This is a genomic window from Streptomyces sp. NPDC055239 (genome assembly GCF_053606205.1).
Genome location: NZ_JBSGRD010000014.1, coordinates 1 through 57,671, shown reverse-complemented (window position 1 = coordinate 57,671; position 57,671 = coordinate 1). Strand labels below are relative to the sequence as shown.

At 69.5% G+C, this 57,671-nt stretch carries 38 protein-coding genes and 2 tRNA genes (1 of these 40 running past the window's edge); 22 read left to right on the top strand and 18 right to left on the bottom strand.

Annotated elements, in window-relative coordinates:
- The 3 genes from ACWFRJ_RS35045 to ACWFRJ_RS35035 all read left to right on the top strand — a co-directional run.
- Positions 1 to 399, top strand: the end of a protein-coding gene (locus tag ACWFRJ_RS35045; RefSeq protein WP_453540356.1) for an inositol-3-phosphate synthase. Its footprint begins 684 nt before the window's first position; only the last 399 of its 1,083 coding nucleotides appear in the window; its start codon lies beyond the left edge, outside the window; the stop codon is at positions 397 to 399.
- A 77-nt stretch (positions 400 to 476) separates the two neighbouring features.
- On the top strand, positions 477 to 1,733 hold the full coding sequence (locus ACWFRJ_RS35040) for an MFS transporter (RefSeq protein ID WP_453540354.1): 1,257 nt from the start codon (positions 477 to 479) through the stop codon (positions 1,731 to 1,733).
- Positions 1,734 to 1,845: 112 nt separating this feature from the next.
- Positions 1,846 to 2,322 carry an LppU/SCO3897 family protein gene (locus tag ACWFRJ_RS35035; protein WP_453540351.1) on the top strand — a complete coding sequence of 159 codons (477 nt, stop codon included), beginning with the start codon at positions 1,846 to 1,848 and terminating at the stop codon, positions 2,320 to 2,322.
- Between the two features lie 101 nt (positions 2,323 to 2,423).
- On the opposite strand, the gene ACWFRJ_RS35030 is transcribed toward ACWFRJ_RS35035, so the two are convergent.
- Positions 2,424 to 3,890 (bottom strand): CCA tRNA nucleotidyltransferase, encoded by a 1,467-nt coding sequence (locus ACWFRJ_RS35030; RefSeq protein ID WP_453540348.1) that lies wholly within the window; start codon positions 3,888 to 3,890, stop codon positions 2,424 to 2,426.
- A gap of 192 nt (positions 3,891 to 4,082) precedes the next feature.
- Between ACWFRJ_RS35030 and ACWFRJ_RS35025 the strand changes: the two genes are divergently transcribed.
- From ACWFRJ_RS35025 to trxA, 7 genes are all read left to right on the top strand, one after another.
- Positions 4,083 to 6,464, top strand: coding sequence for a DUF6049 family protein (locus tag ACWFRJ_RS35025; RefSeq protein WP_453540890.1), 2,382 nt, complete (start codon positions 4,083 to 4,085; stop codon positions 6,462 to 6,464).
- A gap of 47 nt (positions 6,465 to 6,511) precedes the next feature.
- On the top strand, positions 6,512 to 8,833 hold the full coding sequence (gene murJ / locus ACWFRJ_RS35020; RefSeq protein ID WP_453540345.1) for a murein biosynthesis integral membrane protein MurJ: 2,322 nt from the start codon (positions 6,512 to 6,514) through the stop codon (positions 8,831 to 8,833).
- Positions 8,834 to 8,951: 118 nt separating this feature from the next.
- Complete coding sequence (locus tag ACWFRJ_RS35015) at positions 8,952 to 10,661, top strand: protein kinase family protein (RefSeq protein WP_453540342.1); 1,710 nt, start codon at positions 8,952 to 8,954, stop codon at positions 10,659 to 10,661.
- A 33-nt stretch (positions 10,662 to 10,694) separates the two neighbouring features.
- On the top strand, positions 10,695 to 11,429 hold the full coding sequence (gene sigM, locus ACWFRJ_RS35010) for an RNA polymerase sigma factor SigM (RefSeq protein ID WP_453540339.1): 735 nt from the start codon (positions 10,695 to 10,697) through the stop codon (positions 11,427 to 11,429).
- A complete protein-coding gene (locus tag ACWFRJ_RS35005; protein ID WP_453540336.1) occupies positions 11,426 to 12,421 on the top strand; it encodes a hypothetical protein in 996 nt (331 codons plus the stop codon). The genes sigM and ACWFRJ_RS35005 overlap by 4 nt, the downstream gene beginning before the upstream one ends.
- Before the next feature lie 179 nt (positions 12,422 to 12,600).
- Positions 12,601 to 13,560 carry a thioredoxin-disulfide reductase gene (gene trxB, locus ACWFRJ_RS35000; RefSeq protein ID WP_453540333.1) on the top strand — a complete coding sequence of 320 codons (960 nt, stop codon included), beginning with the start codon at positions 12,601 to 12,603 and terminating at the stop codon, positions 13,558 to 13,560.
- A gap of 43 nt (positions 13,561 to 13,603) precedes the next feature.
- On the top strand, positions 13,604 to 13,936 hold the full coding sequence (trxA, locus tag ACWFRJ_RS34995) for a thioredoxin (protein WP_135332065.1): 333 nt from the start codon (positions 13,604 to 13,606) through the stop codon (positions 13,934 to 13,936).
- A 110-nt stretch (positions 13,937 to 14,046) separates the two neighbouring features.
- Here trxA and ACWFRJ_RS34990 read toward each other — a convergent pair whose 3' ends face one another.
- From ACWFRJ_RS34990 to rpmH, 9 genes are all read right to left on the bottom strand, one after another.
- Positions 14,047 to 14,664: a GNAT family N-acetyltransferase gene (locus ACWFRJ_RS34990; RefSeq protein ID WP_453540330.1), complete on the bottom strand. Its 618-nt coding sequence runs from the start codon at positions 14,662 to 14,664 to the stop codon at positions 14,047 to 14,049.
- 307 nt (positions 14,665 to 14,971) lie between these two features.
- A complete protein-coding gene (locus tag ACWFRJ_RS34985; protein WP_453540327.1) occupies positions 14,972 to 16,108 on the bottom strand; it encodes a ParB/RepB/Spo0J family partition protein in 1,137 nt (378 codons plus the stop codon).
- A complete protein-coding gene (locus tag ACWFRJ_RS34980; protein WP_453540324.1) occupies positions 16,105 to 17,181 on the bottom strand; it encodes a ParA family protein in 1,077 nt (358 codons plus the stop codon). The genes ACWFRJ_RS34985 and ACWFRJ_RS34980 overlap by 4 nt, the downstream gene beginning before the upstream one ends.
- Positions 17,182 to 17,520: 339 nt before the next feature.
- Positions 17,521 to 18,237, bottom strand: a complete 717-nt coding sequence (gene rsmG, locus ACWFRJ_RS34975) for a 16S rRNA (guanine(527)-N(7))-methyltransferase RsmG (RefSeq protein ID WP_453540321.1) — start codon at positions 18,235 to 18,237, stop codon at positions 17,521 to 17,523.
- 99 nt (positions 18,238 to 18,336) lie between these two features.
- Positions 18,337 to 18,858: a Jag family protein gene (locus ACWFRJ_RS34970; RefSeq protein ID WP_383272414.1), complete on the bottom strand. Its 522-nt coding sequence runs from the start codon at positions 18,856 to 18,858 to the stop codon at positions 18,337 to 18,339.
- Between the two features lie 14 nt (positions 18,859 to 18,872).
- Positions 18,873 to 20,168: a membrane protein insertase YidC gene (gene yidC, locus ACWFRJ_RS34965; protein ID WP_453540318.1), complete on the bottom strand. Its 1,296-nt coding sequence runs from the start codon at positions 20,166 to 20,168 to the stop codon at positions 18,873 to 18,875.
- A 3-nt stretch (positions 20,169 to 20,171) separates the two neighbouring features.
- Positions 20,172 to 20,531, bottom strand: a complete 360-nt coding sequence (yidD, locus tag ACWFRJ_RS34960) for a membrane protein insertion efficiency factor YidD (RefSeq protein WP_453540315.1) — start codon at positions 20,529 to 20,531, stop codon at positions 20,172 to 20,174.
- Positions 20,528 to 20,899 (bottom strand): ribonuclease P protein component, encoded by a 372-nt coding sequence (gene rnpA, locus ACWFRJ_RS34955; RefSeq protein ID WP_453540312.1) that lies wholly within the window; start codon positions 20,897 to 20,899, stop codon positions 20,528 to 20,530. The genes yidD and rnpA overlap by 4 nt, the downstream gene beginning before the upstream one ends.
- Before the next feature lie 20 nt (positions 20,900 to 20,919).
- Positions 20,920 to 21,057, bottom strand: coding sequence for a 50S ribosomal protein L34 (gene rpmH / locus ACWFRJ_RS34950; RefSeq protein WP_100597229.1), 138 nt, complete (start codon positions 21,055 to 21,057; stop codon positions 20,920 to 20,922).
- Between the two features lie 367 nt (positions 21,058 to 21,424).
- Between rpmH and dnaA the strand changes: the two genes are divergently transcribed.
- The 9 genes from dnaA (at position 21,425) to ACWFRJ_RS34905 (ending at position 34,229) form a co-directional block, all read left to right on the top strand.
- Positions 21,425 to 23,347 carry a chromosomal replication initiator protein DnaA gene (gene dnaA, locus ACWFRJ_RS34945; protein ID WP_453540309.1) on the top strand — a complete coding sequence of 641 codons (1,923 nt, stop codon included), beginning with the start codon at positions 21,425 to 21,427 and terminating at the stop codon, positions 23,345 to 23,347.
- A gap of 906 nt (positions 23,348 to 24,253) precedes the next feature.
- On the top strand, positions 24,254 to 25,384 hold the full coding sequence (dnaN, locus tag ACWFRJ_RS34940; protein WP_383283081.1) for a DNA polymerase III subunit beta: 1,131 nt from the start codon (positions 24,254 to 24,256) through the stop codon (positions 25,382 to 25,384).
- Between the two features lie 89 nt (positions 25,385 to 25,473).
- On the top strand, positions 25,474 to 26,358 hold the full coding sequence (gnd, locus tag ACWFRJ_RS34935) for a phosphogluconate dehydrogenase (NAD(+)-dependent, decarboxylating) (RefSeq protein WP_453540306.1): 885 nt from the start codon (positions 25,474 to 25,476) through the stop codon (positions 26,356 to 26,358).
- A 71-nt stretch (positions 26,359 to 26,429) separates the two neighbouring features.
- Positions 26,430 to 27,551, top strand: coding sequence for a DNA replication/repair protein RecF (gene recF / locus ACWFRJ_RS34930; RefSeq protein ID WP_453540303.1), 1,122 nt, complete (start codon positions 26,430 to 26,432; stop codon positions 27,549 to 27,551).
- A 49-nt stretch (positions 27,552 to 27,600) separates the two neighbouring features.
- The gene (locus ACWFRJ_RS34925) at positions 27,601 to 28,164 is read left to right on the top strand and encodes a DUF721 domain-containing protein (RefSeq protein ID WP_453540300.1); all 564 of its coding nucleotides are present in this window, start codon (positions 27,601 to 27,603) and stop codon (positions 28,162 to 28,164) included.
- 265 nt (positions 28,165 to 28,429) lie between these two features.
- Positions 28,430 to 30,499 carry a DNA topoisomerase (ATP-hydrolyzing) subunit B gene (gyrB, locus tag ACWFRJ_RS34920; RefSeq protein ID WP_453540297.1) on the top strand — a complete coding sequence of 690 codons (2,070 nt, stop codon included), beginning with the start codon at positions 28,430 to 28,432 and terminating at the stop codon, positions 30,497 to 30,499.
- A gap of 42 nt (positions 30,500 to 30,541) precedes the next feature.
- Entirely contained in the window at positions 30,542 to 33,145 is a 2,604-nt protein-coding gene (gene gyrA, locus ACWFRJ_RS34915; RefSeq protein ID WP_383283066.1) for a DNA gyrase subunit A, read from the top strand.
- Positions 33,146 to 33,163: 18 nt separating this feature from the next.
- The gene (locus ACWFRJ_RS34910) at positions 33,164 to 33,886 is read left to right on the top strand and encodes a DUF3566 domain-containing protein (RefSeq protein ID WP_453540293.1); all 723 of its coding nucleotides are present in this window, start codon (positions 33,164 to 33,166) and stop codon (positions 33,884 to 33,886) included.
- Positions 33,887 to 34,155: 269 nt separating this feature from the next.
- Positions 34,156 to 34,229 (top strand) — tRNA-Ile (locus ACWFRJ_RS34905).
- Positions 34,230 to 34,326: 97 nt separating this feature from the next.
- Here ACWFRJ_RS34905 and ACWFRJ_RS34900 read toward each other — a convergent pair.
- Positions 34,327 to 34,656, bottom strand: a complete 330-nt coding sequence (locus ACWFRJ_RS34900) for a DUF6344 domain-containing protein (protein WP_389902720.1) — start codon at positions 34,654 to 34,656, stop codon at positions 34,327 to 34,329.
- Between the two features lie 338 nt (positions 34,657 to 34,994).
- Between ACWFRJ_RS34900 and ACWFRJ_RS34895 the strand changes: the two genes are divergently transcribed.
- Together ACWFRJ_RS34895 and ACWFRJ_RS34890 are read left to right on the top strand one after the other, a co-directional pair.
- Positions 34,995 to 35,123, top strand: coding sequence for a DLW-39 family protein (locus tag ACWFRJ_RS34895; RefSeq protein WP_003999697.1), 129 nt, complete (start codon positions 34,995 to 34,997; stop codon positions 35,121 to 35,123).
- Between the two features lie 186 nt (positions 35,124 to 35,309).
- Positions 35,310 to 36,632: a hypothetical protein gene (locus ACWFRJ_RS34890; RefSeq protein ID WP_453540887.1), complete on the top strand. Its 1,323-nt coding sequence runs from the start codon at positions 35,310 to 35,312 to the stop codon at positions 36,630 to 36,632.
- Between the two features lie 32 nt (positions 36,633 to 36,664).
- Here ACWFRJ_RS34890 and ACWFRJ_RS34885 read toward each other — a convergent pair whose 3' ends face one another.
- Both ACWFRJ_RS34885 and ACWFRJ_RS34880 read right to left on the bottom strand, forming a co-directional pair.
- Positions 36,665 to 38,098, bottom strand: coding sequence for a serine/threonine-protein kinase (locus ACWFRJ_RS34885; RefSeq protein ID WP_453540289.1), 1,434 nt, complete (start codon positions 38,096 to 38,098; stop codon positions 36,665 to 36,667).
- A gap of 49 nt (positions 38,099 to 38,147) precedes the next feature.
- The gene (locus ACWFRJ_RS34880) at positions 38,148 to 38,696 is read right to left on the bottom strand and encodes a helix-turn-helix domain-containing protein (protein ID WP_160506124.1); all 549 of its coding nucleotides are present in this window, start codon (positions 38,694 to 38,696) and stop codon (positions 38,148 to 38,150) included.
- Between the two features lie 182 nt (positions 38,697 to 38,878).
- On the opposite strand from ACWFRJ_RS34880, the gene ACWFRJ_RS34875 reads away from it, so the two are divergent.
- A tRNA-Ala gene (locus ACWFRJ_RS34875) sits at positions 38,879 to 38,951 on the top strand.
- Positions 38,952 to 39,008: 57 nt separating this feature from the next.
- Here ACWFRJ_RS34875 and ACWFRJ_RS34870 read toward each other — a convergent pair.
- From ACWFRJ_RS34870 to ACWFRJ_RS34850, 5 genes are all read right to left on the bottom strand, one after another.
- On the bottom strand, positions 39,009 to 40,442 hold the full coding sequence (locus tag ACWFRJ_RS34870; RefSeq protein ID WP_453540286.1) for an MFS transporter: 1,434 nt from the start codon (positions 40,440 to 40,442) through the stop codon (positions 39,009 to 39,011).
- On the bottom strand, positions 40,439 to 41,566 hold the full coding sequence (locus tag ACWFRJ_RS34865; protein WP_453540283.1) for an alpha/beta fold hydrolase: 1,128 nt from the start codon (positions 41,564 to 41,566) through the stop codon (positions 40,439 to 40,441). The genes ACWFRJ_RS34870 and ACWFRJ_RS34865 overlap by 4 nt, the downstream gene beginning before the upstream one ends.
- On the bottom strand, positions 41,563 to 44,055 hold the full coding sequence (locus ACWFRJ_RS34860; protein WP_453540280.1) for a thioester reductase domain-containing protein: 2,493 nt from the start codon (positions 44,053 to 44,055) through the stop codon (positions 41,563 to 41,565). Before ACWFRJ_RS34860 ends, ACWFRJ_RS34865 begins: the two co-directional genes overlap by 4 nt.
- Positions 44,048 to 52,375 carry an HAD-IIIC family phosphatase gene (locus ACWFRJ_RS34855; protein ID WP_453540277.1) on the bottom strand — a complete coding sequence of 2,776 codons (8,328 nt, stop codon included), beginning with the start codon at positions 52,373 to 52,375 and terminating at the stop codon, positions 44,048 to 44,050. Before ACWFRJ_RS34855 ends, ACWFRJ_RS34860 begins: the two co-directional genes overlap by 8 nt.
- A gap of 10 nt (positions 52,376 to 52,385) precedes the next feature.
- Positions 52,386 to 57,671: SDR family NAD(P)-dependent oxidoreductase (locus ACWFRJ_RS34850; RefSeq protein WP_453540274.1), on the bottom strand; the 5,286-nt coding region annotated here is incomplete at its 5' end.

Sequence of the window (57,671 nt, the reverse complement as noted above, 5' to 3'; positions counted from 1 at the left end):
GAGCGCGACCGCCTCGAGTCCAAGAAGATCTCGAAGACGCAGGCCGTCACCTCGCAGATCCGCGACCGCGAGCTGGGCGAGGACAACGTCCACATCGGCCCGTCCGACTATGTCGCGTGGCTCGACGACCGCAAGTGGGCGTACGTCCGCCTCGAGGGCCGCGCCTTCGGCGACGTCCCGCTGAACCTCGAGTACAAGCTCGAGGTCTGGGACTCCCCGAACTCGGCCGGTGTCATCATCGACGCCCTGCGCGCCGCGAAGATCGCCAAGGACCGCGGCATCGGCGGCCCGATCCTCTCCGCGTCCTCGTACTTCATGAAGTCCCCGCCGGTGCAGTACTTCGACGACGAGGCCTACGCCAACGTCGAGAAGTTCATCAAGGGCGAGGTCGAGCGCTAAAGCTCGCCGCGCGAACTGTTGTTGAGGGTCCCCGGGCGATCGCCCGGGGACCCTCCTCGTATGTGAGGCTGTGCCTTATGGCTGTCGTCGGTGACCTGCGCGTACTGCTGCGCCTGGGGGACTTCCGGCGACTGCTCGCCGTGCGGCTGATCTCCCAGGGCGCGGACGGCGTCTATCAGGTGGCCCTCGCCACGTACGTCGTCTTCTCCCCGGAGAAGCAGACCTCGCCGGCCGCGATCGCGTCCGCGATGGCGGTGCTGCTCCTGCCGTACTCGCTGATCGGCCCCTTCGCCGGCGTACTCCTCGACCGCTGGCCACGCCGTCAGGTTTTTCTGTACGGCAATCTGCTGCGGGCCGCTCTTGCCTCGGTGACCGCGGTGCTGATGCTGAGCGGCGTGCCCGACTGGCTCTTCTACGCCTCCGCGCTCTGCGTCACGGCCGTCAACCGCTTCGTCCTCGCCGGGCTCTCCGCGGCGCTGCCGCGCGTGGTCGACACCGACCGCCTGGTGATGGCCAACGCCCTCTCACCGACCGCGGGGACGCTGGCCGCCACCGTGGGCGGCGGCCTCGCGTTCGCCGTACGCCTGGTGGGCTCCGACTCGGACGCCGCGGTGGTCATGCTCGGGGCCGCCCTCTACCTCTGCGCGGCGCTCGCCTCGCTGCGGATGGCGCGGGAGCTCCTCGGCCCGGACCCCGAGCTGATGAGACCCCGGCTCGGCGCGGCCCTTGCCGGTACGGCGCGGGACCTGATGGCCGGGGTGCGGCATCTGACGCAACGGCGCCCGGCCGCCCGCACGCTCCTCGCGATGACGCTCATGCGGTTCTGCTACGGCGCCCTGTCGGTCATGGTCCTGATGCTCTGCCGGTACGCGTGGTCGTCCTCGGAGTCCGACGGGCTCGCCCTCCTCGGACTCGCCGTGGGCGTCTCGGGGGCGGGCTTCTTCGCGGCGGCCGTGATGACCCCATGGGCGGTGAACCGGCTGACGGCCCGCGGTTGGATCGTCGTCTGCGCGGGCTCCGCGGCGGTCCTGGAACCGGCGCTCGCCCTCCCGTTCACACCGGTCCCGCTGCTGATCGCCGCGTTCTTGCTGGGCCTGACGACACAGGGAGCCAAGATCGCCACGGACACGGTGGTGCAGTCGTCGGTGGACGACAGTTTCCGTGGCCGGATCTTCTCGGTCTACGACGTTTTGTTCAACGTCGCGTTCGTCGCTGCGGCGGGAGTAGCCGCGCTCATGCTGCCGCCTGACGGGCGATCGGTTCCGCTAGTGGTCACGGTGGCCGTTATCTACGCAGCGATTGCTGCCGCTATGGCCAGATTTGACGCGCAGTAAGTGTCACATCAATGCCACAGAGCCCCTCTGAGCTTCAGAGATGTCACTGCATCCCTATAACTTACGGACGTCGTATCCGCGCCATCGCGCTTCCGTTCGAGGGGGACCCCAAGTGACTACTCCGCCCCAGGGCCAGAATCCGTACGGCCAGGGCGTGCAGCCGCACCCCGGCCAGCCGGCACAGCCTGGCCAGCCCGGCGTTCCGCAGCAGCCCTACCCGCCGTACAACCAGGGTGCCCCGGTTCCGCCTCCGGCAGCTCCGAGCGGCGGCCGGAAGGTCAGCAAGCTGGTCCTGCGGATCGGTGTTGTCATCGTCATCGGCATCGTCATCGCTGTCGTCAAGTGGCAGCTGGGCAAGAGCGACGCCGAGACCACCGCCGTCGGTGACTGCCTGCACAACAAGGGCACGCAGTCCGCTCCGGACCTGAAGAACACCGACTGCTCTTCGAGCGACGCCGAGTTCGAGGTCATCGAGAAGTTCGACAACACGAGCAGCGTCAGCAAGTGCGAAGCGGTCAAGGGGACCGAGGTCTCCTACTACCAGACCGGTGGCAGCCACGATGTGGTGCTCTGCCTGAAGAACAAGTAACGGCATACGCGAAGGGGCACTGTTTCACGTGAAACAGTGCCCCTTCGCATGTCCGGATCAGATGCGATGTTTCACGTGAAACATCGCGCCCGCCCGTCACCTCACTCCTGCGCGGCCCACCACTCCTTGAGTGCCGCGATCGCCGCGTCGCGCTCCATCGGCCCGTTCTCCAGCCGCAGCTCCAGCAGGAACTTGTAGGCCTGGCCGATCACCGGCCCCGGCCGCACATCCAGGACCTCCATGATCTCGTTGCCGTCCAGGTCGGGACGGATCGAGTCCAGCTCCTCCTGCTCCTGAAGCCGCGCGATGCGCTCCTCCAGGCCGTCGTACGCACGCGACAGCGCATTGGCCTTGCGCTTGTTGCGCGTCGTGCAGTCGGACCGGGTCAGCTTGTGCAGCCTGCCGAGGAGGGGGCCCGCGTCGCGTACGTAGCGGCGTACGGCCGAGTCCGTCCACTCGCCCATCCCGTAGCCGTGGAAGCGCAGGTGCAGCTCCACCAGGCGCGACACGTCCTTCAAGAGCTCGTTCGAGTACTTGAGCTCCGTCATGCGCTTCTTGGTCATCTTGGCGCCCACCACCTCGTGGTGGTGGAAGGAGACCCGGCCGTCGTCCTCGAAGCGACGCGTCCGCGGCTTGCCGATGTCGTGCAGCAGCGCCGCAAGCCGCAGCGTGAGGTCCGGGCCGTCCTCCTCCAGGGCCATCGCCTGCTCAAGGACGATCAAGGAGTGGTCGTAGACATCCTTGTGACGGTGGTGCTCGTCACTCTCCAGACGCAGCGCCGGGAGCTCGGGCAGTACGCGGTCGGCGATGCCCGTGTCGACAAGTAGAGCAAGTCCCTTCGCCGGGTTCGGCGAGAGGAGCAGCTTGTTCAGTTCGTCACGGACACGCTCCGCGGAGACGATGTCGATGCGCTCGGCCATCGCCTTCATCGCGGCGACGACCTCCGGAGCCACCTCGAAGTCCAGCTGCGCGGCGAACCGCGCGGCCCGCATCATCCGCAGCGGATCGTCGGAGAAGGACTCCTCCGGGGTGCCAGGAGTGCGCAGGACACGCTCTGCCAGGTCCTCGAGACCGCCGTGCGGGTCGATGAACTCCTTCTCGGGGAGAGAGACGGCCATCGCGTTGACGGTGAAATCACGGCGTACGAGGTCTTCCTCGATGGAGTCGCCGTACGACACCTCGGGCTTGCGCGAGGTCCTGTCGTACGCCTCGGACCGGTAGGTCGTGACCTCGATCTGAAAGCTCTGATGAGCGTCTCCGACGCGGGCGTCTTTCTGGCTCCCGACCGTGCCGAAGGCGATCCCGACCTCCCACACCGAGTCCGCCCACGGCCTGACGATCTTGAGTACGTCCTCGGGGCGGGCTTCCGTCGTGAAGTCCAGATCATTGCCGAGCCGGCCAAGGAGCGCGTCTCTGACCGATCCGCCGACCAGGGCAAGAGAGAACCCGGCCTCCTGGAAACGGCGGGCGAGGTCGTCCGCGACAGGGGACACACGCAACAGTTCGCTGACCGCGCGGCGCTGCACCTGGCTCAGTGCGCTGGGAATTTCTTCATTGGCGTTCGGCACAACAGAAAAGGGTACGTGCCCCGGAGGCCCCCAGCCGCCCGGTTTTCGGCGGGCTCCCTAGGCCGCGCGCCCCTCTCCAGCCAGGTCTTCCGATCATGTGGAGCAGTCCGCGGCACTTCGCCACAGCGCACCTCGTTACCATGCGTGGACGCACAACCGACGACCACTGACGACAACGAGGACGGGCAACGCGTGGCCGAGGCGGCAGACTTCCCGGGGACCAGTCCCTCACCTGCCCGCCGGTGGCTGCGGCGTACGGCAGCGTTGCTGGCTGCGGCCCCAGTGCTGGCCGGCATGCTGCAGCTGACGGCGGAGCCGACAGCGCACGCCGCGGCACCCAGCGCGGCACCGAGCGCGGCAGCAGACGCCACCGGTTCGAACACCGTCGACGTCTCACTCAACTCGCTCACACCCACCGCCCCGTCGGACGGGGACACGCTCACCGTCCGCGGGACAGTCACCAACGAGGGCAAGCAGCCGGTGACGGGAGCCGAGGTCGGGCTGCGCCTGGGGCCGGTCCTGAACGGCCGGAGCGCGATCGACTCCGCCGCCAAGCGCACCGGCTACCAGGCGGGAGCGGACGGCAACGAGGTCGGCGGCAAGTACGTCAAGAAGTTCTCCAAGCTCGGCCCCGGCATCCGTCAGGACTTCAGCATTTCCGTCCCGGTCAAGGCCCTGGACCTCGGTGCCGACGGGGTCTACCAGCTCGGCGTCTCGCTGACGGGCCGGACGACCGCCCAGCCGTGGTCCCAGGTGCTCGGCTTCGAGCGGACCTTCCTGCCGTGGCAGTCGAGCGCCGCCGGCACGAAGACCAAGACGACCTACCTGTGGCCGCTCATCTCCACTCCGCACCTCACGGCGGAGACCGGCTCGGACGAGCAGCAGACGCCCGTCTTCACGGACGACGATCTGGCCAAGGAGCTCGCCCCCGGCGGTCGCCTCGAGCAGATGCTGTCCCTGGGCCGCCAGCTCGACGTCACCTGGGTCATCGATCCCGACCTGCTGGCATCGGTCGACGCGATGACGCGGAACTACCGGGTGCAGACCGCCGACGGCAAGACCACCACGGCGGGCAAGCACCAAGCGGTCGCCAAGGAGTGGCTCAACAAGCTCGAGCAGACCGTGAAGGACGAGAAGGTCGTCGCGCTGCCCTTCGCCGATCCCGACCTCGCCTCGCTCGCCCACAACGGCAAGGCCGTCACCGGCTCCCTCGGCCAGCTCAAGGACGCCACCGATGTGGGGGCGGAGGCCGTGGAGGTCATCCTCCACGTCAAGCCGCAGTCGGACTTCGCGTGGCCCGTGAACGGCGCCCTCGATCCATCGATCGTCGATGTCTCCAGCTCAGCGGGCGCCCACACGCTGATCGCCCGGAGCGACAGCCTGCGCGAGTCCAGCAGCCTTCCGTACACGCCCAACGCCGCCCGGCCCATCGGCGGCGGCAAGACGGCCGTGGTGGCCGACGCACGCCTCTCCACGGCCTTCCAGGGCGACATGACGGGGGCAGAGGGCTCCACGCTCGCCGTGCAGGAGTTTCTCGCCCAGAGCCTGATGGTCACGCTCCAGGAGCCGGACAAGCAGCGCAGCATCGTCGTCGCCCCGCAGCGCATGCCGTCCGCCAGCCAGGCCCAGTCGATGGCGAAGGCGCTGTCCGCCCTCTCCGACGAGCGCTGGTCGCAGCCGCAGGACCTGTCGGCGGCGGCGAAGACGAAGCCGGACCCGGCAGCCTCGACCCAAGTGCCTTCGGCCGCCTCCTATCCGCTGGCGCTGCGTAAGCAGGAGCTGCCGAAGTCGGCCTTCAAGTCCATTCAGAACACCCAGAACAAGCTCAACCGCTTCCAGACGATCCTCAGCGAGCCCGACCGGGTGATCACGCCCTTCGGGCGGGCCATAGACCGTGAGATGTCGACGTCCTGGCGCGGCCGGACCGGCAAGGCGGCGACATTCCGCCAGAGCGTGGAGAAATACCTGACCACGCTCGTCGAGCAGGTGGCGCTGATCCCGAAGTCCGACGCGAAGCTCTCGGGGCGCAGCGCGACGATCCCGGTGACGGTGCAGAACAACCTCGTCCAGGGTGTCGACCACATGGTTCTGCGCCTGACGTCGGAGAACCCCACACGTCTGAAGATCGGCGACAAGGCCTACTGGGAACAGCCGATCAAGATCTCGGGCGGACACGCCCAGTCGGTCAAGTTCACCACCACGGCCAATGCCAACGGCCCGGTCCCGGTCTACGCCCAGCTCTACACCGAGGACGGTCAGCCGTACGGCGAGCCGGTCCGCTTCGACGTGAACGTCACAGAGATCACCCTCACCGTGATGCTGGTCATCGCGGGCGGCGTCCTGCTCCTCGTGCTCGCCGGATTCCGGATGTACACCCAGCGCAAGCGGGCCGCCCGTCAGCAGGCCGAGGAAGGCCCGGAGGACGGCCCTGAAGACGGCTCCGACGACGGCCCCGACGGTGGGTCCGGCACGGAGCCGGGGGAGGACGACCCCGAGCAGCCGAGTGACCCGACACCGGACACCGCTCCGGAAAGCGCCGACCCGTCGGACACGGGTGAGAGAGTGGACCGTTGAGCGATGTCGTGGCCGGTGGGCCCGGGGACGATGAGGTGGGGTAATCCATGAACGCGCCGTACGACGGTGACCGTGGCCAGGGGGCGGACGGTTCCGGCCCCCCTGAGGGCGAGCAGGTGCCACCGCAGCCTGCCCCGGACCTGTACCTCCAGGACGCCTACGACCAGGACCCCTACCGGGCTCAGGACCTCACCGCCCAGGACCCGGTGACCGAGGCGCTGTACGACCGCGCCGCACACCCCCCACCCCCTCCCGGCTACTACCAGGACCCTCAGCCGCTCTACGCCCAGCCGCCCTCACCGCAGCACGCCCCGGATCCCCGCGTGTGGGCCCAGACCCCGGCCCCCGAACCCGAAGGCCCGACCCGGCACCTCCCGTACGGCGACGACGCCCGTACGACGCAGTTCGTGGGCGTCGACGACCTGGTCACCCAGGCCGGCGAGGAACGCCACGAGCCGGACGCCTTCGCCCACCTCTTCCGGGACCAGCAGCCCGGCGGCTATCGCGAGCAGCAGCCCGGCGGCCACCAACAGGACGGCTACCAGCAGAGCACCGGTTATCCCCCCGGCACTGGTTATCCCCCGAGCACCGGTTATCCCCCAGGCAATGGCTACCCCCAGAGCAACGGCTATCCGCAGCAGGGCGGCTACCAGCCGCCCGAGCCTCCGATGGTCCCGGCCCCGGCGGCTCCCCCGGCCCCCGTTCCCGCTCCGGCCCCGAAGTCGGGCGGTGGCGGACGCGCGGCGAGCCTCTTGAAGTCGAGCGCGGTGATGGCCGCGGGCACGCTGGTGTCCAGGCTCACCGGCTTCGCGCGCACCCTGGTCATGGCCGCCGCGATCGGCGTCGGCACTCTCAACGACTCGTACCAGGTCGCCAACGTCCTGCCGACGATGATCTACGTCCTCGTCGGCGGCGGCGCCCTGAACGCGGTCTTCATCCCGCAGCTCGTGCGTGCCATGAAGAACGACGACGACGCGGGCGAGGGCTACGCCAACCGTCTCCTCACGCTCATCATGGTCCTGCTGGCGGGTGTCACCGTCATCTGTGTGGTGGCCGCGCCACTGCTCGTCCGCATGATGTCGCCGACGATCGCCGACGACCCCGTCCGGCTGGACGTCACGGTCACCTTCGCGCGCTTCTGCATCCCGACGATGTTCTTCATGGGCGTGCACATCGTGCTCGGCCAGGTCCTGAACGCCCGCGGCCGGTTCGGCGCGATGATGTGGACGCCGGTCCTCAACAACATCGTCGTCATCGCCACCTTCGTGGCATTCATCTGGGCCTTCGGCAGCTTCAACGACACCGACATGACCGCCTCCACCATCACCCCTGAAGGCGCTCGCCTGCTGGGTCTCGGCACTTTGCTCGGCCTCGCCGTGCAGGCCCTGTCGATGCTGCCGTACCTGCGCGAGGCGGGATTCAAGCTCCGGCTCCGATTCGACTGGCGTGGCCACGGCCTCGGCAAGGCCGCCCGGCTCGCCAAGTGGACCCTGTTCTTCGTTCTCGCCAACCAGCTCGGCATGATCGTCGTCACCCAGCTGGCCACCAGCGCGGGCGCGACCGCCGAGAAGATGGGCCACCCCGGCACCGGCATCACCGCGTACAACTACGCGCTGCTGCTGTGGCAGATGCCGCAGGCCATCATCACGGTCTCGGTGATGACCGCGGTGCTGCCCCGTATCTCCCGCTCCGCCAACGACGACGACCCCGCCGCGGTCCGCGACGACATCTCCTACGGCCTGCGCACCTCGGCCGTGGCGATCGTGCCGTGTGCTTTCGCCTTCATCGCCCTCGGCGTTCCGATGGCGACTCTGCTCTACGCCAGTTCCGGCTCGGGCGCGCTGAACATCGGCTACACCCTGATGGCCTTCGGCCTCGGCCTGATCCCGTACTCGGTCCAGTACGTCGTCCTGAGGGGCTTCTACGCCTACGAGGACACGCGCACGCCGTTCTACAACACGGTGATCGTCGCGGCCGTCAACGCCGCCGCGTCCGCGGCCTGCTTCTTCGTCCTGCCCGCCCGCTGGGCCGTCGTCGGCATGGCCGCGTCCTACGGCCTCGCCTACGCCGTCGGTGTCGGCGTCGCCTGGAGCCGGCTGCGCAAGCGTCTTGGAGGCGACCTGGACGGCGCTCAGGTGGCGCGTACGTACACGCGGCTCATCGGAGCCTCGATCCCGGCGGCCCTCCTCGCGGGCGCCGTCGGCTTCGGGATCCTCAAGACTCTTGGCAGTGGCGCCGGCGGTTCGCTCATCGCGTTGGTGGTCGGTGGAATCGTCCTTGGGGGCGTCTTCTTCATCGCCGCCCGAAAGATGCGGATTGCGGAGCTGAATTCGATGGTCGGCATGGTCCGCGGCCGTCTCGGACGGTGAGATTCAGGAGTTCGCACAACCATCACCGGCTACCGCGTGTCGTGCATAGCGCCGGACTGTGGGCACAATTGGGTTTGGCGTCTGAAGAAGCGCAACGGATGGGGAGGCAGGAACGACGGTGGCGGAACGGAGCACGGCTGCCGTCGACGTGGCAGACAACAGCGGCGATGAGCCGCTGACCGCGAAGGCGGACGAGGCCACGGCCGACGGGGTGGCCCAGACCCGGGAGCGGGAAACGGCAGAAGAAGGCGCGGCGGAGACCGGTGAGCCCACTGGCCCGGGGGCGGCATCACCTCCCGAGCTGCACAGCGGCCACAAGCTCGCCAGACGCTACCGACTCGAAGAATGCGTCACCCGTCTGGACGGTTTCAGCAGTTGGCGTGCGGTGGACGAGAAACTCCGCCGGGCGGTCGGCGTACATCTGCTGCCCGCCGACCATCCGCGGGCACGATCGGTACTCGCAGCGGCCCGCTCATCGGCGCTGCTCGGCGACCCCCGTTTCGTGCACGTCCTGGACGCGGTCGAGGAGAACGACCTCGTCTACGTGGTGCACGAGTGGCTGCCGGACGCCACGGAACTCACCGCACTGCTCGCTGCGGGCCCTCTTGAGGCGCACGACGCGTACCAGCTGGTCAGTCAGGTCGCCCAGGCCATGGCGGCCGCCCACCGTGAGGGCCTCGCCCACCTGCGGCTGACCCCGAGCGCGGTACTGCGGACGTCCTCCGGTCAGTACCGCATCCGCGGCCTCGCCGTGAACGCGGCGCTCCGCGGCATCAGCTCCGACACCCCGCAGCGCACGGACACCGAAGCGGTCGGCGCACTGCTGTACGCCTCGCTGACCCAGCGCTGGCCCTACGAGGACGACGCGTACGGCCTCTCCGGGCTGCCCAAGGGCATCGGCCTCATCGCCCCCGATCAGGTGCGCGCAGGCGTGCACAGGGGCCTCTCCGAGCTCGCCATGCGCGCGCTCGTGAACGAGGGGGCGACCGCCTCCCGCCAGGATCCGCCGTGCACGACGCCGGAGGAGCTGGTGAAGGCGATCGGCGAGATGCCGCGCATCCGCCCGCCGGAGCCCGTTTTCACCGCGCCGCCCGAGTACCAGCGCACGACCTATCAGCAGGGCACCTACGGCCGCACCGCACCTCATCCGGGTGCCACCCAGCCGGTTCCGGTGCCGCCGCCCCCGCTGCAGAGCCGTACCGGCAAAGCCCTCAAGTGGACCGTGTCCGCTCTCCTGATCGCGGCCCTGGGCCTCGGCAGCTGGCAGCTGGCGGGTGCGCTGATGGACCGGGGCAATTCCGAAGACCCCGGCAGCTCGGAAACCTCCGACGGCGGCGACAAGAACAAGCCGAAGCCCACACAGCCGATCAAGATCGAGAACGGTCAGGAGTACGTCCTCGAGGGCAACGCGCAGGACCTTCAGGGTGTCCCCAACACATACGACGACGACAGCTCGACGTACTGGCGGACCAACAGCTTCATAGGAGGTCCCAAGCTGGCCCCCTACAAGCCCGGCGTCGGCATCGTCTACGACCTCGGCAAGGACCAGGACGTGTCGGCCGCGTCGATCGGGCTCCGCTACCCAGGCGACCACACGACGATCGAGCTGTACGCCGCTGACTCGATGTCCTCGTCGACGCCCCCGAGCTCCATGAAGAAGATCGGGACCGTCACGACCACGGGCAAGACTGCGAAGATCAAGGCGAAGAAGTCCGTCGCGACGCGGTACGTTCTCGTCTGGCTCACCGATGTACCGAGCTCACCCCGCGATGAATACAGCGGCGCTGGGTACAAGCAGGCCATCACGGACGTGAAGTTCGCAGGCTGAGGGCCGAGGCTCACCGGGGGAGGGGGTTCGACGGTGGACAGCACCACACGCGGCGAGATGAGCGACCAGGACCTCCTGGCCCATCACGTGGCAGGTGACAAGGACGCCTTCGGTGAGCTCGTACGGCGCCACCGCGATCGCCTGTGGGCCGTGGCCCTGCGCACGCTGGGCGACCGCGAGGAAGCCGCTGACGCGGTCCAGGACGCTCTGGTCTCCGCCTACCGTGCCGCGCACACCTTCCGCGGGCAGTCGGCCGTCACGACGTGGCTGCACCGGATCACCGTGAACGCCTGCCTCGACCGGGCACGCAAGACGGCGTCCCGGAAGACCTCTCCCATCGACGACCCCGAACGGTTCGAGCAACTCCTCGAACCGCACGAGTCGGCGGAGGCCCCCGTCGAGCGGGGCGATCTGCACCGCGAGCTCGTCGAGGCGCTGGGCACCCTGCCGCACGACCAGCGCGCCGCCCTCGTCCTGGTGGACATGCAGGGCTACCCGGTGGCCGAGGCGGCCAAGGTCCTCGATGTACCCACCGGCACAGTGAAGAGCCGCTGCGCACGCGGCAGAGCCAGACTGCTGCCACTGCTCACTCACCTGCGTACAGAGACGCGTGCACAGGGCACAGAGAGCGGTGACGACAGAGACGGCAAGAAGTCGAGCCCGGGAAGGAACCGGACGCAGGGGACATCCGTCCCACCTGCAGCGGGGCCACGGGATACGGGACCAAGCGATCCAGCTGCTGTGAAGGGCGGAGGTGGGCGAGCGTGACAACCACGACCGACTCGGCCGGGCACCCAGAAGTCGCTGAGATCTCCGACCTCACAGAGGGGCTGCTCCCCCTGTCCCGAACCGTCGATGTGCGACGGCACCTGGACGACTGCCCGCTCTGTGCCGATGTCTACGACTCCCTGGAAGAGATCCGGGGCATGCTCGGCACGCTGCCGGGACCGCCACGGATGCCGGTCGAGGTCGCCGGACGTATCGACGCGGCACTGGCGGCCGAAGCGCTGCTGGACTCCATCGCGCCGGGCTCCGTCGACTCGGTCGATCCGGATGCGATGCGCAAGCCCGCGGCCTCCGTGCGTGTTTCACGTGAAACATCGCCCGGATCCGGTGAACCCTCTGAACCCTTCGAATCGTCCGAACCCTCTCGCGCTCCCGCCTCCAGCCCACCCGCCGACCGGCCCGCGGGACACTCCCGCGCCGCCACGGGACCCGGGCGCGGAAGCCGGTTCCGGGGCGGCCGTCGGCGCAACGTAGTGCTCGGTGCCGTCTTCACGGCGGCCGCACTCGGTCTCGGCTCCTTGTTGATACAGAACCTGGGCAGCGACTCAGGCGGTACGAGCGACACGGCATCGCGCCACGCCGACCCCGCGCACGCCTTCTCCGAGGGCAAGCTCAAGGGCCAGGTGAACGATCTGCTCGCCAAGGCACCAGCCACGGAGTCCGATCCCGGAAGCAGTAAGCCGTCCTTCGATGTGCGGTCCAGTCCCAAGTCCCCGAAGGACAAGCAGGCGCCGCTGCGCGAGGCCACCGTCACCGTCCCGAAGTGCATTCAGCTCGGCATCGGCGACAGGACACCGCTCGCCGCCGAAGAGGGCACCTACAAGGGGAAGGACGCCTACCTCGTCGTGGCGTCGCACGACTCCGACAGCATGAAGGTCTCCGCCTACGTCATCGACGCGACGTGCGTGGACAAGGCGTCGTCGGCCACCGCTGCGGGCAAAGTGCTGCTGACCAACACCTACGCGCGGCCCTGACCCTCCCGCCGCGGCGGGAGACTCGGCTCAGCGTGGCATCCTGACGTCCCTGACATGCTTCCGTGCGCTCGGACACGTCGGGAATGCATGCCCCGTAGGATCCGTTGGGTGGGGTGAGAGACCTGAGACAGGCATCCCCCAGCAGTACGCAGCAGTCTCCAGAGACGAGGAATCAAGCCGTGACCGACGTCCGTAACGTGATCATCATCGGCTCCGGCCCCGCCGGCTACACGGCGGCGCTCTACACCGCGCGAGCGTCGCTGAAGCCCCTGGTGTTCGAGGGCGCTGTCACCGCCGGCGGTGCGCTGATGAACACCACCGAGGTGGAGAATTTCCCGGGCTTCCAGGACGGCGTCATGGGCCCCGACCTCATGGACAACATGCGCGCCCAGGCCGAGCGCTTCGGCGCCGAGCTGGTGCCGGACGATGTGGTCTCCGTCGACCTCAGCGGCGAGATCAAGACCGTGACGGACACGGCGGGCACCGTGCACCGCGCGAAGTCCGTGATCGTGACGACGGGTTCCCAGCACCGCAAGCTCGGCCTGCCGAACGAGGACGCACTCTCCGGACGCGGCGTCTCCTGGTGCGCGACCTGTGACGGCTTCTTCTTCAAGGACCAGGACATCGCCGTGATCGGCGGCGGTGACACCGCGATGGAGGAGGCCACCTTCCTCTCCCGCTTCGCCAAGTCCGTGAAGATCGTCCACCGTCGCGACAGCCTGCGTGCCTCCAAGGCGATGCAGGAGCGCGCGCTGGCCGACCCGAAGATCAGCTTCGTCTGGGACAGCGAGGTCGCCGAGATCAAGGGCGAGCAGAAGCTCTCCGGTCTTACGCTGCGCAACCTCAAGACGGGCGAGACCTCCGAGCTGCCCGTCACCGGCCTGTTCATCGCGATCGGCCACGACCCGCGCACGGAGCTCTTCAAGGGTCAGCTCACGTTGGACGGCGAGGGCTACCTGACGGTCGACGCGCCTTCGACCCGGACGAACGTGCCCGGCGTCTTCGCCGCCGGTGACGTCGTCGACCACACGTACCGCCAGGCGATCACGGCGGCCGGCACCGGCTGCTCCGCCGCCCTCGACTCCGAGCGGTTCCTCGCAGCCCTCGTGGACAGCGAGACGGCCGCAGCGACCGTCTGACATCCCATCCTCCCCACCGCACCACCGAGTTAAGGAGCCCGCCGTGGCCGGCACTCTGAAGAACGTGACCGACGCTTCCTTCGAGGAAGACGTCCTGAAGAACGACAAGCCCGTCCTCGTGGACTTCTGGGCCGCCTGGTGCGGACCGTGCCGCCAGATCGCGCCGTCTCTCGAGGCGATCGCGGCCGAGCACGGCGACAAGATCGAGATCGTCAAGCTCAACATCGACGAGAACCCGGGCATCGCGGCCAAGTACGGCGTCATGTCCATCCCGACCCTGAACGTGTACCAGGGTGGCGAGGTGGCCAAGACGATCGTCGGCGCCAAGCCGAAGGCCGCTCTGGAGCGTGACCTCGCGGACTTCATCGCCGAGTAACGAGCATCGCCGCGACAAGCGATGCGTTGTTTCACGTGAAACACGAATGGGCCAGCCCTCCGGGGTTGGCCCATTCGCATGAGAGGCATGAAAGGCATGACAGGAGTGAGTCAGAGCGGCCGGAGCACGGGCTCCTTCTGTACCGCCCCGAGCAACCGGTCGAGCGCCATCTCGACGTCTTCCTTCCAGGAGAGCGTCGTCCGCAGCTCAAGCCTCAACCGCGGATATGAGGGATGCGGGCGCACTGTCTTGAAGCCCACCGCCAGTAGGTGATCGGCGGGCAGCACACAGGCGGGCTTCTCCCATCGGGCGTCCCCGAAGGCCTCGATCGCCTTGAACCCGCGCCGCAGCAGATCCTTCGCCACCGTCTGGACGATGACGCGGCCGATGCCCTGGCCCTGATAACCCGGCATGATCCAGGCGGTCATCAGCTGTACGGCATCGGGGGACACAGGGCTCGTCGGAAAGGCGGTGGCGCGAGGCACGTACGCCGGCGGGGCGTACAGCACGAAGCCGACCGGAACATCATCGACGTAGACGACTCGGCCGCAGGATCCCCACTCCAGCAGGACGGCGGAGATCCACGCCTCCTTCTCGAGCTCCGGCGTACCGGCCTTTACCGCGGCTTGGCCGCTGACCGGGTCCAGCTCCCAGAAGACACACGACCGGCAACGCTGGGGAAGGTCCGGAAGGTTGTCCAGCGTGAGCGGTACGAGCCGACGCCCCATGAAGGCTGTTCCTCACTTCCTTCGCCTGCCGCATCACGGGCGGCAGTCAGAGCGCTCCGTTCCTTCAGCAGGCTGCCGACGAATCCGCCGACCGCTCCCAGCCCAAGGCCCGCAGTCATCAATCCGGTGCGGCTCACCGATCGCATGGCCCTCTCCTCCCCAATGAGGTGCCGTCAGCTGGATGCGCCATACCCAATCGCATCGTATCCACGATGCGATTGCACCGATACCGTAAGAAAGCAAAGAGCGGGCCGTGTTCCGGTACACACCGGACACGGTCCGCTCTCAGCTGACTACCTGATGAGGCTCAGGATTTTTCGCCCTTGGACGTGTCGTCCGCGGCGGAACCCTCGTCAGAGTCCTCGGCGGAGTCCTCAGCGATTCCGTTCATCAGGACCGGACCCTCGCCAGGGGCGAGCGTCGTGAGGATGCGCTCCAGGTCCTCCAGCGAGGCGAAGTCGACGACGATCTTGCCCTTCTTCTGCCCCAGGTCCACCTTCACGCGGGTCTCGAACCGGTCGGAGAGACGACTGGCGAGGCTCGTCAGCGCCGGCGACACCCGACCGCCTGCACGCGGCCCCTTGGCACGCGGGGCACTCTGCGGTCGAGAACCCATGAGGGTCACGATCTCCTCGACGGTCCGCACCGAGAGACCCTCGGCCACGATCCGGCGCGCCAGGTGCTCCTGCTCCTCCGTGTCCTCGACGGACAGCAGAGCACGAGCGTGACCCGCGGAGAGCACTCCGGCAGCGACCCTGCCCTGAACCGCAGGCGACAGCTTCAGCAGCCGCAGCGTGTTCGAGACCTGCGGACGGGAACGGCCGATCCGGTCCGCCAGCTGGTCGTGCGTGCAGTGGAAGTCCTTGAGCAGCTGGTCGTAGGCGGCAGCCTCTTCCAGCGGGTTCAACTGCGCGCGGTGCAGGTTCTCGAGGAGTGCGTCCAGGAGGAGCTTCTCGTCGTCCGTCGCGCGGACGATCGACGGGATGCGCTCGAGCCCGGCCTCACGGCAAGCCCGCCAGCGCCGCTCACCCATGATGAGCTCATAGCTCGAGGCCCCTACCTGTCGTACGACAACAGGCTGGAGAAGCCCGACCTCCTTGATGGAGGTCACAAGCTCGGAAAGGGCGTCCTCGTCGAAGACCTCACGGGGCTGCCTCGGGTTGGGCGTGATGAAGTCGAGAGGCAGCTCGGCGAAGTGCGCGCCGACCGGGCTCTCCTCGGTCTCCACCGCTCCGTTCAGCGGCTGCTCCGTTTCACGTGAAACGGGGCTCTGCGGGAGAGCCGCCACCTTCGCGGCCGCCACCCCGCGCTCTGCGGTCAGCACCGGTACAGCACCGGGCGAGGCCGTAGCTTCGCCCATGGCCTGGGCGGTCGACTTCTCCGTCGGGGCCGCAGGGATCAGGGCGCCAAGGCCACGACCCAGCCCTCTCCGTCGATCGCTCACTGCATCCCCTCCGTCATACTGTGCTGATCATTCTGAGCGCCCATCTGGGCATGCTGTACGTCGTAGCGAATGCCGACGCCGCGTAGCGCGATCTCCCGTGCCGCCTCGAAGTACGAGAGGGCACCGCTCGATCCCGGATCGTAGGTGAGCACGGTCTGCCCGTAGCTCGGCGCCTCGGAGATGCGGACCGAGCGGGGAATGCTCGTCCGCAGGACCTCTTTGCCGAAGTGGGTGCGCACCTCTTCCGCCACCTGTGAGGCGAGCCGGGTCCGGCCGTCGTACATGGTGAGCAGGATCGTCGAGACGTGCAGGTGGGGGTTGAGGTGCCCCCGCACCAGGTCGACGTTGCGCAGGAGCTGGCCCAAGCCCTCCAGTGCGTAGTACTCGCACTGAATGGGGATCAGCACCTCCGCGCCGGCGACCAGAGCATTGACCGTCAGCAGACCGAGCGACGGCGGGCAGTCGATGAGGATGTAGTCCAACGGCTGCTCATACGCCTGAATCGCGCGCTGCAGTCGGCTCTCCCGCGCTACCAGCGACACCAGCTCGATCTCCGCACCGGCGAGATCGATGGTGGCCGGGGCGCAGAAGAGACCCTCTACGTCAGCGACCGGCTGCACGACTTCGGAGAGCGGCTTGCTCTCGACCAACACGTCGTAGATGGATGGCACTTCGGCGTGGTGGTCGATCCCCAGAGCCGTGGAGGCGTTGCCCTGCGGGTCGAGGTCGACGACCAGGACGCGCGCGCCGTGCAGAGCGAGTGAAGCGGCGAGGTTGACGGTTGTTGTCGTCTTGCCCACTCCACCCTTCTGATTGGCAACCACCATGATTCGGGTCTGCTCAGGTCGTGGCAGGCCCTCGCCTGCACGGCCAAGGGCTTCCACCGCCAGTTGGGCAGCACGACCGATTGGGGTGTCGTCCATCGGGGGCGGTGTTTCACGTGAAACATCCTCCCCCGCCGACTCGGTACGGGGACCGGGGACCGGATCGGTCATCGGTCCCGCGATGTTGGCGTCGGACCGCAAGGATTCACTCTCCTCGACTTCAGGCTCGCAATGAACAGAGCCTCCCATGCTTTGAGGGTCATGAACCAGCGAGGCCCGGTCTTGTGTGGACGAATCCACCTCTGTGGACAACTCCGTCCCCTTATTGAGGGAACCGAGTGGGCGGCGGTCGCGAGGTTCCGCAGCGCGGCCGCGACTGATGATGCCATGCAGCAGTGAGCGACGTTTCACGTGAAACACGATGCACGGCAGCCGGGGTGCCGCTTGTGCGACACCCCGGTATGCGTACGTTTGGCAGCTTTTGTGGAGTAAAGCTCGTCGTCAGGACGGATCAACGACGAGGGTAGGAATGCCCGGCTGCGAGGGCAAGGCCCCTCCAAGGCCCCTCCAAGGCCCCTCCAAGGCCCCTCAGCGGCGACGCCGAGTCCGCCCCGTCCTGGCAGCCTTCGCGCGCTTGGCCGCGAAGCGCACGCCGCCGGGGCTCTCCCCGACCTCCACCCGCACGACCGTGGACAGCGGGTCCACCACACCCTCACCGACGTGCAGCACAGAGGTATTCACCGCGCCGAGCTTGCCCAGAGCGGCCCCTGCGGCCTTGACCTCTTCCTCCGCCGTGTCGCCCTTGAGCAACAGCATCTCCCCGTACGGACGCAGGAGCGGCACGCCCCAGGCCGCGAGGCGGTCCAGTGGCGCCACGGCCCGCGCGGTCACCACGTGGACGGGAGGCAGCTTTCCAAGGACCTCCTCGGCGCGGCCACGCACAACGGTCACGTGGTCGAGTCCGAGCAGCTCGACGACTTCGGTGAGAAAAGTCGTCCGCCGCAGCAGCGGTTCAAGCAGCGTGATCTTCAGATCCGGGCGGACGAGAGCCAGCGGAATCCCGGGCAGACCCGCCCCCGAGCCGACATCGCACACCATCACGTTCTCGGGCACGACCTCGGAGAGGACCGCGCAGTTCAGCAGATGCCGCTCCCACAGCCGGGGCACTTCGCGGGGGCCGATCAGTCCGCGCTGCACTCCCGCGTCGGCCAGCAACTCCGCGTACCGGACCGCGTCCGAGAAGCGCTCACCGAATACCGCCCGGGCCTGCTCGGGCGCCGAGGGGAGCTCCGCTGCCTCCGTCACGGGGACCGTCCTTCCGTACCGCACTGGGGTGGCTGACTATCAGGCTGACAAAGACCGGCCCCGCCTGCGAACAGACGGGGCCGGGAAAACAACGTGCGATCAGGCGGGAAGCACGACGACGAAGCGCTGCGGCTCCTCGCCCTCGGACTCGCTGCGCAGACCGGCGGCCTTGACCGCATCATGCACGACCTTGCGCTCGAAGGGCGTCATCGGCTTGAGGTTGACCGGCTCACCGGAGCTCTTCACCTCGGCCGCGGCCTTGGCGCCCAGCTCGGAGAGCTCCTCGCGCTTCTTGGCGCGGTAGCCCGCGATGTCCAGCATCAGGCGGCTGCGGTCACCGGTCTCACGGTGCACCGCGAGGCGTGTCAGCTCCTGAAGCGCCTCCAGGACCTCACCGTCACGGCCGACGAGCTTCTGCAGATCGCGGCCGTTCGAGTCGCTGATGATCGAGACAGCGGCACGGTCGGCCTCGACGTCCATGTCGATGTCGCCGTCGAGATCGGCGATGTCCAGCAGACCCTCGAGGTAGTCCGCCGCGATCTCACCCTCCTGCTCAAGACGGGTGAGAGTGTCTCCGGCCTCGACCTCGGCCTCGGCGGGGGCGGTGGTGCCTTCCGTCACGGGATGGACTCCTTCTACTTCTTGGACGGGTGCTTGGGCCGCTGCTGGCCCTTGCGCTGCCCCGACTTGGCTTGGCGTGCGTTACCTGACCCGGACTTGCCACCCGCGGGCGTGCCCTTGGGAGCGGCGTCCTCAGGCTCGTCCTGAGTCTTCTCCAGTGACGTCTTCGCATCCGAAGCCGTCTCCGCGTCACTCTCCGCCTTGCCCTGTGCGGCGGCGGACTGGCGCTGCGACTTGCTCTGGCGCTTGGGCTGCTGCCGCTTCGGGGCACCGCCACCGGCGACCGGAGTGCCGTCCTCGGTCTCCGTGGCGACGGCGGAGTCGCTCGGCGCGACGGAGCCGTCGGTCTGGGCCGCCAGGCCCTCCTTGCTCAGCCCGTTGATGAACTTGCGCTCGAACTCGTTGCGGTCACGGCCCTTGGCGACGATCGCCTTGATGATGTTCGCGTTGCCACGGCCCCGCACCTTCTTGGTGTGCGCGAGCTGCTTCTGCAGGCGCTCCAGGAACGCGGCCTGGGCCTTGGAGCCCGGAGTCGGGTTCCGGCGGATCACGAACATCTGCTGGCACATGGTCCACAGGTTGGTGGTCAGCCAGTAGACGAGGACACCGACGGGGAAGTTGATGCCGAACACGGCGAACATGATCGGGAAGACGTACATCAGCATCTTCTGCTGCTGCATGAACGGCGTCTTGACCGTCGTGTCCACGTTCTTCGTCATCAGCTGGCGCTGCGTGTAGAACTGCGAGAACGACATCAGGACGATCATGATCGCGGTCACGACGCGGACGTCGGTCAGCGAGGCGTGGAGCGCCGCGACCTTTTCCTCGCTGTCCATGAACTTCGCGGCCAGCGGGGCACCGAAGATGTGCGCCTTCTGCGCGCTCTCGAGCAGCGGCTTGTCGATGACGCCGATGGTGTCGTTCGACGCGATGCCGGAGAGCACGTGGTACAGGGCGAAGAAGAACGGCGACTGCGCCAGGATGGGAAGGCACGAGGAGAGCGGGTTGGTACCCGACTCCTTGTACAGCTTCATCATCTCTTCGGACTGACGCTGCTTGTCGCTCTTGTAGCGTTCCTGGATCTTCTTCATCTCGGGCTGCAGCGTCTGCATCGCCCTGGTCGCCTTGATCTGCTTCACGAAGAGCGGGATCAGGCAGATACGGATCAGGATCACCAGGGACACGATGGACAAGCCCCAGGCCCAGCCCGTGTCAGGGCCGAAAATGGCCCCGTACAGCGAGTGGAACTGGACGATGACCCAGGAAACGGGTGTCGTGATGAAGCTGAACAGACTGGCAATCGTGTCCACTAATCAGGCTCCTTGAGCATGGGACGGGGTCTCGGCGGCCGGGGCAGGGGTATCCGGGGAGATCTCCCCGGACGGCACGCCAGCGGCGGAGGGCCCGCCCTTGCGTTCGCGCCACATGGCGCGCAGCATCTCGTGCCACCGCGGGCGCTTGCGCGGCGGGACATGGTCGACACCACCGAGCGACCACGGATTGCACCGAAGGATGCGCCAGGCCGTCAGCGCCGTTCCCTTGATCGCACCGTGCCGGTCAATGGCCAGGTAGCCGTAGCGGGAGCATGACGGGTAGTACTTGCACACCGGACCAAGCAACGGACTGATCGTCCACTGATACAGCTTGATCAGAGCCAGCAGTGGGTACTTCATCGAGCGCCCCCTCCCAGCAGCCGCTGAAGAGCGGCATCCAGGTCTTGGGCCAGCTGTGCATGGGCGGCGTCGCCCGCACCGGGCAACGCTCGTACGACTACCAGGCTACCGGGGGGCAGCAGGGCCACCCGGTCACGCATCAGGTGGCGAAGCCTGCGCTTCACCGTGTTGCGTACGACAGCTCCGCCAACGGCCTTGCTCACGACGAAACCCGCACGCGTCGGGGGAGAGCTCTCCCCAGGCGCGTGCGGGTCCGTTGCACCGCTACGTAGATGGACGACGAGAAGCGGGCGTCCGGCCCGTCGTCCTCGGCGTACCGCGGTCGCGAAATCTTCGCGCCGCCTCAGCCGATGCTCGGTAGGCAGCACGACGTCATGACCTAATGCGATTAAGCGGAAAGTTCGGCGCGACCCTTGCCACGACGGTTCGCGAGGATCGCGCGGCCGGCACGGGTGCGCATCCGCAGGCGGAAGCCGTGGGTCTTGGCGCGGCGACGGTTGTTCGGCTGGAAGGTGCGCTTGCTCACTCGGGGGCTCCAGAAATGATTGTGTGGTGGCGGGACATCGCCTGGCTGTCACCGTGCGCCCACGAGAAGCTCGCGAATACGCACCGAGTGCACCGCTTCACAATCACAGATCGTGATCTTTGCCCATCGGAGGCAGGCGGCAGCAGCCATCGACAACTCGACCTGGTCACGGTACGCGGGGCTACGCCATCCGGTCAAACCGACCGCCAGGGGGAGACACTGTGCACAGCCTGTGGACAACAACTTGAACCGCAGCCGTTGCCCTGACTACCGTGGCCAAACTCCGATTCATTCCCTTCTCCCCTCCCATCCCGGTTTCCGTCCCAAGAACCACACCTTCGTGGGACCCCATGAGAGAGCGTGCCCTGTGGCTGATGTACCTGCCGATCTTGCCGCAGTGTGGCCACGAGTTCTGGAGCAGCTGCTGGGTGAGGGGCGGGGGCACGGGGTCGACGCGAAGGACGAGCGTTGGATCAAGCGCTGCCAGCCACTGGCGCTCGTGGCCGACACCGCGCTGCTCGCCGTACCGAACGAGTTCGCCAAGGGCGTGCTCGAAGGCCGTCTCGCCCCCATCGTCAGCGAATCGCTGAGCCGCGAGTGCGGCCGCCCGATCCGTATCGCCATCACGGTGGACGACTCCGTCGGTGACCCCATGGACCGGCCCACCCCGCCGGCGCCGCCCATGCAGCAGCAGCCCCTCCAGCAACAGCCCGGCCAGCAACAGCAGCAGCGCTACGAGGAGCCCGAGCAGCACCCGGGCCCCGGTCAGGGACATGACGCGTACGACGGTTACGGCCGCCGCGCCCCGGACGAGCACTCCTCGGGCCGCGGGCCCGACCAGCTGCCGACCGCCCGCCCCGCTTACCCCGACTACCAGCGCCCAGGACCCGGCGCCTGGCCGCAGCACCAGCAGCAGCCCCCGCAGCAGGACGACTACGGCTGGCAGCAGCAGAGACTCGGTTTCCCCGAGCGGGATCCGTACGCGAGCCCCCAGCAGCCGCAGCACGACTACCGGTCGCAGCCGCCGCAGGGGCACTCCACGCACTCCCCTTACGAACAGCACCGCCAGGAGCGCCACGACCGGCAGGACCAGCAGGACCGCCACGACCGGCGTGACCGGCACGAGCAGTCCCCTGTGTCCGGCGGGCACTCCAACCCCCGGGGCGGCGTCCACGGCAACGGCCACGGCGTCCACGGCAGCGGCGCGCCCGGACCGCTGGCCGCGCAGCCGGCACCCGCGTCGGCCCCCGGCGAGCCCACAGCGCGCCTCAACCCGAAGTACCTCTTCGACACCTTCGTGATCGGCGCGTCGAACCGTTTCGCGCACGCGGCGGCCGTCGCCGTCGCCGAGGCGCCCGCCAAGGCGTACAACCCCCTCTTCATCTACGGAGAGTCGGGCCTCGGCAAAACGCATCTGCTGCACGCGATCGGGCACTACGCCCGCAGCCTCTATCCCGGCACGCGCGTGCGCTACGTGAGCTCCGAGGAATTCACGAACGAGTTCATCAACTCCATCCGCGACGGCAAGGGCGACACCTTCCGCAAGCGGTACCGCGAGATGGACATCCTGCTCGTCGACGACATCCAGTTCCTCGCGAGCAAGGAGTCGACGCAGGAGGAGTTCTTCCACACCTTCAACACGCTCCACAACGCGAACAAGCAGATCGTGCTCTCCAGTGACCGGCCGCCCAAGCAGCTGGTGACCCTGGAGGACCGGCTGCGCAACCGCTTCGAGTGGGGACTGATCACGGACGTCCAGCCGCCGGAGCTTGAGACGCGTATTGCCATCCTTCGTAAGAAGGCGGTGCAGGAGCAGCTGAACGCCCCGCCGGAGGTCCTGGAGTTCATCGCGTCCCGTATCTCACGCAACATCCGTGAGCTCGAGGGCGCGCTGATCCGGGTCACGGCCTTCGCCTCGCTCAATCGGCAGCCGGTGGACCTGGGTCTCACGGAGATCGTCCTCAAGGACCTGATCCCGGGCGGCGAGGACGCGGCCCCCGAGATCACGGCTCCGGCGATCATGGCCGCGACGGCGGACTACTTCGGTCTCACGGTGGACGACCTCTGCGGATCCTCGCGCAGCCGCGTCCTGGTGACGGCACGCCAGATCGCGATGTACCTCTGCCGCGAGCTGACGGACCTCTCCCTGCCCAAGATCGGCGCCCAGTTCGGCGGCCGCGACCACACGACGGTCATGCACGCCGACCGCAAGATCCGCGCCCTGATGGCCGAGAGGCGCTCGATCTACAACCAGGTCACCGAGCTCACCAACCGCATCAAGAACGGCTGACAGACACACGGCAGACGCACCGACAGTCGACGGCACAGAGGCTGACAGCCGCACCGACAGCTGCGCTGAGAGCCACTGAGAGCCGCGCGGACACATCGCTGAAACGCCGCTGAAGGGCGCCCCGGAACAACTTCCGGGGCGCCCTTTGCCGTTGCGCACGCGCGCGTGGAGCACGTCCGGCCCTCTCCACTGTTCGATTTCCCCAGCTGAGAGGCCTGTTCTCCACAGATCTGTGCACTTTTTTCCCTCCACACCCTGGGGACCGGGAAGTTGTCCAGATGATGTCCACAGGGGACCCTGCTGAGGGATCATCAAGCCAGGTCAGGTGGTTGTGGATTCGTGGACAAAAACTTTCCACAGGCTGTGGATGAAAATCTCGTCCACAGGGTGTGCATGAACTTGTCCACCGGCAACCCACAGGCTCGAGCCGGTTGTCCCCAGCTTTCTCCAGCTTCTCCACACGACTGTCCACTGTTCGGCAACGCAACGCGCCCCGTCACCGTGCCGAGTGAAAGGCGTCACACCAAGGTGGTCGGTTGGCCTGTGGGGAAGGTGGGTAAAGCTGGGGACGACGCTGGGGAGAAGTACCCCTTGCCTGTGCACCGGGTGTGCAGAACTTTCGCCCGTCCACAGAAACCACCGGTTGTCCACCGCCTCCGCCCACAGGCTCGGTGGATAAAAAACCGGCACTGACCTGCGAAAACGGGGTTATCCACGGTTTCCACAGGCCCTACTACTACTCCCACTTAGAGTTACCGGGGAATTGGCTTGGAAGAGGGGCCTGTGCACAACTCGCGCTCCGGACCTCCGACGCGGCTCGTCACGACTTGACCCCGACGGGCACCCGCTGTCAGTGCGGTGCGTCAGACTGGTCCCCAGTGCCAGCAACAGCAGGAGGGCGGCTAAGTGAAGATCCGGGTGGAACGCGACGTACTCGCAGAGGCGGTGGCGTGGGCGGCGCGCAGTCTCCCGGCCCGGCCTCCGGCACCTGTCCTGGCGGGCTTGCTGCTGAAGGCCGAGGAAGGCGCACTGAGCCTGTCGAGCTTCGACTACGAGGTCTCGGCGCGTGTCTCCGTGGACGCCGAGATCGACGAAGAGGGCACGGTCCTCGTCTCCGGTCGCCTGCTCGCCGACATCTGCCGGGCCCTGCCCAACCGTCCCGTGGAGATCTCCACAGACGGTGTGCGGGCCACGGTGGTCTGCGGCTCCTCTCGATTCACACTCCACACACTTCCTGTGGAGGAGTACCCCGCGCTGCCGCAGATGCCCACCGCGACCGGCACGGTCCCCGGTGAGGTCTTCGCATCGGCCGCCTCCCAGGTGGCCATCGCCGCGGGCCGCGACGACACGCTGCCCGTCCTGACCGGCGTACGCATCGAGATCGAGGGCGACACGGTCACCCTGGCCTCCACCGACCGCTACCGCTTCGCGGTCCGCGAGTTCCTGTGGAAGCCGGAGGACCCCGAGGCCTCCGCGGTGGCCCTGGTGCCCGCCAAGACGCTCCTGGACACCGCCAAGGCGCTCACGAGCGGCGACACGGTCACCCTGGCGCTGTCCGGATCCGGTGCCGGTGAGGGTCTGATCGGCTTCGAGGGCGCGGGGCGGCGTACGACCACCCGTCTCCTCGAGGGCGACCTGCCGAAGTACAAGACGCTCTTCCCCACGGAGTTCAACTCGATCGCGGTCATCGAGACCGCGCCGTTCGTCGAGGCCGTGAAGCGCGTGGCCCTGGTGGCCGAGCGGAACACTCCGGTGCGGCTCAGCTTCGAGCAGGGCGTGCTGATCCTGGAGGCAGGCTCCAGCGACGACGCACAGGCTGTGGAGAGGGTCGACGCCCAGCTCGACGGCGACGACGTCTCGATCGCCTTCAACCCGACGTTCCTGCTCGACGGCCTGAGCGCGATCGACTCCCCGGTCGCTCAGCTGTCGTTCACGACGTCCACGAAGCCCGCGCTCCTGAGCGGCAGGCCGGCCGTGGACGCGGAGGCCGACGAGGCGTACAAGTACCTGATCATGCCGGTACGTCTGAGCGGCTGAGCCCACAGGTGTGAGCGGGTGTCCGGGCGTAGGCTCGGACGCGGGTACGAAGGTGCCTCCACGCCACATCGCAACTTAAGGAACCACTGATGGAGCTCGGTCTCGTCGGCCTCGGCAAGATGGGCGGCAACATGCGCGAGCGCATCCGCCGCGCAGGCCACACCGTCATCGGATACGACCGCAACCAGGACGTCGCGGATGTCCCCAGCCTCGAAGAGCTTGTGGGCAAGCTCAAGGGCCCGCGCGTCATCTGGGTGATGGTTCCGGCCGGAGCCGCGACCCAGTCCACCGTCGACGAGCTCGGCGAGCTGCTTCAGCCCGGTGACGTCGTCGTGGACGGCGGAAACTCCCGCTGGACGGACGACGAGAAGCACGCCGAGGAACTGGCCGCCAAGGGCATCGGCTTCGTCGACTGCGGCGTCTCCGGAGGCGTCTGGGGCCTGCAGAACGGCTATGCGCTGATGTACGGCGGCGACGCCGAGAACATCGCGAAGGTCCAGCCGATCTTCGACGCCCTCAAGCCCGAGGGTGACTTCGGTTCCGTGCACGCGGGCAAGGTCGGCGCGGGCCACTTCTCGAAGATGGTTCACAACGGCATCGAGTACGCCATGATGCAGGCCTACGCCGAGGGCTGGGAGCTCCTGGAGAAGGTCGACTCCGTCACGGACGTGCGCGAGGTCTTCCGCTCCTGGCAGGAGGGCACGGTCATCCGTTCCTGGCTGCTCGACCTGGCGGTCAACGCCCTGGACGACGACGAGCACCTGGCGAAGCTGCGCGGCTTCGCCGCGGACTCCGGCGAGGGCCGGTGGACGGTGGAAGCCGCCATCGACAACTCCGTGCCGCTGCCCGCGATCACGGCCTCGCTCTTCGCCCGCTTCGCCTCGCGGCAGGACGACTCCCCGCAGATGAAGATGATCGCGGCGCTGCGCAACCAGTTCGGCGGCCACGCCGTCGAGTCCAAGAGCGAGAACTGATCCACAGCCTGTGCGGGAAACCGTGCGGGTCTATCGCAAGTGAAGTAGGCCGGGGGAGGTCGGCGCACACCATGCACGTCACGCATCTGTCGCTGGCCGACTTCCGCTCGTACGCCCGGGTCGAGGTCCCTCTCGATCCGGGCGTCACCGCGTTCGTGGGCCCCAACGGCCAGGGCAAGACGAACCTCGTGGAGGCCGTCGGCTATCTCGCCACGCTCGGCAGCCACCGGGTCTCGTCGGACGCGCCGCTGGTGCGCATGGACGCCGAGCGTGCCGTCATCCGGGCCGCGGTCCGGCAGGGCGAGCGCCAGCAGCTGATCGAGCTCGAGCTCAATCCGGGCAAGGCCAACCGGGCGCGCATCAACAGGTCGTCGCAGGTCAGGCCCCGTGACGTACTCGGAATCGTCCGTACGGTGCTGTTCGCACCCGAGGACCTGGCGCTGATCAAGGGTGACCCCGGTGAGCGCCGCCGATTCCTCGACGAGCTGATCACGGCGCGCTCTCCCCGCATGGCGGGCGTGCGGTCCGACTACGACCGCGTACTGAAGCAGCGCAACACCCTCCTGAAGTCGGCCGCCCTGGCGCGGCGGCACGGCGGGCGCTCCATGGACCTGTCCACCCTCGACGTGTGGGACCAGCACCTCGCGACCGCGGGCGCCGAACTGCTCACCCAGCGGCTCGACCTGATCGCCGCGCTGCAGCCGCTCGCCGACAAGGCGTACGAACAGCTGGCACCCGGCGGCGGCCCCGTCACGCTCGACTACAAGCCGTCGGCGCCGGGCGAGGGCCACACGCGCGACGCTCTGTACGAGCAGTTGATCGCCGCCCTCGAAGAGGCGCGCAAGCAGGAGATCGAGCGGGGCGTGACGCTGGTCGGGCCGCACCGCGACGACCTGCTTCTGCGCCTGGGCCAGCTCCCCGCGAAGGGGTATGCGAGCCACGGCGAGTCCTGGTCGTACGCCCTGGCGCTGCGCCTGGCCTCGTACGACCTGCTGCGCGCCGAGGGGAACGAACCGGTGCTCGTCCTGGACGACGTGTTCGCGGAGCTCGACGCGCGCCGCAGGGAGCGCCTCGCGGAGCTGGTGGCGCCGGGCGAGCAGGTCCTGGTGACCGCCGCCGTGGACGACGACGTGCCGGGCGTGCTCGCCGGGGCGCGGTTCGCCGTGTCGGACGGCGCGGTGGAGCGCGTATGACTACGCGCCTGACCACGCGCCTGACCACGTGCCTGAGCCGGGAGTACGTATGAGCGCCGAAGAGCCCGCCAAGGACACCCCCCAGGCCCCGGCCAAGGACACGCCGAAGGTGCCCGAGCCCTCCGGCGTCGACCTCGCCCGCGTCGCCCTCCGGGCCGCCAAGGAGCAGGCACGCGCGCGTGGCGACGCCGCACAGCAGAAGAAGCAGGCCCGCAGGGGCGGTCTTCGGTCCGGTGCGCGTGCCGACGGGCGTGACCCGCAGCCGCTCGGCTCCGCGATCAACCGCTTGATCACCGAGCGCGGCTGGGAGACGCCGGCCGCCGTCGGCGGGGTGATGGGCCGCTGGCCGCAGATCGTCGGCGAGGACCTGGCCAACCACTGCGTCCCGCAGAGGTACGACGAGAACGAGCGGATCCTGACCGTCCAGTGCGACTCCACGGCGTGGGCGACGAACCTGCGCCTCCTGGCCCCGCAACTGGTCGCGCGCCTCAACGAGGACCTGGGTCACGGCACCGTGCGCCTCATCAAAGTCCTTGGTCCCCAAGGCCCCTCGCGGCGCTTCGGACCCCTGCGCGCACCGGGCAGCACGGGCCCCGGCGACACCTACGGATGAGCCCGTACCGGGCAGTAGCTCGGGGTTGACACTCCAAAGCGCTGAGTGCCGCTGTGAGCCTCTTAGGGCCCCGGGCCGCATATGGGGAGTCGGACGAGGCCGGTTCAGGACGGCACATGCGGACTCAGGTACCGGCAAACCCCCATCACTGTCGGCGCTACCGGTAGACTGGAAGCTAATCCCGCCCCACTTGTGGGACGCACCGAGCAACGCTGACTATCGCTGAACGACGCAGCCACTCCGGCCACCGCCGGGTGCTTGGCTTGTGCTGTGCCAGAAAGGGCGCTTCGTGGCCGATTCCGGCAACCCCAACGAGAACATCCCGTCTACCGCCGCTGGTGAGAACGGCGAGGTGACAGCCTTGTACGACGCCAGCGCGATCACCGTCCTCGAGGGTCTGGACGCGGTCCGCAAGCGACCTGGCATGTACATCGGGTCGACCGGTGAGCGTGGCCTGCATCACCTCGTGCAAGAGGTTGTCGACAACTCTGTCGACGAGGCACTCGCCGGGCACGCGGACACCATTGACGTCACGATCCTCGCCGACGGTGGCGTACGCGTCATCGACAACGGCCGAGGCATTCCGGTGGGCATCCACCCCGTCGAGAAGAAGCCGGCCGTCGAGGTCGTGCTCACCGTGCTGCACGCGGGCGGCAAGTTCGGCGGCGGCGGATACGCGGTCTCCGGTGGTCTGCATGGCGTCGGTGTCTCCGTCGTGAACGCACTGTCGACGAAGCTCGCCGTCGACATCAGGACCGACGGCTACCGCTGGACCCAGGACTACAAGCTGGGTGTGCCGACGGCCCCGCTGGCCAAGCACGAGGCGGTCGAGGACACCGGCACGACGGTCACTTTCTGGGCCGACCCGGACGTCTTCGAGACGACCGAGTACTCCTTCGAGACGCTGGCACGGCGCTTCCAGGAGATGGCGTTCCTCAACAAGGGTTTGACCATCAAACTCACTGATGAGCGCGATTCGGCGAAGGCGACGGCGGGTGCGGACTCGGTCGAGGCGAAGGATGACGCCGTCGACGAGGCCCGCACGGTGACGTACTACTACGAAGGCGGCATCGTCGACTTCGTGAAGTACCTCAACTCCCGTAAGGGAGAGATGATTCATCCGACCGTCATCGACGTCGAGGCCGAGGACAAGGAGCGCATGCTCTCGGCCGAGATCGCCATGCAGTGGAACTCGCAGTACACCGAAGGTGTCTACTCCTTCGCGAACACGATCCACACGCATGAGGGCGGTACGCACGAGGAGGGCTTCAGGGCCGCGCTTACGGGCCTGGTCAACCGGTACGCGCGCGAGAAGAAGCTGCTGCGCGAGAAGGACGACAACCTCACGGGCGAGGACATCCGCGAGGGTCTGACGGCGATCATCTCGGTGAAGCTGGGCGAGCCGCAGTTCGAGGGCCAGACCAAGACCAAGCTGGGCAACACCGAAGCGAAGACCTTCGTACAGAAGGTCGTGCACGAGCACCTCACGGACTGGTTCGACCGCAATCCGAACGAGGCCGCGGACATCATCCGCAAGGGCATCCAGGCCGCCACGGCCCGTGTCGCCGCCCGTAAGGCGCGCGACCTGACCCGTCGCAAGGGACTGCTCGAATCGGCTTCCCTGCCCGGAAAGCTGAGCGACTGCCAGTCGAACGACCCGACGAAGTGCGAGATCTTCATCGTCGAGGGTGACTCCGCCGGTGGTTCGGCGAAGTCCGGCCGAAACCCGATGTACCAGGCGATCCTGCCCATCCGAGGCAAGATCCTGAACGTCGAGAAGGCACGGATCGACAAGATCCTGCAGAACCAGGAAGTCCAGGCCCTCATCTCGGCCTTCGGCACGGGCGTGCACGAGGACTTCGACATCGAGAAGCTCCGCTATCACAAGATCATCTTGATGGCGGACGCCGACGTCGACGGCCAGCACATCAACACCCTGCTCCTGACGTTCCTGTTCCGCTTCATGCGGCCGCTCGTCGAGTCGGGGCACGTCTACCTGTCGCGCCCTCCGCTGTACAAGATCAAGTGGTCCCGTGACGACTTCCAGTACGCCTACTCCGACCGTGAGCGCGACGCCCTGGTCGAGCTCGGCCGGCAGTCCGGCAAGCGCTTCAGGGACGACTCGGTCCAGCGCTTCAAGGGCCTCGGTGAGATGAACGCCGAGGAACTGCGCATCACGACGATGGACCAGGATCACCGCGTTCTCGGCCAGGTCACCCTGGACGACGCGGCACAGGCCGACGACCTGTTCTCGGTGCTGATGGGCGAGGACGTCGAAGCGCGGCGCTCGTTCATCCAGCGCAACGCCAAGGACGTCCGCTTCCTCGACATCTGAGTCGGCCGTACAAGCCGCACCTCGAAAGGACTTTGACCAGCAATGGCCGACGAGAACACCCCCGTGATGCCCGAAGAGGAGCCCGTCGTTCCCGGCGTGGGCATGCGTGTCGAGCCCGTCGGGCTCGAGACGGAGATGCAGCGCTCTTACCTCGACTACGCGATGTCCGTCATCGTGTCGCGTGCGCTGCCCGACGTGCGGGACGGTCTGAAGCCCGTCCACCGCCGCGTCCTGTACGCGATGTACGACGGCGGATACCGCCCCGAGAAGGGCTTCTACAAGTGCGCCCGCGTCGTCGGCGACGTCATGGGCACCTACCACCCGCACGGCGACTCCTCGATCTACGACGCCCTGGTCCGCCTGGCCCAGCCGTGGTCGATGCGGATGCCCCTGGTGGACTCCAACGGCAACTTCGGCTCTCCGGGCAACGACCCGGCCGCCGCCATGCGGTACACCGAGTGCAAGATGGCGCCGCTGGCCATGGAGATGGTCCGTGACATCGACGAGGAGACCGTCGACTTCACGGACAACTACGACGGCCGCAACCAGGAGCCGACGGTCCTGCCGGCGCGCTTCCCGAACCTGCTGATCAACGGTTCGGCGGGCATCGCGGTCGGCATGGCGACGAACATCCCGCCGCACAACCTCCGCGAGGTCGCGGAGGGCGCGCAGTGGGCTCTGGAGCACCCGGACGCCTCGCACGAGGAGCTGCTCGACGCGCTCATCGAGCGCATCAAGGGTCCCGATTTCCCGACCGGCGCACTAGTAGTGGGCCGTAAGGGCATCGAGGAGGCGTACCGCACGGGCCGTGGCTCCATCACGATGCGCGCGGTCATCGCGGTCGAGGAGATCCAGAACCGCCAGTGCCTGGTGGTCACCGAGCTCCCCTACCAGACCAACCCCGACAACCTCGCGCAGAAGATCGCCGACCTGGTCAAGGACGGCAGGGTCGGCGGCATCGCCGACGTCCGCGACGAGACGTCCTCGCGCACGGGCCAGCGCCTCGTCGTCGTCCTGAAGAGGGACGCGGTCGCCAAGGTCGTACTGAACAACCTCTACAAGCACACCGACCTGCAGTCGAACTTCAGCGCCAACATGCTGGCCCTGGTCGACGGCGTGCCGCGCACCCTCTCCCTGGACGCCTTCATCCGCCACTGGGTGACGCACCAGGTCGAGGTCATCGTCCGGCGAACGAAGTACAGGCTGCGCAAGGCCGAGGAGCGGGCCCACATCCTGCGCGGCCTGCTGAAGGCCCTGGACGCGATCGACGAGGTCATCGCGCTCATCCGGGCCAGCCAGACGGTCGACGTCGCGCGTGAGGGCCTGATGGGCCTGCTCTCGATCGACGAGATCCAGGCCAACGCCATCCTCGAGATGCAGCTGCGCCGGCTCGCCGCCCTGGAGCGCCAGAAGATCGTCGCCGAGCACGACGAACTGCAGGCGAAGATCAACGAGTACAACGCGATCCTGGCCTCGCCCGAGCGGCAGCGCCAGATCATCAGCGAGGAGCTCGCGGCGATCGTCGACAAGTTCGGCGAGGACCGGCGCTCGGCGCTCGTGCCCTTCGACGGCGACATGTCCATGGAGGACCTGATCGCCGAGGACGACATCGTCGTCACGATCACGCGCGGCGGTTACGTCAAGCGTACGAAGACGGTCGACTACCGCTCCCAGAAGCGCGGCGGCAAGGGCGTCCGCGGTACGAAGCTGAAGGAAGACGACATCGTCGACCACTTCTTCGTGTCGACGACCCACCACTGGCTGCTGTTCTTCACCAACAAGGGCCGGGTCTACCGCGCGAAGGCGTACGAGCTGCCGGATGCCGGACGCGATGCCCGCGGCCAGCACGTGGCGAACCTGCTGGCCTTCCAGCCGGACGAGAAGATCGCCGAGATCCTCGCGATCCGTGACTACGAAGCGGTGCCCTACCTGGTGCTCGCCACCAAGGGCGGGCTCGTGAAGAAGACCCCGCTCAAGGACTACGACTCGCCGCGCGCCGGTGGCGTCATCGCCATCAACCTCCGTGAGACGGACGACGGCAAGGACGACGAACTGATCGGCGCCGAGCTCGTCTCGTCCGAGGACGATCTGCTGCTCATCAGCAAGAAGGCGCAGTCGATCAGGTTCACCGCAACAGACGATGCGCTGCGTCCCATGGGCCGCGCCACCTCGGGCGTCAAGGGGATGAGTTTCCGCGGCGGCGACGAACTGCTCTCGATGAATGTCGTCAGGCCGGGTACTTTCGTCTTCACCGCGACCGACGGTGGGTACGCCAAGCGCACCAATGTCGACGAGTACCGCGTCCAGGGCCGTGGCGGCCTCGGCATCAAGGCCGCCAAGATCGTGGAGGACCGCGGCGAACTCGTGGGCGCGCTGGTGACGGAGGAGACCGACGAGATCCTCGCCATCACCCTGGGCGGCGGTGTGATTCGTACGCGAGTCAACGAGGTCAGGGAGACAGGCCGTGACACCATGGGCGTCCAACTGATCAACCTGGGCAAGCGCGATGCCGTGGTCGGCATCGCTCGTAACGCCGAGGCCGGACGCGAGGCAGAGGAAGTCGACGGTGACATCGTCGTCGACGAATCGGCCGACGGCGAGCCGGTCGTCGGTACGGACGAGGGCACGGAGTCCACGGCCGAGTAGCGCGAGGAGAGAGTCATCGTGAGTGGATCCACGGGCGCCGGAGCGAGTGGAACCGGCCAATCCGCCGGTACAGACGGTGTCCGTGGCTCCGCCACTGATTCTCAAGACTCGCATGAGTCCCGTGGATCCCAGGGGGGAACCGTGACCGACACCCGAGGGCCGCAGTCGGCTCAGTCAGCGCAGTACGGCGGGTCCTACGAAGGTGGCGCCCAAGGGTCCCAGGGGGCCACAGGCGCACTGCCCGGAGAGCGGCAGCCCCAGCAGTCCCAGCAGCAGGGAGGCCAGGCGTACCACCCGCCGCAGGCCTATCAGCAGGGCTCCCAGACGGGTTCCGTGCGCAGGCCGCGGACCGGGGCACGCACGACGCCCCGTACGCGCAAGGCGCGGCTGCGGGTCGCCAAGGCCGACCCGTGGTCGGTGATGAAGGTCAGCTTCCTGCTCTCCATCGCACTCGGCATCTGCACGATCGTCGCGGCTTCCGTGCTGTGGATGGTCATGGACGCCATGGGTGTCTTCTCGACGGTGGGCGGCACGATCTCGGAGGCGACGGGCTCGAACGAGTCCAACGGCTTCGACCTGCAGTCCTTCCTGTCGCTGCCGCGCGTCCTGATGTTCACGACGATCATCGCGGTCATCGACGTGGTCCTCGCCACGGCGCTCGCGACGCTCGGCGCCTTCATCTACAACCTCTCCGCGGGCTTCGTGGGCGGCGTCGAGCTGACGCTGGCCGAGGACGAGTAGTACTTACCGCTGCTCGCTTCAGCTCTTCAGTTCTTCAGCTCTTTCTCGCTTCCTCCTTTCCTCGCTTCCTTAGGTCTACGTAGTCCAGGGTCTCGCCCGCACGGGGTGGGGCCCTGTTCTGCTTCCCGGCCCCCTCCCACGGCCGCATGTTCCCGGCCGATCCGGTCCCGCAGGGCCCGTCCGGGGCCTGCGGGGGTATCGATTTTGGGACTGGCCCGCACGTGCGCTAATCTTCAGAGGTCAGCGCGCGGGACATACCGCAGCGCGGCGGGGCTATAGCTCAGTTGGTTAGAGCGCATCCCTGATAAGGATGAGGCCACAGGTTCAAATCCTGTTAGCCCCACAGACACGAAGAAGACCCCCAGCCCGTATCGGCTGGGGGTCTTCTTCGTGTCTGTGGGGCCCCTGGGGGACGACGGCCGAGTCGGCCGGGGCCGTGACTACGGCTCTGCGGCGAGCCCGCCCGGATGGGCCTCGGCCTCGACGGCCGTCTCCGTGTCGTCAGTGGGGAGGTGGCGGCAGCTGGGGGATGATCCGTGTGCCTCGGCGCGGATGCGCTGCTTCATCGTGGGCGGCAAGGACCGTTCGTACGCCGCTGCCCAGTAGGCCGCCAGTGGTGCCGTCATGGTCGGCGCGCTCTTGCACGTTTCCGTGGCCTGCTGTACCGGCGTGGCCGCCGCTGCCGTCGTGGTGAATCCAAGCGTGGCGAAGAGTGCGAGGAAGGCGGTGATGAGCGTGGTCCACAGCTTCATGGCCTTGGTGCCGGTCATGGCGTCTCACTTTCGGGTTGGGCGATTTGCGTACTTTCCTCATGATGTGTATGCGGGGCCGAGAGTGGGGGACCGACGCTCGTGGCGCGTCGATGTTCAGATGAACACCACCCGGATGGCCGCAAAGGGCCCCTGAGGGGCCCGGGAGGGGTCTGGGTGAGGTCAGGAGCGGCAAAACCCTCGGCGGGTCGTGAGGCGCCAAAGGGGCGGCGATGCCCGATTCGACTGCTGTGTTCGGGGCGGGAGTTGGGGTGGATCCAGGTCACCGATCGGTATCGGTCGGTGTGTATAGTCGGGCGCCAAGAGGTCCCTTACGTCAAGAAAGACGAGGTCGCGCGGTGAAGAAGCTTCTCCTGGTCGCACTGGCCGCCATCGGCGGGCTCCTCGTGTACCGCCAGATCCAGGCGGATCGCGCCGAGCAGGATCTGTGGACGGAGGCGACTGACTCCGTGCCCACGGGTTCGTGAGTACAGACAACAGTCTCTTCACAGGGCCCCGGCCGCTTCTGCGGTCGGGGCCCTGTGCTGTCCGGACGTCTCCGGACTCTGATCTTTGCGCACGCAAGCTATTGCCTTGCGTGGGCAAAGGCTGTCGAGTATCCACACGGACATGAGTGGCCGTGGCGGCTGGTTCGTCGGGGAGGGGTGCACGTGATGGGGCGGCTGCGCAGAGGCCGGGCGACGCTGGCCGCGGGAGCGGCGCTGTGCGCATTGATGGCGTTGCCGGGACAGGCCGCGGCGGCCGGAGCACCTGGCCCGTACGTCTTCGCCGACCGGGCCGTACCGGTCGAAGGCGCGAAGAGCAGCATGGGCAGCGCGAAACTCACGCCCGGGTCGACGTACAAGAGCTCCCTCGCGCGCGGGGACAAGCTCTACTACCAGCTTCAACTCGACGCCAGAGAGACCGTGTACGTCTCCGCCACCGCCGTTCCCGGGCTCGACGCCCATGTCGTCTACGGGGATGGCGTGAAGGTGTCCTTGCAGGACGCGAACGGCAACAACTGCAACTCCCAGGACGCGCGATTCGGTACGTCGCAGAGCCCGCGGCCCATCACCGCCTGGGCGGTACGCGAGGTGGGCCCCACCGAGAACAGGTGCAAGTCGGCCGGAACGTACTACGCGGTGGTCGAGCGGAACACCCGGCCCGGATCCAGCACGGAGACGTGGGACACGGAGCTCCGGGTCGTCTCGGAGCCCGGGGTCGCCAAGGGCGCCTCCACGACGCCGCCCGAGTCGTGGAACTCCGCCTCGCCCACGCCTCCCGGCGGTGAGCGCAAGGAACGCAAGGGCGGTACGGGCTTCAATGACGCCCGGGCGCTGCGGACGGGTGTCTGGGGCGACCGGATCGAGCCCGGCCAGACACTCTTCTACCGTGTGCCGGTCGACTGGGGGCAGCAGATCTCCGCCAGTGCCGAGCTGGGCGGCGCGAGCGGGGGGCAGGGCGATTTCGTGACGTCGGCGTTCGTCATGTCACTGTCCAATCCGGTGCGCGCCCGCATCGACGACGCCGACGCGGCGTACGACGGCAAACAGAAATCGACCGCGCTGGAACCGCTGGCCCCCGTCGCGTACGAGAACCGCTACTCCCCCATCGACGGCGTGGCCGGAACGCGGTTCGCCGGGTGGTACTACCTCTCGGTCCATCTCAATCCACAGGTCGCCCGGCAGTTCGGCGAGGGGCCGCTGGATCTGACGCTGCGGGTGAACGTCGACGGCACCGCGAAGGCGGGGCCCGCGTACGAGGGGACGGCGCGGCCCGCCGACCAGTTCAGCGTCACCGGCCAGGACAAGGACGCCGCGGCGCGGGGCGGGACGGCTGCCGGGGACAGTGGTGGGGACGGCGGGGAGAGCGGCAGCGGCAACGGGGACGTCATGAAGGTGGTCGCCGCCGGTGGGTTCGGGGCTGGGACCGTGCTGCTCGCGGTCCTGGGCGTGTGGACGCTGATCGGGCGGCGACGGGCTGCTGGTCAGGTCTGACTCAGGTCTGGCTGGTCTGGCCCTGGTCTGGCTCAGACCTGGGTCAGGGCCCAGAAGCCCAGCGCGAAGCACGCCAGCGCGGCCAGGAGCATCGGGATCGCCACTTTCGGGGGCGGTCCCGGTCGTTTCTTCTGCCGATGCTGAACGGGCCGGCTCTGGAGCGGGGCCTGAGAAACCTGAGGGGCCTGCGGGGCGTGAGCGGTGTACGGGTAAGTGGGGGCGGATACGCGGTGAACCGAGGCCGTGACGGAGTGTGATTGCTCGTGCGCGGGTAGATACATGGGGGCAACCTGCGCCGCCACCTGAACTGGGGCCGGCGCCGGAATGTGGTGGGGGGAGGGGACATGCGGGGACTGAGCGGGGAGCGGGGGTGGCGTCGTCGGCTCCTGCGGCGGAGGCGGTGGTGGTGGTGTTGCTTGCTGGGGCTGGGGCTGGGGCTGGGGCTGGGGTTGTACGTGTTGTACCGGCTGCCCCGATGGCGGCGTGCCCTGCGGCTGCTGAGCCGGCGGGAAGCTTCCCGTCTGCGGCGCGGAGAGGGGCGGCGGCGGAACGGAAGGGGGAGCGAAGACCGGCTGCGGCGGGGTCGCGAGAGGGCCGTCGGGGCCGAACCCCTGCGGGAGCGGACCGAGTTGATCGAAGATCTCGACGATCTCGTCGTCGGGCCCCGGCTCGGGCAGCAGCTCGACGGCCGACGTCAACGCCTTGCGCGCACCCGTGGCGGTGCGGAACCGTGCGTGCGGATCCGGCTGGAGAAGCGTGGAGACGACCTGCCACAGCGGCTCAGGCATGCCCTGCGGCGCCCCAGGCGTGCCGTGCGCGGCGAAATGCTCGATCAGGGCCTTGGCGTCCGGCTTGGCGCCTTCCAGCAGATACAGGGCCACCAGGCCGACGGCGAAGAGGTCGGCGGTGAAGTCCGGCTCGGCGCCCATCATTTGCTCGGGCGCGAAGTAGCCGGGCGTCCCCACCACATAGTTCGTCTCGGTCAGCCGTGGCTCGCCAAGGCGCATCGAGATGCCGAAGTCGGAGAGCCGCAGATGCGGACGCGCGATGCCGGTGGCCTCGAGCAGGATGTTGGCGGGCTTGATGTCACGGTGCACGACCCCCTCGGCGTGCACCGCGGCGAGACCGGAGAGCAGCTGATCCAGGAGCGTGCAGACCAGGCGGGGCGGCAGCGGGCCGTAGTCCCCGATCACATGAGCCAGCGAGCCGCCGGCGACCAGGGCCATGGTGAACAGGACCTTGTCGTCGTCGGCGGCCCAACTGGCGGGCGCGAGCACATGAGGGTGGTCGATCCGGAGCGCCTGCTCCCGAACGAAGCGCAACAGCGCGTGCGCGTCACTCTGTTGCAGGACCTTGGCGGCGACATACCGGCGCCGCCGGTGGTCCCAGGCGCGCCAGACCGCTCCGACTCCCCCGCGTCCGACCGGGTCGACGAGTTCGTAGCGGCCGGCGAAGATCTCACCCATGGTCGCGCATTGCTCCCCCTCCGGGCCGCCCGGTGGCCCGGCCGACGGCTCAGTTCTGGTGCGCCTCGTAGTGGGCGACCGCGTCCGCGGTGCGTCCGGCGCCGTACACCCGGAGGAACTCTGCCAGTTCCGGGTGGGTCGGGGCGAGGGAGTCCGCGGCATCTATGATGTCGCCCGCCGCCGCGACGGAGCGCAGCAGTGACTGGATCTCGCGCACCACACGCTTCACCGTGGGCGCACCCGAACTCGTCGTCGACTGCGAGGTGTTCGTCAGGACGGAGCCGCCCTGGGACTTCTTGATCTCGTCCATGCGGTCGGTGGCCTCGGCGGCGCTCACACTGCCGTCGGCGACCTGGCCCGCCAGCTCCTGAAGGAGCTGGACGCGCTGGACGACCGCGGGATTTCCGATCTTCGCGCGCTGCCCGCTCATCAGCTGGGACAACATGGGCGCGGACAGACCGAGGACGCCGGCTAGGCGTGCCTGGTTGAGGCCCAGATCATCGATGAGACGACGGAAGAGCGCCCCCAGCGGCTCCCCGTACCAGTTCCGCTGGAGCTCTCGTGCTCTCGCGGTCGTCTCTTGTTGTGCGGCGTCCATTGCGTCTCCCCATCGCTTCCCCAAAAACCGTGGTTCGCTGCCGCGAACCACGCCGAGCATCTTACGGAGCGTGGTCGTTCACCGGGACCCCCAATCCTTTTGCGAGATCCGGGGGGTGACCCGGTACTCTGGTCTCCGTTGCCCACCGGAGCGAGATCCTTCCGGCTGGGTGCACCGTTTTCGGGGCCTTAGCTCAGTTGGTAGAGCGCTGCCTTTGCAAGGCAGATGTCAGGAGTTCGAATCTCCTAGGCTCCACAATCAAATGCCCTCTTACCTGCGGAAACGAAGGTAAGAGGGCATTTTTTGTGCCCATCAGAGGGCGCGGGCTCGACTTCGCGGAAGCGCTTCACCTTGCCTGCCTCGGCGCATGAGGAGTATCGACAAGACACCGATCACCGCCGCGAACAAGGTGGTGCCGATCGTGATGGCGGCGAATCCCTGACGGGAAGCGTGGGCGGCGCTGCCCACGAAGCTGGCGAACAGCGAGCCGAACAGTGACACCGCGATGGCCTCGCTGCCGAGCCGAACGGTATTGATCCATCCTGCCCCCATGCCCGCCTCCTTCTCCGGCACCTGCGCCAAGGCCTCACCGTCCACCAGACCGGCCTGCAGGCCGAATCCGACGCCGACGATCACCATCGGCAGCGCCATCCACGCAAGGCCCGGCCCGGCACCCACGCCCGTCAGTACCAGTCCCACGACCAGCAGGGCGATGCTCCACGTCATGATCTTGTCCACGGCTGCTCCCCGGGCGGCCAGCTGCCCGGCGATCAGCGGCGCGACCAGTACGGGCACGGTCAGGAACATCAGGAACGCGCCGCTCGCCCCCGGGGAGAAGCCGTAGGCGCCCTGGAGGAAGACCGGCAGGTACGCGACCGCGTTGGTGAAGGTGAAGGAAGCCACGGCGACCACCAGCGTGATGCCGGAGAAGCGCCGGCTGCGCAGTGTGCGCAGGCTCAGCAGAGGGCTTGGCGCGGTGGATTCACGCCAGACGAAGAGCCCGTAACAGGCGGTACCGGCAGCCGTGCAGAGCAGGAAGGGGAGCGACGCCCACCCTGTGGCCGAACCGAGGGCCAGCCCGCCGAGCACCAGGGTGGTCGCCGCACAGAAGAGCACGGCTCCCGCCACATCGATCCGGGCCGCATGCCTCTTCTCGTGGTCGGCAGCCCGTCGGATCAGCGGCATGCCGGCGCAGGCGACGATCAGGCAGACCAGTTGGAGTCCGTAGACGAGCCGCCAGCCGGCGATCTGGGTCAACAGACCGCACAGGGTCGGGCCGAAGGCCAGGGACAGGCCGGCGACCGACCCCAGCAGGGCGAACGCACGGGTTCGGCGTTCGCCCTCGAAATGGGACGACACCACCGCGGTACCCACCGAGAAGACGGCCCCCGCCCCGGCCCCCGCCACCAGCCGGGCCGAGTCCAGGATCAGGTAGTCCGTCGCGACCAGACTGAGCGCGGATCCGGCGCCGAACGTCAGCAGTCCGGTCATCAGGGCCCGCCAACGCCCGATGATGTCCGCGACAGAGCCCCAGACGAGGGTCGAGCAGGCGAAGGTCAGGTTGTAGCCGTTGAGGACCCACTGCTCGCCGGTCGGCGACCTTCCCAGGTCGTCCGCGATGTCGCCCAGGGACACGGCCGTTCCGGACACCGACAAGGGGACGGTGAAGATGGCGAGCAGGATGACGGGCATCACCAGGCGTGCACCGGGCGCCGCGGCGCCCGGGCGCCCGTCGGTGGATGTCATCGAGTTCCACTGCCCGTTCCCGCGCCGGCCTGCTTCGGCGGGGCGGACCGGCACTCGTCGAGGAAGTCCACGATGTGGCCGAACACGTCCAGCGCCGCGTTGCGGCCGATGAACGCGTCGAGGTGGCCGTAGCCCGGCACCTCCACGTAGCGGACGTCCATCTCCGGGTACCGGCGCGACAGGACGTCGCGGCAGATCTCGTTGGAGTCGTACCAGAAGCGGTTGTCACTGCCGGACAGCAGCATCAGCGGTGTCTCGAACGTGCCCGCGTTGTCGAGGGCGTTCTTCGGCAAGGCGTCGTACCGGCCGTCGGAGTCGTTGTACCGCATCATCGTGTGGGCCAGTTCGATGCTGCGCAGATGCGGCAGGATCCACATCGGCACCGTGCCGTACAGGTCGGCCAGGCGGTCGTGGGTGATCTGGTGGAGATTGTCGTGCTCGAAGAGCGAACCGCCCACGCCCCACGAGTCGTTGTGCAGAATCTGGCAGTTGGGATCCTTGCACTCGGCGCCCAGCGAGACTTCCGCGAAGATCAGTGAGTGTTTCGACCAGAGGCCCACCTTCTTGAAGTCGGTGGGGATGTTGACGAAGCTCGACCGGAGCAGCTCCCCGCCGAAGTGCAGACGCGCTCGTGTCTTCCAGGACATCTTCGGCGTGAGGAACACTCCCTGCGCAACGACGCCGGAGAGGCCGGGCACCAGGCCCGCCGCCATGCTCAGTGACAGGCACATCGCCCCGATGCAGTGCGCGACGGCCAGCAGCCGGCGCCCTCCGATCCGCTCCCTGATCAGCGCCACCGCCTCGGGGATGTCGTAGAGCGCCACGTCGTCGAAGGTGTAGCGCACCCGGCCCTCGTTGTACGGCAGGCGGCAGCTGCCGCGCCAGTCGAGCAGCCAGGGCTCGTATCCCGCGTCGAGCAGGACGTCGACCAGGTTGCGGGTCTCGGGCAGGGTGAACATGTCCGCCGAGGCCGTGAGGCCGTGCAGGACCAGCACGGCAGGACGGTCGGTGGAGCCGTCCTCGGGGGCGACCCGGCACAGGCCGAGCTCGGTGCCGTCGGAGGCGGTGAAGGGAATCTCCTCGACCCGGTCCCCGAGTGCGTGGTGGAGGGGCCTCAGCGTCATCGGGTCTGCTCCCTTTTGATCATCAGCTTCCTGATCTTGCGTTGCAACTTGTCCTTGTCCCGGTCGATCGCGTCCCTGCGCAGGTCGAGGAGTTCGGCGGCGACCCGCAGGGACGGCTCCGCGAGTCCCATGCCCACCTGCACGAAGAACCACGACAGCCAGGCCAGCTTGGCGAGCCGCTGCTCCTGCGACGACAGCCTCGGGTCGACCCGGATCCCGTCGATCTGGTCCGGGACGTAGGTCTTGCCCGGCACCTTGACGACGCCGGCCAGGCTCGCCGGCTCGTCCTCACGCCCGATGGTGACGTCGATGGTCCGGGTCTGCTTCCAGAAGTCGCGGCTGGCGCGGGCCGTCTTCCACCCCTCCAGCCACCAGCGGCCGCCGTCCCGGTCCACCAGGATCAGGCGATAGCGCAACAGCGGGTGATCGCTGCCGTGCCGCAGCGGGACGCCCTCGTCGGGGCGGACCCAGATCTCGCCCGCCTCCACCGTCAGCGGCTGCGGGTGCAGGCGCTCGCAGGTCACCTCGCCCCGGACGTCGATCTTCCGGTGCCGTACGACCTGGTACATGCTCGCGATGGACAGCGTGAGGGCCATCCGGCACTTGGTGTCGCGGTCCTCCCCGATCGGTCCCAGATGGCCCTTCGTCCGCTCGCGGAACGACAGATAGGGCGGGTCCTCACGGCTGGGCAGCCGTGCCACGCCGTCCTTCGCCATCCGCTCGAAGGCCTTCAGCTGGGCCTGTGCGCCGTACCGTTCCGCCATCGGCAGCCGGTGCCGTGTCACGAATCTCTCGGTGCGCTCCGACCCGGCCTCGGGGCCGAACATCAGCGCCTCGAACAGCTTCATCGCGGTGGGGCTGCGCAGGATGCGTATCAGGAAGTCGAGTTCGGGCACCGGCTCGGCCGCATGGCGCCGGAGCAGATCGTCGCGCCAGTCCCGCCAGTTGGCCACCCGTACGTTCATGCCGGCCAGCTTCATGTCCTTGACCAGCTCCGGCAGTGTCTCCGCGCGGCCGGTCAAGTTGTAGTTCTGGCCCCAGGCCTGGGGGTCGAACACCACCGCGGCCGCCACCTTGCTGATCCAGTCCACCGGCGCCAGGTTCATGAACTTGAAGGCCGGGACGGCCCGGTACCGGGAGAACGCACCTATCAGGCCGGTGCTGAGGTCGCGCGGGTTGTACACGCCGGTACGAGTGTGTCCGCCGATCGCGCCCGGGCGCAGGAAGGTCGCGGTCAGGCCGTGCTCGCGGGCCCGCCGCAGCACGGCCTCGGCGGCCCACTTCGACTTGTCGTAGCCCGCGAAGAGACGGTCGATATGGGCGACCGGGTCGTCCTCGCCCATACTCTCGATGCCGACCTCGTTGAACACGGCGACCGACGAGACATGGTGCAGCGGCTTGGTGCGTCCCGTCATCGCCAGCTCCGCGAGGACCAGCGGGCCGAGCACATTGGTCTGGCGCAGAGAGGGATAGCCACGCAGGAAGTCGACCGCGGCGGCGACGTTGACGATCGAGTCGATCTCCTGGGCCAGGCCCTCCCAGGCCTCCTCCGACAGGCCGAGGCGCGGCCGCCTGAGGTCCGCCGCGAGCACGGTGACCCGCCGCCGGACCTCGGCGGACCAGGGCTGGTCAAAGCTCGCCAGAGCTTCGGCGAGGCGTCGTTCGGCAGCGGCGTCGTCCGCCGCGCGCACCAGGCACACCACATGTGCGTCCCCCTGCCGCAGCAGGTCGAGCAGGAGGTGGCTGCCGAGGTAGCCGGTGGCGCCGGTGAGCAGGATGCGGCGCGGCGGCACGGGCTCGGCCTGATGGCTGAACGGCAGCCGGTCGGCGAGCGCGAGGTCGGCCAGGATCATCTGCAGGTCCTCGTTCACCCCGTCGGCCGTCCCGCGGACGACGACCGGCTCGATCGCCGGTGAGGCCTTGGACGACGGCGCGTTCGGCGCGGTGCCGGGTGCCGTGGTGCCGGGTGCCGCGGTGTCCGGCACCGCGGTGGGCAGCCCCGCCGCCGCGGCCCAGCGCTGCGCGATGCGGCGGGGCCGTGCGTCCGCGAAGACGTCGTCCAGCGTCACCCGTACGTCCAGCTCCCTGGCCAGGACCGCGACCAGTTCGACCGCGTCGACCGACGACAGACCGGCGTCGAAGAGGTCCGTCTCGGTGTCGGCCGTGCTCCCCGGCAGGAATCGGCCGACGCGGGCGACGATCTCCGCGGCGACCTCGGCGACACCGCGGGTCCCCGCCGCGTCGGCTACGGCCGGCTGCGGGACGTGGGACGCCGCCCGCGGGGCTGCGGGCGCGGACTGCGGGGTGGCGGGTGCGGACTGCTGGGCGGCGGGCGCGGACTGGGGGGCGGTGGGCGCGGGCGTACCGCGGAAGCGCGCGAGGAGGTCGGAGGCCTGGGCCCGGCCCGGTCCGCGCCGTTCGATCACCTCCTCCTCGGGACGACGGTTGACACTCTTGTTGCGGCTGGTGCCGCTACCCGCCTCAGGCATTGCTGTCCTCCGCTGCGTTTTCGGATCCGAGGTCCCAGGAACGGAACTCCCGGAGTTGCGCCAATGCCACCGCTGCTTCGAGGCGCGGGGCCTCCACGTCGCCGCCGCCCAGGCGGGAAACCAGGCGTCGTGCGGGAATGTTGCGGGGCGTGTTGTCGGCGACGAGGCGCACCGTGCCGCATCCGTGGGCCTCTGCCCGGTCGGCCAGCCACTGCAGCAGCCGGTCCTCCACTCCACGGCCGAGCACCCGGCAGCTCATCATCCAGGCGACCACTTCGAGCGCGTCCCCGTCCGCCGTGACGGCCAGGACGCCGATCTGCCCGTACGCGCCGAACCGGTCACGCGCGGTGGCCGTCCACACCTCGCCGTCCTTCTCCAGCCGCTCCAGTTCGGCGGCGTCCAGGGGGCGGGGCCTCAGGTTGAACTGGTTGGTGCGCCTGCTCAGTTGAATCGTGCGCTCGGCGGTCTCCTCCGACACGGGCTCGATGTCGAGTTCGAGCTGGAGGTTCTCCAGAAACTCGGCGAAGCCCAGCTGGGCGCGGGCTCCGTCGCGCACCTGCTCCTCCCGGTAGAACTCGGCCCGGGCGGCATCCTCCGCCGTCGCCGCCCGCGGCACCATCGGCCACAACCGGCTCACCAACTGGCCGAGTTCGGCCTCACTCGGGCAGGTCACACACAGCACCTCGGGCAACTGGGCGCGCACTCCGGCGATTTCCACCGGGTTGTCGTCGAGGAACAGGAAACTGTCGAGACCGAGCCGCAGGTCCTCGGCGATCTTCACGATGCGCGTCCACTTCGGCTCCCACGCCGCGGAGATCGCGGCGAAGTGCTCCCGGCGCAGCGGGCTGTCCGGCCGGTCGAGGATGCGGTGCACCGTCTCCTCGTCGTTGTTGGAGACCAGGGCGAGGAGCACTCCTGCCTCCCGCCACTGCAGCAGTCGCCGGGCGAGCAGGGCACGGGCTCCGGTGAAGTCGACGTGGTCGGGGCCGATCTCGCCCGCGACGCCGCTCCACAGCGTCTCGTCCCCGTCGACGACGATCACCTTGGGCGCCCGACGGCGGATGTTCCACAGGGTGTCGGCGAGCCGCAGCGCCACGACCGCCTGGAACTCGTCCTGGAACGGCAGGTGCGCCATGTCGTCGGTTTGCGCGTCGAACACGTCGTCCGCCGGGTAGTCGTCGTCCTGCCACGTGTCCGACGGCAGTACGGCGATGCCCGGCCGGTCCACGAGTTCCGCCGTCACCTGTCGTTCCCAGGCGCGCAGGCGCTCGTCGTCGGAGCGCTCCGGCAGGAAGGCCACGACGAGCGGGGTGCGGGTGCGCTCGGCGAGGGCGCGCAGGGCAGCCGGGTACTCGTCGGCGAGCTGGGCGAGCAGGTGGCCGTCACCGTCCGCGTCCGCGAAGCGTGTCAGGTCACCGGGACGCAGCAGGACCAGGCCGGCGGCGGTCGACTTCTGGGCAAGCACGCTGCCCGGGTCGTGCAGGCTCGCGAGGACCTGGTGGTAGGGGGCCTCGACCACGGCGAAGGGCCCGCCGTCGACGCCGGCGTCCTCCAGGGCGACCGACAGCATCGCCGGGAGATTGCCGAGGGCGAAGGTTGCCGCCACGGCGATCCGGTCCGCGGGCCGGGGCTCGGGAGCCGCTGCGGGCTCGGGAACCACTGTGGGCTCAGGAACCATTGTGGGCTCAGGAACCACTGAGGCCCCATCAGGTTCGGCGGTCACATGGGGCTCGTGGGCCACGAGGAGGCCTTCCGGTAGCGCGGCCAGGGTGTCGGGGCCGTCGGCGATCGCGGCGGCGAGGGCGAGGCAGCCGCGCGCCAGGTCCGCGCAGCTCGCCTCGTCGAGGATGTCGGCGTTGTACTCGAGGGCGACCTTCCCGAGGCCCGGCATCACCGTGACCATCAGGTCGAGGTCGGAGTAGCCAGTGCCCGCCGGGACGATCCGCAGGCCCTCCGCGGCGCCCGCCTGCGGCGGCATGTAGTTGAAGTAGACCTCGACGAGGGGCGCGTCCTTGCGGTACAGCCCCTCCTCGACGAGGGCGGACATCGCGTCGAAGAACGAGACGCCGCGTTCCAGGACCCGGCTGAGCCGGCTGTCGGTGCGCCGCAGGGTGTCGGCGGCGGTCTCGCCCGCCTCCACCTGGGCGGCGAACGGGATGGGCAGGCCGAAGTACCCGACCGCGTCGAGGGCCGACACGTGCATGCGGGTGTCCACGGGGACCGCCAGGACGAACCTGTTCCGCTCGCGGAGGCGGGCGAGGTGCACCGTAAGGACTCCGAGCCAGAAGGCGGCGGGCGTGATGCCGAGGCGGTTCGCCCGGGCCGCCACCTTCTCGTGGAGGTCCTGCGGCAGGTCCGCCAGGTGCATGGCCGAGCGGAACGACCGTTGTGCGGGCCGCGGCCCGGCCAGTTCCAGGTCGAGGCGCCGAGCCCCCACGAAGTCCTCACGCCAGTCGGCCGAGGGCCCCCGGGAGTCCGCCGGGCGCGCGGCCTGCGCCCGCAGCAGCAGGTCGATGTCGCGGTTGGTGACGGCGGCGGGCGGCTCGGCGCCGCAGAGGCCGGCGCCCAGGCCGTGCGCCACCAGCATCAGCGAGGCCAGGTCGGAGACCGCGTGGTGCGCGCCGAACACGAGGACCTGCTCGCCGGACGGGAAGGCGAGCAGCTCGAACCGCCACAGCGGGGCGAGGGCCAGATCGAACGGCGGCTCCATGAGCTCGCGCAGCCGTGCGTCCACGTCGGTGCCCGCGTCCACCGTTGACCAGCGCACCAGTTCGCCGTCGAGGGAGCGCCGCACCTCCAACTGCTGCCCGCCGTCCGCGTCCGGGACGACCGCGGTGCGCAGTGCGGCGTGCCGGGCGGCGAGCGAGGCGACCACCTCGATCAGGCGGTCCGTGGTCGTCGGGGCGTTCAGGCGCACGGCGAGGCCTATGTGGTGCGTGACGCTCGGGGTGCCGTGCTGCTCGGCACGGAGCAGGCGTACGACGTCCCGCGTGGCGGGATGGCGTACGACCTCCGCGACCTCCTCGGCGCCCCCGGCGGGCTTCGCGCCGTCGGTGGCGTCCGCGTCGACCGGCTGCCCCGCGCCCCCGATGAGCTGGTCGGCGATGCTCTCGACGCCGGCGCCGTTGAACAGCGAGGCGATCGGCAGGGACTGGCCGAAGTCCGCCTCGATCTGGCTGCGGATCTGCATGGCCATCACGGAGTCGAGGCCCTGGCCGACGAGCGGCGCGACGGTGTCGATCTCCGAGGTGTCGAACCCCATGGCCCCGGCGAACCGGTAGCGCAGCCGGTCGACGACCGCGTCCCGCGAGTCGAGCGCCATGCCCCCGCCCCCGGTGGACGGGCGGTCGGCGCGGGCCACGGTGACGCGGCGGCGCGGCGGGAACAGGCCGACGAGGAGCGGGGGCAGCAGGCCCGGTCCGGTGGTGCGCAGGACGGGCTCGTTGAGGGCGGCGGCGAGGAGCAGCGCGTCGTCGGTGTCCCTGGCGAGCGCGGCGTCCAGGAGCGCGAGCCCCCGGCCGGTGCCGAGGGCGGCGATCCCGCCGCGGTTGATCCGCTCCAGGTCCGCCTCGCCGAGGTGCCCGGTCATGCCGGTGGCCTCCGCCCACAGGCCCCACCCGAGGGAGAGTCCGGGCAGCCCGGTGCGGCGGCGCTCCTGCGCCAGCGCGTCGAGGAACGCGTTCGCGGCGGCGTAACCGCCCTGCCCCGCACTGCCGAGCACACCCGCCAGCGAGGAGAAGACGACGAAGGCGGACAGGTCCGTCCCGGCGGTCAGTTCGTGCAGATGCCAGGCGGCGTCGGTCTTCGGCCGCAGGACGGCGTCCAGGCCTCCCGCATCGATCGACTCGACGACGGCGTCGCGCAGGACGCCCGCGGCGTGCACGACGGCGGTCAGCGGATACTCGTCCGGCACCTCGTGCAGCACCCGCGCCAACTGCTCGCGGTCGGACGCGTCGCAGGCCCGTACGGTGACCCGCGCTCCGGCGGCGGTGAGTTCGTCGCGCAGCGCATCGGCCCCCTCGGCGGCGGGGCCGCGCCGGGACAGCAGGAGCAGGTGCCGGGCGCCGAGGCCGGCGGCGTGCCGGGCCACGTGTGCGCCGAGGCCGCTCGTCCCGCCGGTGATCAGGACGGTACCCGTGCCGAGGGCGGCGGCAGTGTTGTCGGCGGCAGCCGTGGCGTCGGCGGCCGGTTCCGTCGTCCGGCGGCGCAGGGCGGGCACGTACATCTCCCCGTTCCGCAGGGCCAGTTCGTGCAGCCCCGTGCGCAGTGCGCCCCGCACCGTGCCCGCGTCGAGGCTGTCCAGGTCGCCGTCGGCGTCCACGAGGACGACGCGGCCGGGGTTCTCCGCGCGGGCTGCCCGAGCCAGGCCCCACACGGAGGCATGGGCGAGGTTGACGGCGGTACCGGACTCCTCGGCGCCGGTGAGCACGGCGTGGCGGGTCAGCACGACCAGGCGCGCCGAAGCGGGCCGGTCCTGCGCCAGCCACTCCTGCACACCGCGCAGCGCGTCCTGGAGCACCGCCCGCGCACGGGCGGCCTCGTCACCGGCCGCGGTCCCGGCCTCGACGGCCTTCAGAAGCGTCACATCCGACATGTCGGTGCCCGTGCCCGTGCCTGAGTCTGTGTCTGTGTCTGTGTCGGCGTTCAGGGCCGAAGTGCCCTCGCCCGCCGCGTACTGCGACCACTCGACGGACAGCAGCACCTCCGTGCCGCTGTCCGGGGTGGCGAGGTCGCCGGCCGTCACCGGGCGTACGAGGAGCGAGTCGATCCGGGCGACCGGCGCGCCGGACGGGTCTGCCGCCTCCACCGTGAAGGTGTCCGCCCCGGTGGGGGCGATGCGCACGCGCAGCTCGCTCGCGCCGCTGCCGTACAGGGTGACCGTTCCGAAGGAGAAGGGCAGCGGCGTGCGGCCGTCCAGGCCGTCCACCCCCGCGGCCTGCAGTGCCGCGTCGAGGAGGGCGGGGTGCAGGGCGAACCTCTGTGCCTCCTCGGCCTGCCGGCCGGGCAGGGTGACCTGCGCGAGGATCTCGTCGCCGAGCCGCCATACATCGGACAGCCCCTGGAAGGCCGGTCCGTACTCCAGACCCGCGTCGGCCATCGTGTCGTAGTGGTCGGCGGCGTCCAGCCGCTCCGCACCGACCGGCGGCCACGCCGTCCCGTACAGCGGTCCTTCGGTCTCCAAGGCCGTGGCGGCGTCCGTGCCGTCGCTCGTGACGAGTACGGCGCTCGCGTGGTGGGTCCACTCCGCCGTGCCGTCGTACCTACGGGGCCGGGAGTGGACGTCCAACGAGCGACCGGTGCCGTCCGCGGCTCCGATCTGCACCTGCAGGTCGATCTCGCCCTGCTCGGGAAGGGCCAGCGGTGCGTGCAGGGTCAGGTCCCGCAGTACCTCGCAGCCGACTTCGTCGGCTGCTCGGAGGGCGATTTCCACGAAGGCGGTGCCGGGCAGGATGACTGTGCCGAATACGGCGTGGTCTTCCAGCCACGGGTGGGTGGCGCGGGATACGCGTCCGGTGAGTACGACGTCGTCGCCGCCCGCGAGGCGCACGGCCGCGCCGAGCAGCGGATGCCGTACCGCCTCCAGACCGGCGGAGCCGACGTCGGCGGCCGTGGCGGCGGCGGGCTGCCAGTACCGGCGGCGCTGGAAGGCGTAGGTCGGCAGTTCCACCAACTGTCCGCCCGCCACCCACGGCGACCAGTCCACGTCGACGCCCGCGACGAACACCTCGGCCAGGCCGCGCAGCAGTTGGGCCGCTTCAGGTTCGTTGCGGCGGAGTGTGCCGACGGCGGTCACGCCGGTCGTACGACGGTGATCGGCGTACTGCGTCACGGCGCCGAGCAGGACGGGGTGGGGGCTGCTTTCGACGAAGACGCGGTGCCCGGCCTCAAGGAGCTTCTGCAGGGCGGCGTCGAAGCGGACGGTCTCGCGGAGGTTGGTGAACCAGTACTCCGCGTCCATCACCGCGGTGTCGATCGCCTCGCCGTACACCGTCGAGAACAACGGGACCCGACCGCTGCGGGGCTCAATTTCACCGAGTGCGTCGAGGAGTTCGGCCTTGAGGTCTTCGACCTGCGGTGAGTGGGAGGCGTAGTCCACTGCGATACGACGCGCCTGTATGCCGTCCGCCTCACAGCTGGCCTGGAACGCGTCCAGTTCGTCGGGCGCACCGGACACGACGACTTGCTCGGGTCCGTTGACCACCGCGACCTGAAGTCCATCCGTCAGCCGTCCGGTCACCTGCTCCTCGGGAGCCAGCACCGAGACCATGCCGCCGCGTCCGGACAGTCGCAGGATCGCGCGGCTGCGCAGCGCCACCACGCGCGCCGCATCTTCCAGCGTCAGCGCCCCGGCCACGCACGCGGCTGCGATCTCGCCCTGGGAATGCCCGACCACCGCGGCCGGACGCACACCCAACGACTGCCACAGCTCTGCCAGCGACACCATCACCGCGAACAGGACCGGCTGCACCACATCAACGCGCCGAAGGAGTTCCTCATCGCCGTCCCGCACCACTTCCAGCAGCGACCAGCCCTCAACGTAGGGCTCCAGGGCGGCGGCGCACTCCGCCATCCGCGCCGCGAACACCGGCGAGAACTCCAACAACTCCCGGGCCATGCCCACCCACTGCGAACCCTGACCCGGGAACACGAACACCACACCACCAGAGGCACCGGAGGACGCCGCGCGGCCCGTGATGGCACTCGTCGCCGCACGACCGGCAGCCAGCTCCTCCAGTCCAGCGGTCAGTTCAGCCCCGCCATCGCCGAGGACGACGGCCCGGTGCTCAAGGACTGCACGTCCCCCGGTCAGCGTGAATCCCACATCCCGCGGGTCGAGCGCGGACCCCTCGCTGATCCGGGCCAGTAGACGCGTGGCCTGCTCGGCCAGAGCCGCCTCGGTCCGCCCCGACAGCACCCACGGCACGACGCCGTCGCGTACCGGCTCGGCTTCGTCGGCCGATGCCGGCTCCTCGGCGGGCGCGGCCTCCAGGATCACGTGAGCGTTCGTCCCGCTGTAGCCGAAGGACGACACCCCGGCCCGACGGGGACGGTCGTTCTCCGGCCACGTCCTGTTCTCCGTCAGGAGCTTGACCTGGCCTTCGGTCCAGTCGACGTGGTGCGAGGGCTCGTCCACGTGGAGGGTGCGCGGCATCAGGCCGTGGCGCATCGCCTGCACCATCTTGATGATGCCCGCGACACCCGCCGCCGCCTGCGTGTGCCCGATGTTCGACTTGATCGAACCCAGCCACAACGGCTGCTCCTCGTCCCGCCCTTGGCCGTACGTCGCCAGCAGCGCCTGCGCCTCGATCGGGTCGCCGAGGGTCGTGCCCGTGCCGTGTCCCTCGACGACGTCGACGTCGGCCGGCGTCAGTCGCGCACTGGCCAGGGCGTCCTGGATCACCCGCTGCTGCGCGGGGCCGTTGGGGGCCGTCTGGCCGTTGGACGCGCCGTCCTGGTTGACCGCCGTACCGCGGACGACCGCCAGTACCCGGTGGCCGTGGCGCTCGGCGTCGGAGAGCCGCTCCAGGGCCAGCACGGCCACGCCCTCGCCCCAGCCGGTGCCGTCCGCCGCCGTGGCGTACGACTTGCAGCGGCCGTCGGCGGCGAGGCCGCGCTGACGGGAGAACTCGACGAAGACGCCCGGCGTGGACAGCACCGTCACGCCGCCGGCCAGAGCCAGGGTGCACTCGCCGTCACGCAGTGACTGCACCGCCTGGTGGAGCGCGACCAGAGACGACGAGCAGGCGGTGTCGACCGTGACGGCGGGCCCCTGCAGTCCCAGCGCGTACGAGACGCGTCCGGAGACCAGGCTGCCGACGCTGCCGCCGCCGGGGTCGTAGTCGTGGTGGAAGGAACCGGCGAAGACACCGGTGCGGGTGTCCTTGAGGGTCTGCGGGTTGATGCCCGCGCTCTCCAGGGCCTGCCACGAGGCCTCCAGCATCAGGCGCTGCTGCGGGTCCATTCCGTGGGCCTCGCGCGGAGTGATCCCGAAGAACGCCGGATCGAAGTCCGCCGCGTCGTGCAGGAACCCACCGGAGCGGGTGTAGGTCTTGCCGGGGTTGCCCGGTTCCGGGTCGTACAGCGCGTCGACGTCCCAGCCACGGTCGGCCGGGAACGCGCCGATCGCGTCCTCGCCCTTGACGACGACGTCCCACAGGTGGTCCGGGGACGACACGCCGCCGGGCAGCCGGCAGCTCATGCCGACGATTGCCACGGGTTCGCCGCGGCGGCCTTCGAGCGTCTTCAGCCGCCCGCGAGTGGCGTGCAGTTCCTCGGAAACCGCCTTGAGGTATTTCAACAGCTCGTCTTCGGTGGGCATGAACTCACTCTCAACTCGGGTCGGTGGGCGACGCGTCGCCGGAGATGGAGATGTCGCCGGAGATGGAGATACCGAGGCTGTTGGTGACGAAGTCCAGGACTTCCGCCGCGGTCGCGGATTCGAGGCCGGCCGCCGCCGGTTCGTCGGCCTCCGCCACGGACTCTCCGTTCGCCCATGGCTCCGTCAGGCTGCGAACGGCCTCGGCGAGGGCGGCTCGCTGCGCGCCGGTGAGCTCCAGTGCGGCCAGGCTGTTGCCGGCCCTGGTGAGGTCGGCCATGACCCGCTCGTAGCTCGGCTGCTCGGTGTCGGGCGCCGTCGCGGGGGCCGGGACGAGCCGGCCGAGGAGGTGGTCGACCAGGGCGTGCGGGCTCGGGTGGTCGAACACCGCGGTCGCGCTCAGCTTCACGCCGACGCGGTTGTTGATCTTGTTGCGGAGTTCGACGGCGGTCAGCGAGTCGAAGCCCAGGTCGCGGAACGCCCCGTCGGCAGAGACGCCTCGCGGGTCGCTGTGCCCGAGCACCAGAGCGACGTCCGTCAGGACCAGGTCGAGCAGGAGTGTGCGGCGCTGGTCCTCCGGTAGGCCACGCAGCCTGCTCTCCAGGGACTCGGCGGGCGCCGCGGGGGCACTCGCCGCGGCCCGCGGGCTCCGGGCGGGCGCCAGTTCCCGCAGGAGCGGCGGAACGGTGTCCGCGGCGCGCAGCGCGGCTGTGTCGACCCGGACCGGGACGACGTTGGGCAGGGCGCTCACGAGTGCCCGGTCAAAGGCCGCGAGGCCCTCCTCCGTGGAGGTGGGCAGCAGCCCCGTGCGGGCGATCCGGCCGAGGTCGGCGGCGCCGAGCCCGGCCGTCATCGTGCTGGTCTGCGTCCACATGCCCCAGGCGAGGGAGACCGTGGGCCGACCGGCCGCGTGCCGACGGGCGGCGAACGCGTCCAGGAAGGCGTTGGCCGCGGCGTAGTTCGCCTGCCCCGGTGAGCCGAGGACACCGGCGACGGAGGAGAACACCACGAAGGCCGCCAGGTCGGCGTCCGCGGTCAGCTCGTCCAGCGCGCGCACCGCGTCCGCCTTCGGCCGCAGCACGGTGGCCAGCCGCTCCGGCGTCAGGGCTTCCAGGACGCCGTCGTCGAGGACACCGGCCGTGTGCACCACGGCGGTCAGCGGGTGCTCCGCGGGGATGCTCGCGAGGACCTTCGCGAGCTGCTCGCGGTCCGCCGCGTCGCAGGCCACGGACCGCACCCGTACGCCGCTGTCCACCAGGTCCCGGGGCGCCTCGCCGCCGCTGCGGCTGAGCAGCAGGACGTTGCGGACGCCGTGCTCGGCGACGAGCCGCCGCAGGACGAGCTGTCCCAGGGTGCCGCTCGCGCCGGTGACGAGGACGGTGCCGTCCGGGTCGAGTGGACGCGGGATCGTCAGGACCGCCCGGCCGGCGGGCGAGCCCTCGTCCAGCCGGCGGTAGGCCTCGGCCACCGACCGTACGTCGTGGGCGGTGACCGGCAGGGGGTGCAGCGCTCCGGCGTCGAACAGACCGGCGAGTTCGGCGAGGACCGCCTGCCGCCGTGCGGCGTCGGCTTCGCCGGCCGCGGGCCTGCGTCCGCCGGTGGTTACCAACCTGCCCCCGTCGGTGAGCAGCAGGGCGGCCGACGCCTCGGCGCCCGCACTCCCGTGCGGGTCCAGGACGACGTCCAGCCCGGTGGGCACCTTCTTCGCGATGTCACCGGCCTCCGGCTCGGCGAGGTGGGCCTCGTCGAGGCCCAGGCCCCGCAGGGCGTCCCGGTCGCCGAGGGACGCTGTGGCGAACACCTCGGCACCCAGGTGCAGGGCGATCTGGACCGCCGCGAGACCGACGGCACAGGCGCCCGCGTGGATCAGCACCCGCTGTCCGGCCCGCAGCGCGGACTCGTCCACCAGGGCCTGCCAGGCGGTGAGGAACGCCGTCGGCGCCGCCGCGGCCTCGGCGAAGGTCAGGGCCCGCGGTATACGGGCGACCGCCCGGTGGTCGGTCACCGCCGTCCGGCCCAGCGCGCCGCCGTGCGGGACGACGCCCCACACGCGGTCGCCCACGGTCACTCCGGTGACCGCGGTACCGGTCTCCGCCACGATGCCCGCACCCTCGGTGCCGGGCGCCCGGACCCCGCCGGTCAGGTCGCCGTGGCTGATCCCGGCGGCCCGCATCGCCACCCGGATCTCCTCCGGGCCCAGCGGCGCGGCGGGCGCCGGGACGATGGCGAGGCTGTCGGGACCGCCGTCACCGGTCGTTTCGAGGCGCCAGTGGGGGGCGTCGGGCAGCGGAAGCACGGTCGGGGCCGAGCGGACGAGCCGGGGGACGAACACCCGTCCCTCGCGGACGGCGGCCTGCGGTTCGCCGGAGGCTACAGCCGCGGCGACGGCCGAGGCGACGGCGTCGTCCGACCGCACGTCCACATCCACGTCGACGAGCAGCAGCCGCCCGGGGTGTTCGGCCTGGGCCGAGCGCAGCAGGCCCCACACGGCCGCGGTCGCCGGGTCGGGCTGCTCCATGACCGCGCCCCGGGTGACCACGGCCAGCCGGGCACCCTCATCGTCCGCCGACGCCGCCAGGAAGCGCTGCACGCGGTCGAGTACCTCGGCCAGGCGGGTGTGCGTGTCGCCGGGCTCGACGTGCGCGACGGTGACCGCGGGTTCGGGTCCGCCGGCCGGTTCCGCCGCCGGTACGGCGTGCCATCGCAGGCGGAGTCCGCCGTCCCGGTCGGGTGCCGCGGACATGGGCCGGAGCACCAGCGCGTCCACGGTGACGACGGGTCGGCCCGCGGTGTCGACGGCGGTCAGGGACACCGCGCCGTCCCCGGCAGCGGTGAGCCGGACCCGTACCGCGGCAGCGCCGGACGCCTCCATCGTCACGCCCGTCCACGAGAACGGCAGCAGGGGCGTCGCGCCGTCGGCGCCGGAGAGGGACGGCACACCGAGTGTGACGGCGTGCAGGGCCGCGTCGAGCAGCGCCGGGTGGATGCCGAACGTGCCCGGCTGTACGGGCAGTTCGACCTCCGCGTACAGGGCGTCGGCCGTGCGCCGTACGGTACGCAGCCCCTGGAAGACGGGGCCGTAGCCGTAGCCTCGCTCGGCCAGGTCGGCGTAGACACCGTCGACCGGTACCGGCTCGGCGTCGGCGGGCGGCCAGGTCCAGGGGGCGGCCGGATGCGGGGACGCCGTGGACAGCGTGCCGGTCGCGTGCGGGACCAGCGCCTCGGCGCCGGAGGCCGGGGCGGGCGATGAGTGGACGGTGACGGACCGGCGGCCCGCCTCGTCCGGGGCGCCGACGACGACCTGGAGGTAGACGGCGGTGTCGGCCGGCAGGACCAGGGGCGTCTGCAGCGTCAGTTCCTCGACGAGCGGGCAGCCCACCTCGTGGCCCGCGTGCAGGGCCAGGTCGAGGAAGGCGGTGCCGGGCAGCAGCACCGTGCCGCCCATCGCGTGGTCGGCGAGCCAGGGGTGCGCACCGGGCAGTATCCGGCCGGTGAGCACCGCCTGGCCGTCGGCCAGGTACACGGCCGCGCCGAGCAGCGGGTGCCGGACGGCGTTCAGACCGGCGGCCCGGATGCCGGCCGTCGACCCGGACGCGTCCTGCCAGTAGCGCTGTCCCGCGAACGGGTAGCCCGGCAGTTCGGTGCGGCGTCCGTCGGGCAGCAGACGCTCCCACTTCACCGGCGTGCCGGCCACGAACGTCTCGGCGAGCGCTCGGGTGAGCGCGAAGGCTTCCCGCTCGCCGGACTTGAGGGCCGCCACGGCGACGAACCCGTCGTCGCCGAGGGTGTCGTCGAGGGTGGCGTGCACCATCGGGGTCACCACCGCCTCGGGTCCGACCTCCAGGTAGGCGGTGACCCCCTGGCGGGCCAGGCTCCGTACGCCGTCGGCGAAGCGGACGGCGCTGCGGACGTGCTCCACCCAGTACTGCGGGGTGCACAGGCGCTCGGCGCCGACGGGGCCGCCGGTGACGTTCGACACCACGGGGATCCGCGGGGCCTTGAACTCAAGGCCGGAGAGCACGTCGGCGAACTCGTCGAGCATCGCGTCCATGCGGTGCGAGTGGAACGCGTGCGAGACGGAGAGGCGGCGCACCCGGTGCCCGGCGGCCCGGAAGTGCTCGGCGACGGCGACCGCGGCGGCCTCGTCGCCCGAGACGACCACGGCCCGCGGCCCGTTGACCGCGGCGATCCCCACGGCGTCCGCCAGGGAGGCCTGCTCGATGTACGCCTCGGCCTCCTGCTCGTCGACGGCGATCGCCACCATCGCCCCGCCCTCCGGCAGGGCCTGCATCAGTCGGCCGCGCGCCGCCACGAGGGCGCACGCGTCGCCCAGCGAGAGCACGTCTGCCGCATACGCCGCGGTGATCTCGCCCAGGGAGTGACCCATCACGTGGTCGGGCGTCACCCCCCACGTCCTGAGCAGTTCGAGGAGCGCGACCTCCAATGCGAACAGGCCGGTCTGGGCGTACATGCTCTGCCGGAGGAGTGCGGCCGACGGCGAGTCCTCGGCTGCGAACACGACGTCCCGCAGCGGGAGTTCCGCGTGCCCTTCGAGGTGCGCGTCCACGGCGGCGCACACGGTGTCGAACGCCTCGGCGTAGACCGGGTAGCGCTCGTACAGTTCACGGCCCATGCCGACCCGCTGCGAGCCCTGGCCGGAGAAGACCAGCGCGAGCCCGGCCGTTCCGGCGGCGGACGCGGCGCCGGCCACGGCGGCGGGCGCTTCCTCGCCCCGGGCGAGGGCCGTCAGCGCGCCGGTCAGTTCCTCGCGTCCCGCGCCCAGGACCACGGCCCGGTGCTCCATCAGTGCCCGGCCCGTGGCCAGGGTGTATCCGACGTCCCGGAGGTCGAGGTTGGGGTCGTCGGTGATCCGCGCGAGCAGCCGTGCGGCTTGCCTCCGTACGCCGGTGGGTGTCTTCGCCGACAGAGCCCAGGGGATCATCGGCGCTTCCGTCGCCGGCTCGCGGTCCGGGGTCGTGTCGTCCTCGGGCGCCGCTTCCAGGATCACGTGCGCGTTGGTGCCGCTGATGCCGAAGGACGAGACCGCCGAGCGGCGTGGCCGCCCCAGATCCGGCCACTCCTGGTGCGCCGTCAGGAGGCTGACGGCGCCGGATTCCCAGTCGACGTGGTGGGAGGGGGTGGTGGCGTGGAGGGTGCGCGGCATGATGCCGTGGTGCATGGCCTGCACCATTTTGATGATGCCGGCGACACCGGCTGCTGCCTGTGTGTGTCCGATGTTGGACTTGATCGAGCCCAGCCACAGCGGTTGGTTGTCGTCGCGTCCTTGGCCGTATGTGGC

Bases quoted from the DNA above. Each gene is read 5' to 3' on its own strand.
- ACWFRJ_RS35040 (WP_453540354.1), top strand. From the start codon at position 477: ATGGCTGTCGTCGGTGACCTGCGCGTACTGCTGCGCCTGGGGGACTTC.
- murJ (WP_453540345.1), top strand. From the start codon at position 6,512: ATGAACGCGCCGTACGACGGTGACCGTGGCCAGGGGGCGGACGGTTCC.
- ACWFRJ_RS34990 (WP_453540330.1), bottom strand. From the start codon at position 14,664: ATGGGGCGTCGGCTCGTACCGCTCACGCTGGACAACCTTCCGGACCTT.
- ACWFRJ_RS34980 (WP_453540324.1), bottom strand. From the start codon at position 17,181: ATGGGAGGCTCTGTTCATTGCGAGCCTGAAGTCGAGGAGAGTGAATCC.
- yidD (WP_453540315.1), bottom strand. From the start codon at position 20,531: ATGAAGTACCCACTGCTGGCTCTGATCAAGCTGTATCAGTGGACGATC.
- gnd (WP_453540306.1), top strand. From the start codon at position 25,474: ATGGAGCTCGGTCTCGTCGGCCTCGGCAAGATGGGCGGCAACATGCGC.
- recF (WP_453540303.1), top strand. From the start codon at position 26,430: ATGCACGTCACGCATCTGTCGCTGGCCGACTTCCGCTCGTACGCCCGG.
- ACWFRJ_RS34925 (WP_453540300.1), top strand. From the start codon at position 27,601: ATGAGCGCCGAAGAGCCCGCCAAGGACACCCCCCAGGCCCCGGCCAAG.
- gyrA (WP_383283066.1), top strand. From the start codon at position 30,542: ATGGCCGACGAGAACACCCCCGTGATGCCCGAAGAGGAGCCCGTCGTT.
- ACWFRJ_RS34900 (WP_389902720.1), bottom strand. From the start codon at position 34,656: ATGACCGGCACCAAGGCCATGAAGCTGTGGACCACGCTCATCACCGCC.
- ACWFRJ_RS34890 (WP_453540887.1), top strand. From the start codon at position 35,310: ATGGGGCGGCTGCGCAGAGGCCGGGCGACGCTGGCCGCGGGAGCGGCG.
- ACWFRJ_RS34885 (WP_453540289.1), bottom strand. From the start codon at position 38,098: ATGGGTGAGATCTTCGCCGGCCGCTACGAACTCGTCGACCCGGTCGGA.
- ACWFRJ_RS34880 (WP_160506124.1), bottom strand. From the start codon at position 38,696: ATGGACGCCGCACAACAAGAGACGACCGCGAGAGCACGAGAGCTCCAG.
- ACWFRJ_RS34870 (WP_453540286.1), bottom strand. From the start codon at position 40,442: ATGACATCCACCGACGGGCGCCCGGGCGCCGCGGCGCCCGGTGCACGC.
- ACWFRJ_RS34865 (WP_453540283.1), bottom strand. From the start codon at position 41,566: ATGACGCTGAGGCCCCTCCACCACGCACTCGGGGACCGGGTCGAGGAG.
- ACWFRJ_RS34860 (WP_453540280.1), bottom strand. From the start codon at position 44,055: ATGCCTGAGGCGGGTAGCGGCACCAGCCGCAACAAGAGTGTCAACCGT.
- ACWFRJ_RS34855 (WP_453540277.1), bottom strand. From the start codon at position 52,375: ATGCCCACCGAAGACGAGCTGTTGAAATACCTCAAGGCGGTTTCCGAG.